Below are 56,409 nucleotides of genomic sequence, written 5' to 3'. Positions count from 1 at the left end.
CAATATGCCCGGGTGAACCGAACGGCAGCATGAGAGACGTAAAGTATTTTTGCGGCCCGCTGGCCCAGGTTGCGGGGCCGCTGGCATAATACATGGCTTCCGCGTCGCGGCACTGGCGCAGACGATCCAAAGCACTTTCCGCACCGTCGATCTGGCTGACCCTTTGGCCGGTAATGTCCCTTCCAACCGCGGAATGGACGCCGGTGCCGACGATTCTGACCCGGAAATCGTTACCGTCTATCGGTTCCATCACAGCAAGCGATGGCAGGCTCCGGCGAGGCAACTCCACGGGGTCGAGCGTTGATTTTGGAGGCAGGGCGGCGTTGCCTCGCGCGATCTGCCAGTACTCATACATGGCGCGTTGTGCATCGCTGGCGAGGTCATCCATCGAAAAGTCCGGAGCGATATTCTGTAAATCCATAGTCTTTTTCATGCCAACTGGATGGTTGATTTCGCTCTTTGGAAGATCCGGATGAGAGAGTTTATCCGGAACAGCACCAGTATGAATCAATTTTAACGGTAACTCTATCCTCAGGCGCAGAATGATGTTTTTGAGGCGGTTGCGTGGCTCTCTGCATGTCTGTGTCGCAGCAATGTGATCGGGGTTTGAAGGCATTCGGACCGGCAATCGTGGCAAAATAGCGGTTATCAGAAATCCAGCATTGGAGGTGCTTGATGTCGCTACGTCTGGTTTTGCGTTCCGGATTGGTCGCCGCCGGGATTGTGACCGGAATGCTGTTGCTGACCCCGGCGCCGGCCGGAGCAGGGGAGGCCCCGGTTTATACAGGCTTCCTCTCCAATCTTGCCGTGAATGGGTACGATCCCGTCGCCTATTTCAAGGAAGGGCGGCCGGTCGAAGGCACGGCCGACTATACGCTCGAGTACAAGGGGGCCGAGTGGCGCTTTGCCTCTGCGGAAAACCGTGAGGCATTCCGTCAGAACCCCGAGCATTATGCACCGCAATATGGCGGTTATTGTGCGTGGGCCGTGGCGCAAGGGAGCACAGCCAAGGGAGATCCCCAGAATTGGAGGATCGTCAACGACAAGCTCTACCTCAACTACAATGCGGAGATTCAGACTCGTTGGGAGAAGGATGCTGCAAAGAACATTCAATCAGCGGATCGGAACTGGCCGCGGATTATTGAATGAAATTCTGAAGTTCTGATTTGCGGGCCTAAGCCCGCTCGCCTTCGTTCTGCTGCTCGACTACCCTCATCGCAAAATCGATAAATGGGGGAAGCGATGTCGGAAGCAACAGGGATAGTCGGACTTGGAAACGCTGGCCTTGCGGTCGCGTCGGCGCTACTGAAGCATGGTCCGGTGCTGGGATATGACCGCTCCAAGGAACGCTGCAAGTTGGCGCAGGATGCCGGCGTCGATGTGGTGGAGAGTTTGGATGATCTCGATGGCCGCACGCCCGTCGTGCTGCTGTCTTTGCCCAAACCGGAAGCTTCTCTGGCCGTAGCCGGTGCTATCGCCGCATGGTCGCGCGTTCCGGGCCTTGTCATCGAGACCAGCACGGTCACCCCGGATACGGCACAAAAATCAGCGACACTACTGGAGGCTGTAGGCGTAGGCTTCGTCGATGCGGCGATCGCCGGCGGTGTTGCCAGCATGGCAGCTGGAGAAATCACGTTTTTCCTTGGCGGCACAGACGCAAATAAGGCGGCGGCAGAACCGGTCCTGGACCGGATCGCCAGCCGCATCTTCGATCTCGGTCCGGTAGGGGCGGGGATGGGAACGAAGGTCGTCAATAACGGCGTCATGCATGCGGTCATGGTGGTCCTGATCGAGGCTTTCGCCATGTCACGCAAGCTCGATATTCCGACGGATACGCTGGTTGAAATCCTGAACCGGGAGGAAGGCCTGCTGAGGCCGCTGATCCACCGTGTCGGGGAACGGATGCAAGACGGCAATTACGCGGCCGGGATGTCCGTGAGCAACGCGCGGAAGGATTCAGTGCTGGCCCTCGAAACCGCGCAACAGCTCGGTGTTCCGTTATTTGCGACTCTGGCCTCTCACACACCCTATGAAATTGCCGAAGCGAAAGGAATGGGTGATCAGGACTACGCGGCCTTGGCCAAATTATGGGAAGATTGGTGTGGCATCGGCTTCGAGCGCTGAGTAATCCTGCCAATCCATTCGGAAACTCTGCGACACGTAGTGAATTACGCGTTTCGAATGCTGCTCTTTATGGTGCGTCGGGGGTAGTTTGTGCTAGGACCGGCTAGTTAATGCGGCGGTGAAAGTGGCGGCCTTTATCGGGTTTCCATAGCTTTATCGTGTTCAGGTGGAGCGGTCAGAAAAATGACCTATGGAGACTCGGGATCGCCAATTGGCGATGCACTTGACCAGATTGCAGGAAGGTTGCGCACCGACAGTACGCGCAACCTGCTGGATCATTGGCGTACGATCAAGGGCGCGGATCAGGCGCCGAGCCGGCATCGGATCGATCCGTCCCAATTGGCACAGATTCTGTCGAGTGTCTGGTTGTGCGACTATGAGCGGGAAGCAGATCGGTTCCGCTACAGGTTGACCGGTGAGAAAGTGGCGACACGGTTCGGCCACAAACTCTCCAAGCACTATCTGGATGACAATACGGACCCGGACTATTATCCGCGGGTTCATCGCTACTACCGAAATGTCATCGATTTCCCGGCGGTATTATATATCTATGGGCGACTCTATGCGGAAACGGATGATCCGATTCATGGCGAGCGAATCTTGCTGCCGCTATCCGACGATGGGCAGACCGTGCACGGGCTCATCGGAGCAACAGCGGAGATCGTTCCGAGGAAAAATCCGGAAGCGCGCTATTTGCCTGAATTCCAGAAACATATTTACGTCACTTTAGAAACCGGTGCTGTTGTTGAGGAATCGCTTCCTGTTTGAGCCTGTTATCGTCGAAAAGATGAATAAGCGTTAACCTTGACGCGAGATTTTGCTAATATTCGACCATAGTTTGTTAAATAGTGACCAGCGCTGAGGCGTTTGGGGGGTCTGATGTCCGCAATTCTTGTCGTGGACGATGATAAATCTCTCAGGGATTTGCTGTCGGTAGTGCTTCGGGAACGAGGCCATGACGTGGAAACCGCAGAAGAGGGAAACGCGGCGCTGGAGTTGATGTTGCGCACGCGTTTCGAAATGGTGATCTCCGATATCATCATGCCGGGCAAGGAAGGCATGGAGACGATCAAGGAGATCCGCGCGCTCTATCCGGAAGTTCAGATCATTGCCATGTCCACCGGCGGGTCGATGGGCAATTCTCAAGTTCTGGAGTACGCCCGTATGATCGGGGCTCATGAATCGATCCGGAAGCCGGTCGAGCTGCCGAACCTGATCACTACCGTCGAGCGGATGCTCTCCTAGAAATCCTGTTTTCCGGCGAACTTTACGCCTGGGTATCTCTGGTCTCGGGCTTCCGCAGCCTGAAGAGATCGGCATAGTGCCCGGCGAGAGATGTGGCGGAGACGGTCAGATTTCCAATCTTCGCCTGGCGCTCGACCCAGAGGCGGATGCCGGGGCGATGCTCGACATGGAACCAGGAGAGCCAGGCGAACAGCAGTCGCCGGAACCAACCGGGCATGCCGCGCTGATCGCCGAAATCCACGATATGCAGGGTTCCGCCTGGTCTGAGCAGGGAAATGGCTCTCTCCAGTGAGTCCCGCCAGGGCGGGATCATGGACAGCGAATAGGAAAACACGATGTGGTCGAAACCGTCCGCCTCATCGAAGGTTGCCTCCGGATCGAACTGTTCCGCATAGGCAAGCCCGAGCCGCACTTTCGCCTCAAGGCCCGCGCGGCGGAGGGACGTCTCTGCTGTTTCCAGCATCTCCGCCGAGGCGTCGATGCCGAAATACCGGCAGTCCGGATAACGCCGGGCCATTTTCACCAGATTACGCGCCGTACCGCAGCCGATCTCGCAGACGCTCTGACCCGGAAGCGGCTCCAGCTCCCAGATCAGCCGGTCCCGGCCCAGCAGATAGTATTTCCGGGTCAGATCGTAGAAATGCCGCTGGATCCGATAGATCCGGTCCATCTTCTCCCCGGCATCCTCGGGGCCATCGTCCCCGGAATGATCAATCTCTGCGGATGTAGAGATGGAAGCCTCCATAGATCGACGAGCGGTCGCGCCGGCCGAGGTCGAGGGACTGTTCGGCCTGATAGTCCCAGCGGTCGAGAATTTCCGCCGGAACGCGTCCGGGCAGCGGGCTTTCTTCGCCGGCAGTGCGGAAGATGATCCGCGCGCCCGGTGACGAGGTGCGCAGGATTTCGGTCCAGAGAGCGGTCAGCTGCTCCGTGTTCATCCAGTCCTGAGCATCCAGCAGGATGAAGCGATCCCGGCTTTCTGCATCGCAGTCTGCCAGGAAGTCCGTCATTGAGGCCTGCACGACATCGACTTTCGAAGCGTTGTCCCTCAGGGTCTGATGGTTGCTGTCCCGCAGATAGCGCGGGATGGCCTGTCGCTGCTGACGGTCATAACCGCGTCCGAACGCCTGCCAGGCGAAGTAGTTATCGTCGATCGAGAAATCGCAGGCCAGCCGCTCCAGGCGGGAGCGCATCAGCCCTGCCATGTCGCCACCCGCCGAGGCCGAAAGCGCCTCGAACTGTGCCGGCGGAATGCCGAGCCCGTAGAAGGATACCGGCATCCGGCAGAGCGCCTTGACGATGCGGCTGTCGAAGACCGGGCCGATCACGTCCTCGAACAGGGTGCGCTGCTCCTCCATGGTCTCCGCCCTGAGGATGTGCCGCGGGTTCTTGCCATGCAGCCGGGCCACGAAATGCAGCAGCCCGATGAAGCGGCCAAGCAGGCCGAACTCGTAGACATTGCGGGTGAACATGTCGATCCGCCGTCCGCGCAGCCCGCGTTTGTTCCAGTAGGCTCGCGTCTCCGGATCGAGGTGCGGGGCGAGATCGCGGAAATAGACCCGCTTGTTTTCCCGCTCGTCCGCATGGCCGAAGAAGCGGAAGAAAGTCTCGTGGTCCGGCAGCTGTTCCAGCGCCGTCAGTTTCAGCCGGGTGAGGGCGACATGGGCGGGGTTGAGATCGACCGCCTGAATATGCGCCGGCTGCTCCGTCAGGTAGTTCAGGATGTTGCAGCCGCCCGATGCGATGGTGAATATCCGGCTGTCCTTGTCGAGCTGCAGCGCTTCCAGATCGACTTCGGGGTCTTCCCAGATCTGCGGATAGACGAAGCCCTTGAAGGCCATCGTGAACATCCGCTCGAGGATGCCGCGCTTCGACAATTGCTTGTTCTTGATGACTGCGTCGGTAAGGAGGCTGTTGGCGGTCATGGGGGCGCACTCTCCCGGATGGCGCGGTTCCGTGCGAACGCCGCCGGACCGGTCCATATTTCGCTCTCCCTCATACGGGATTCGTGTTGCAGCTTTGTTGCGGCCATGCGGACAGGTGAGGATTGTGAGGTCAGGATCGCACGCGATAAAAGTGACAAGTGTAGTTAATTTTTTAGATTAATAAAAATGTTTAGTACATTGATAAAATGAATAATTATGGAACTTTATCTTGGCGTGATCTGATACGGGAACGCCAGCAAGAAAATCAGTAACCGTATGGTCACGGGGCAACCCGGCACGCTCGCGGAGAAGCCGGTTTATGGCAACTCGAATCGGAGGTCAGGCGCGTCCGTGACTGACGAGAGCGTCCCTGCCGCTCTGGCTTGCCTCGACGATGGCACCGGTGCCGGAGACGTAGCGCCGGACGACGAGGCCCTGATCGACAGCTTCTTCCCAGACGGTGAGGCGGGGGCAGGAGGTGCGCCAGGCATCCATGACCTCGCCATAGGGGCGGGGCTTCTCGGCGACCCATTCCACAAGGTCGAGGATCAGTGGCATCGGTGTGTCGCTCATGGTGTACTCCTTGATCGGCCAGAGACCGGTTATTCTAGCACGCCTGGAATGCGTATCTGCAATTCGGGTTTCGAGACTGCGAATTTAGTTTCGGGCGATGGCGGAGGCGGCGATGGCATACTCTGTTAAACGTGCGGGGTTAAACGTGCGGGAACGATCAGCGGGAGACACTCCGGATGAATGACATTGGCCGAACGGTTGCCGCAGCATGTCTCGCTGCCGGGGTACTGTTCATGGCGGCGGACGCCCGGGCCCAGACCGACGCGCGGCTTGCCTGGTCCGCTGCATCGCCATCGATCTTCGAGGTGGAGCCGACCTGGCCCGGCTACCGGAAGCCGGGCTTCGGCGCCCCGGCCGGCACCGCGCCGGAGGGAACGGGTGTCGCGATCCTGCGTTCGGGCTTGCTGGTGACGGCGGCCCATGTCGTCTCCAAGGCGACGGAGGTGCATGTCCGCGCGCCGGACGGCACCCGGTTGCCGGCCACCATCCTCGCCATCGACCAGAAGACGGATGTCGCCTTCCTGACTGTCGATCTTCAGACCTCTCCTATCACGCTGGCCGAAGCCCGACCGGAAACCGGCGCGCCGGTCTGCACACTCTCGAACGCGTTCGGTCTTGGTATTGGCATCACCTGTGGCGTGGTCTCCGCCAACAAGCGGTCGGGCATCGGCTTCAATCACACGGAGGACTTCATCCAGACCGATGCCTCGGTCAATCCGGGCTCGTCCGGCGGGGCGCTGGTCGATCTGGAGGGCAGGCTGGTCGGGCTGTTGTCGGCGATCTTCACCAAGGACTCGGATTCCGACATCGGGGTGAATTTCGCCGTCTCTATGGAGTTGCTGCTGAAAAGTTTGCCAGCGGAACACCGGTAGCCCGCGCGCTTTACTCCGGCTCCGGCCCTTTGCTCCCGCAGAGGACAGGGTGAGATGCCGGGAGCGGACTTGTTCCGGAGCGGCCGGGACGGGATTATGCCGCCGCCGGTCGTTGGATCGGTGAGAAGCGCCACCGGTCTCATGACCGGCCAGAAGCCACCGGTCGCATGATCGGCCAGAAGTAAGTAAGTCATGGAGGAATAAAGATGCCCGCCACCCTTCCGGGTCCGTTCGAAACCCTGAGCCTCGAGACGCCGTCCGAGCATGTGTTGCTGCTGACCCTGGACCGGCCTGAGCGCGGCAACGCGCTCAACACCCAGATGGGCTACGACCTCCGCGACCTCTTCACCGCGCTCTATCACGACCAGCGCGATCTTCGCTGCATCGTGGTCACCGGGCGCGGCGAGAAGATCTTCTGCGCCGGCGGCGATCTGAAAGAACGCAACAACATGACGGACGAGGCCTGGCAGACGCAGCATGCGCTGTTCGAGCAGGCCGTTCGGGCGATGATGGATTGCCCGGTCCCGATGATCGGCGCCGTGAACGGCGCCGCCTTCGCGGGTGGCCTTGAAATCGCGCTCTGCTGCGACTTCGTCTATTGCGCGCCGAATGCCCGTTTTGCGCTGACCGAAGTTACCCTGGGCATCATGCCGGGCGCGGGCGGCACCCAGAATCTGCCGCGCGCGGTCGGCGTCCGCCGGGCCAAGGAAATCATCCTGACCGGTACCCCCTTCAGCGCCAATGATGCGATGGACTGGGGCCTCGCCAACAAGCTCTGCGAGGATGGCAAGCTGCTGGAGGACGCGCTGGCGACAGCGGAGCGTATCGCTGGCAACGCGCCGATCTCCACCCGTCAGGTGAAGAAGGCCATCGACATGTCGACCCAGCTCGACCTGAAAAGCGGCTATGCCTTCGAGATCGAGGCCTATAACCGCATGGTTCCGACCGAGGACCGCCTGGAAGGCGTGCGGGCTTTCAACGAGAAGCGCAAGGCGGTGTTCAAGGGGAAATAGGGGACCTGCCTCTGTTAACATCGTCATCCCCACGCACGTGGGGGCCCAGGGAACAAGGTCGGCACTCTATGATCCCTGGGTCCCCGCTTTCGCGAGGATGACGGTTTTGGAGGGTTGGGCTCAGCTCACAACCCCGCGCCCGCCCGCCACTCCGAGAGCGGCAGGAAACTCGGGATCGGCCGTGGTTCTTCCGGCAGCATCGAAATGAATTCCAGAGAATGCCCGTCCGGATCGTCGAAATAGACGCTGACGGCGGGCATCCAGCTCAGCACCACCGGCTCGTCAATCGGCTCTTCGCCGTTCTTGGTCGGCGTCAGGCCCGCCGCTTTCAGCCTCGCGACCGAGCGCTCGACATCCTCCAGCGCGACGTTGAAGGCAATGTGCAGCTTCATCCCCATCGGCGCCGATCCGACACCCCAAAGCCCGAGCATTGCGGTCTCCGGCGCTGGCACCCAGAAGAACGCGACGTTGCGGTCCTTGACCACATGGGCCAGCGGCAGACCGAGCACGTCCCGGTAGAAGGCGACCGAGTGGTCCAGGTCGCGGACGGTCAGATGGGCCTCGTACAGGCCTTTGATGGGAACGATCATAGCGCACCTCTTTATTTAACAAGTTTATTCTTGAATAAATAAGGGCTGATCTTCAGGCATGCAAGCGGAAAGCCGATGCAATGTCGTGCTCCGGGAACAGGAAAGCCGCCTGGCGAAACTCTCCAAACCCCACCCCTTTTCCACCGTCGTCATCCCGGTCGGAGAGCCGGGACCCAGCGTTTCATAGAGCGGTGACGGTGGCTGTATGGATCCCGACCTGCGTCGGGATGACGGAGGGGGGCGAAACGACACCGAAAAGGGCACGCGCCGGACTTGGCGCTGCGTTGCCTCCGGCGCGCATCATGTCGTGACGGATCAGGGCGGAAACCGCTTCGGTTCCCACTTCAGGTGGGGATACCCTTAACTGAGGCAGCTTAAACGGGACGCGCGGTTGGGGAGCGATATGTCAGCAAAGAGGGGCAGTGAAGGAGCAGCTCAAACAGTATCCCCTCTGCATTGGTTCAGGTTAGTCGCGGTGTATCTCCTGATTCCGCTGATTTTATTGATATGTGGCGGGGACCCCGGTTGGTGGCAGGCGTGGCTCTATTCTGTTCTGATCGTTACCGTCGGTTTAGGCGGACGCATCTTGGCGGAACAGCGGCATCCCGGATTGACGGCCGAACGGCAAAATATTGAAAACATCCAGAATGCAAAAGCCTGGGACAAAGTGCTCGCACCGCTGATGGCGGTGAGTATCTCGTATCCCGTGGTCATCGTGGCAGGGCTGGACCACCGCTACAGCTGGTCATCCGAATTTCCGCTTTGGCTTAATGCTGTCGGCTTCATTTTAATCTGCCTCGGATACGCGTTCGCTTCATGGGCGTTGGCTGAGAACCGCTTTTTCTACAGCGTGGTAATCATTCGGACGGACCGGGGGCATGCGGTTTGTGACACTGGTCCATACCGAATTGTCCGGCATCCGGGCTATGCCGGAAATATCTTCGCACTGTTCGGTATCGTTCTTGCCCTGGGATCGGTATGGACACTGATACCCGTGGCGGTGGCCTCAATCATCTCGATATTCAGAACAGCACTCGAAGACCGGACCTTGCAGGAAGAGTTGCCGGGCTATCGAGACTACGCACGTCGCGTGCGATACCGGTTGTTTCCTGGGGTATATTAAGAAAAATGTTCGATTTAAGTGATGTCCCTTTAATTCCAACGCGACTTATTGCAAGTGTCCTGTCCCATTGATTTCTAGTCAAATAAGCTGAACACAAATTTTATAGTAGCTGCTGCGAAAATGGTTCCGAACAATCCAATTATGGCGGCAGTTGCCAAATTTGCGAATATTCCCTCGATCAATCTGCTTAAAAACGATGAATTTGTTGGTTTTATGATCTGGTAACCAGCAATATTGTTATCGAAGTCGGCTAGTGCTTCACAAATGATTACATCGAGCTCGCCTTGTAGCTTCAGTCTCTCTTCTTGTCGTTTCTTCGCTCCAAAACCGCCGGGCCAAGCCGATTGCGCTAACATATCCGCTTCATATTGATCGACTAACTGTTGTCGAAGATTGTTTCCGCCCGATTCAACTGCTGACCGGCCCTTTTTATTGCCGACTGCGTGGAGCGCGATTTGCGCCACCTTGCGCATGTACTCTCGCTGCGCTGTTTTCCGTGCTTCATTCACGTGCATACGATGACGAGAACCGCCCAGAGCGCCAGATGAGGTGGCGCGGGCATTTATCTCAAGCCGCTCTTTCATGAAACCGTCGAAGGCTTCGTTCGCCATACGAGAGCACTTGTTCATCATTGCGCAACGACTTTCTTCAGGTTCCGCCTAGGCCTCTTCAATTCTCTAAGATAATACTCTAGCCTTCCCTAGCACTTCCTCAACCGCCTCCACCACATCCCCAAGCGGGATCAGCTCCGGATCCTTTCCGCCATAATCCTTCGCATCGACGATCTTCAGCCGCATCGCGCTCGGCGCGTATTTCGCTGGGTTGTGCTTGCTGAAGAGGGAGACCAGCGGGGCGCCGCCTGTGGCCATCATGTGGCCGGTGCCGCTGTCGTTGGCGAGGGCGGCATGCAGGCGGCCGGCGAGGGCCATGGCGAGGACGGGGCCTTTCAGGTGGGATTGGTTGTCCGTCCGGTCCCATTCCGGGAAGATGGCTTCAGGCACCGCTTTACGCCATTCCGGGACTTTTGCGGCTTCTTCCGGCCCGGCGAAGAAGACCGGTGTCCGGCCTTTTGCCACCTGTTCCTTTGCTACGGCGAGGAAGTTTGCTTCCGGCCAGACTTTCACCTTGTCGCCTGCGCCGGGAGCGATGCCGACATAGGTGGGGCCGTCCGGCAGCAGAGCCGCTGCGAGGGTTTTGTATTCCTCCGCCACCACATCGACATGGCCTTTATGGGCCTGGGCAACACGGTCCGGTGCGGCGAGGTCGAGCAGCAGGGTGAGGTTTTTCAGGAGGTGGCGGCCCGGCTTCTGGGCGGCGGTCGGGCGCGCGTCGGAGAGCCAGTAGCCGGCGCAGGCGCTGATGAAGCGGTTGTGCCTGATGCGGCGGACGGAGAGGGTGCGGCGCAAAGTGATCTGGGTGTCGATCACAAGATCGAAGCTTCGACCGTCCAATGGACGCGGCCCCCAGGGCAGGATGTGGTTCACATCGTCGCCGATCCCGGCCTCGGTGATCACCTCGTCGAGCAGCGGCGCGACCACGGGAGCCAGCGGGCCCGCATACATGGACGGTCCGAGCCCGGCCAGCCAGGTGATCCGCGCGTCCGGGAAGCGAGCGCGCAGGTCCTTCAGGAAAGGCAGCTTGAAAAGGCCATCGCCGATTGTCTCCCCGCAGGAATAGATCAGGATCGTCTCGGGCGTTCGCGGAGCGGCGGGTGTGACTGTCATTGCGCGTGATCGGCTCATTTTGTCGTGGGTGCGCACTATTACGAATCTTTGCTTCCAAAACCACACATGGTAGCCAAGCGGACCATTTTTGTTTGGTCGGCATTCACCCGGCAGATATCTGGAAAGCCCCTATGAGCGATACAATTCTGGTTCCCGTTGCGCCCGGCGAAATGCTGGACAAGATCACCATTCTGGAAATCAAACTGGAGCGGATCGAGGACGCGGCGAAACTTGCCAATATCGAACGCGAACACACAATGTTGCAGCAGGTGCGCGGCGAAAAGATTCCGGACAGCCCGGAACTGGCCGATGCCTATGCCCGTCTGAAAGCGGTGAACGAGACGCTCTGGGTAATCGAGGACGATATCCGCGATTGCGAGCGGGGCGGCGATTTCGGGCCTAAATTCATCGAGCTGGCGCGCAGCGTCTACCGCGTCAACGACCAGCGAGCGGCGATCAAGAAGGAGATCAACCTCCTGCTCGGCTCCGCCCTGGTCGAGGAAAAGTCCTACAAGGAATACCTCGCGCCGGAAAGGGAAGGCTCGTGAGGCGGGTATGACACTTTCCGGCGCGATGACGCCCGATCCCCGGTTCGTCCGGTTCCGGTTCTGGGTGCTGGCAGTCGTGCTGCTGCTGTTCGTGCCGGTCGGCGTGCTGGCCAAGCAGGCGATGGCGACGCTGTTCATCGCGCTGGCTATCCTGCTGCTGGGCGCCGTCTGGCTGGAAAAGCGGCGGATCGCATGGCCGGAAAAGCCGGTCCTGATCGCCTTTGCCGCCCTTGTTGCCTTGTCGCTACTCGGCGCCTGGTTCGGCGGGCAGGGGCTGCATCTGGCCGGGATGCTGAAAAAGCTCGGCCTGCTTGGGCTGTTGTTGGTGTGTGTCACGGCCGCGCCGGAAATCCGGGCCGGGCTCTCCACACGGCCGCTGGTGCTGTGTCTGGCCGCCAGCATTCTTCTCGGCGCGGTGATTTTCTCCATCGAGCTGAATTTCGACGCGCCGCTTTACCGGTTCTTCTCCGGCAAGGGCTGGGACGTTGACGTGGCGCCGTCCCGCTTCAACCGGGGCAGCACCGCGCTCGTCCTGCTGAGCTGGCCTGCCGCAGCGGGTCTGTGGCTCGCCGGGCGCCGTGCGGTGGCGCTGGTAATTGTTTTGGTCGGACTGGTTGTCCCCTCCATTGGCGAGTCCTCATCGGCAATGCTCGCGGCGGTGGCCGGGGTGCTGGTGCTGCCGCTGGCGGTGCTGAACGGACGCATGGCCTCCCGGCTTGTGCTTCTGCTCGCCGTGCTGTTGATGATCGCGGCGCCATGGCTGCTCGGTAATCTTCTGGTCTGGATTCCGGACTATGTCACGGTGTTCCCACCATCTTTCGCGGATCGTCTGGAGATCTGGCACAGCGCATCGTCGGTGGCGCTGGAACAGCCTCTGGTCGGTCTCGGCCTGGGAGCGATGCGCAGCCTTGAGGTGCCGGAGGCGGTGAGGGCGACATACAGCTTCTTCAAGCACGGCACGATCCATCCGCATAACGCGGCGATCCAGATCTGGCTCGAGCTTGGCCTCGGCGGAATTCTGGCGGCGCTGGTGCTGCTCTGGCGTCTGGTCGTGGACTCGGACCCGTTGCCGCGCCCGGCCCGGGCAGCCGCGGTCTCGGCGCTGTGCTGCGCGCTGGTGATCGCCGCCGTCTCTTACGGGCTGTGGCAGGAAACATGGCTCGGCATCATCGGCTTCACCATCCTTGCCTTCGGAGTGCTCTGCCGCAACGAAAGCCCTTCCGACTGATCTCTTTTCCAGCGCGTCTCCCTGGTGTTTAGTTACCGCAAGAACATAAAAAAAACAGGGAGGCCCAAAGTGGCTCAGTATCCGGCGGTCGACGCAGTCCGCAAAATTGGCATTCTCGGTGGCGGTACGATCGGTGCGAGCTGGTCTGCCTTCTTTCTTTCCAGGGGCTATGATGTTGTGGCCTGGGACCCGGGTCCGGATGCGGAAGCCAAGATGCGGGCTTTCATCGACAATGCGTGGCCGCAACTGACCGAACTCGGACTTTCCGCCGGTGCCGCCGTGGCGCGGCTCAGGTTCGTGGCGACGCCGGAAGAGGCGGTGACGGGGTGCGATTTTATCCAGGAAAGCGCGCCGGAACGGCTCGATATCAAGCAGGAGCTGTATGCCCGGGTCGATGCGGTTATCGGGGAGCGGACGATCTTCGCCTCCAGCACATCCGGGCTGGTGATGAGCGATCTGCAACAGGGCCTGAAGAATGCGAGCCAGTTCGTCGTCGGCCATCCGTTCAACCCGCCGCACCTGATCCCGCTGGTCGAGGTGGTCGCCGGGAAAGATTCCGATCCGGCGGCGGCGGACTGGGCGATGGATTTCTACCGGCATGTCGGTAAGCATCCGATCCGCCTGAAGAAGGAGCTGAAGGGCCATCTTGCGAACCGGCTGCAGGCCGCGCTCTGGCGTGAGGCTGTGATGGCGGTGAAAGAGGATGTCGCCTCCATCGAGGATATCGACGCAGCAATGTCTCAGGGGCCGGGCCTGCGGCTCGCCCTGATGGGCCCGCACATGATCTTCGGGCTCGCCGGGGGCAAGGGCGGCATGGGTCATTTCTACGATCACATCGGCCCGGCCATGGAAGCCTGGTGGGAGACCATGCAGGAGACGCCGAAACTGGATGCGGACCTCCGGGCGAAACTGATCGAGGGCGTGGATGCGGAAGCGGCCGGCCGGTCCATCGACCAGCTGGAAGCCGAGCGGGACGACAAGCTGATCGCCTTGCTCAAGATGCTGCAGGCGAAAGGGTAGATCCTGAAATGACCGGTTCCGGGAAATCCGTGATCGTTGTCGGCGCCGGGGTTGTCGGCGTCGCCACCGCGCTCTGCCTGCAGATGGAAGGGCACCGGGTAACGGTGCTCGACCCCAAGGCCCCCGGAACCGCGACATCGTTCGGCAATGCCGGATCGATCGCCATCGGCGCGATGTATCCCACAGGCTCTCCCGGTAATCTGAAGCAAGTGCCGAAAATGCTGATGGACCCGGCCTCCGCTGTTTCCATTCGCTGCTCCTACCTGCCGCGAATGATTCCCTGGCTCGTGCGTTTCTTCGCGGCAAGCCGGCCGTCCCGGGTGGAACAGATCTCCCGCGAGCTGACGAGTATCGTGCCGTCTGCCGCCGAGGCGCATCTGTCGCTGATGAAGGCGCACCGGATCGAGGGCATCGTCAAGCCGCTCGGCTGGCTCAAGGTCTATACCGGCGAGAAGTCTTTCGCGGGCACGCTCGAGGAGCGGCAGACCATCGAACGGCTGGGCGCCAATCTGCAGATCCTGAACCAGGACGAACTCCGCCAGCTGGAGCCCTCCCTGTCGCCACGGTTCACACATGGCGCCTTCCAGCCCGACAACCATTTCGTCACCAGCCCGGTCAAGCTGACCGAAGCCTATGCAAAGGCCTTCACGGGGCTTGGCGGCCGCTTTCTGGCCGAGAAGGTGACGCGGTTCGAATTCGACGGCGCCAGGGTGCGCAAGGTGGTGACGGATCTTGGTATGCATGAAGCGGACGATGTCGTTGTCTGCGCCGGTGCCTGGTCCGGCCGGATCTGCGAAATGCTCGGTTTCAGTGTGCCGCTGGACACGGAACGCGGGTATCACCTCAATATTATCGCGGAGGATGGCCCGAAGTTGAGCCGTCCGGTGGTGGTCGGCGATCACAGTTTCGTACTGGCGCCGATGCAGGACGGGATCCGTCTGACCAGCGGTGTCGAGTTCGCTGGTATCGATGCCCCACCGGATTTCAGGCGGATCAGGCGCATGCTGCCGCTGGCCCAAAAAGCGCTCCCCGGTCTTGGAGATAAAATCAATCGGGAATGGCTCGGGTATCGGCCGTCGACGCCCGATAGTAAACCTGTGATCGGGTTTGCACCTGGAATGCGGAACGTTTTGCTTGGATTCGGACACGGCCATATCGGGCTCACCCTTGCGGCACGTACCGGTAATATTCTGGCCGATCTGGTTTCCGGTCGGGAGCCTTCGGTTGACCTGATGCCGTTCAGCGCCAGCCGTTTCTAACCCGCGTTTCAGTCGACTTATTCATATTACGGGTTTCTGACAAATTCGGCCGATAGGCTGCTATAATAAGAAAACCATTGCTTGCGACGCGCCACGGAGTAAGAGTTCCGTGGGGACTCACCGGCACTTACGAGATTCCAGTATGAAAGGGAGAAGCATGAAAAGCTTTCAGCACCCAATTTTGAAAAAGTCCGCAGCCATTTTTGGCGCGGTACTTCTATCCGGCTGTGCCGGTATGCAGCTCGACAAGGCACGTATGGTTCAACCAGAGGGAAGCAATTTCAGTACATCGCTGTACAAGGAATACATGGCTCTCTCCGAGCTTGAATTCCTTGAGGGCGATTACAAGGATTCCGATGTGTTCGCGCTTCGGGCGATGTCCGCAGCGGGTAACAACCCGACTACTCCGGAAGAGATGAGTGCACGTAACCTTCCGGCCGCCAACAAGGGCGAGCTGGCAACGGCACGTCGCGAGCTGGTCGAAGCTTTGGCCGCCACGGCGACCGAGAAAGCCTCTGTGAATGCCGCGCAGGCTCAGGCCGCATTCGAATGCTGGATGCAGGAGCAGGAAGAAAACTTCCAGCCTGACGATATCGCTCGCTGCCGTGCGGATTACATGGCGTCGATGAAAGCCGTGCGTTCCGCGCTTGCACCGGCTCCGGCTGCTGCTGCCCCGGCACCGGCTCCGGCGCCGAAGGCTCCACAGCGTATGGCCGCGACTTACACGGTCAATTTCGACTTTGATTCGGACCAGATCACGGGCAAGGCCAGCCAGATCATCGCTGAAGCCGGCATGGCTATCGACGAGATGAAGGCAAGCACCATCATCCTGTCAGGCTACGCTGACCGGGCCGGTTCGGAAGCCTACAACATGAAGCTGTCGGATCGCCGGGCGAAGGCCGTTCTGGGCGCGCTCGATATCCGGTCGCGCAAGAAGATCGCTGAGTCGACGCAGATCAAGGTCTACGGCGAAAAGAACAACAAGAAGAAGACCGAGGACGGTGTTCGCGAGGCAGAAAACCGCCGCGTGAAGATCGAAATCATCCGCTAAGAAGCGGATACCGAATAGGAATAAGGCCGCCTTCGGGCGGCCTTATTTTTTGTTCCGGTTTTAAGTATTCCGTTATCCGAACTTGGCCATGCCTTCCACGGTCTGCCGGATGATCTGGCGGGACCGCCACAGCACCATTTCCTTCCAGTCGGCCTTGTCCGGGGAATAGTGGTCCCGGATCTGCTGCTTGATGCGCTTGGTCTCCGGTGCCGACCAGTCAACCTCGCCCTGATTGTGCAGCCAATGGTCCTCGCGCAGCACAAGCAGCCCCCGGTCGGTGGGGAATGTGCCGTATTCAAGGGCGACATATGTATAATTGTCGCCAAGTTCGGCATTCCACATTTCCCGGGATGTGCCGTGTAGCGGGATCGAGGACGAAGTGCCCAGTTCCGGCACGCCGACGGAATCTCCGTACATTTCGACCACCCGCTTCATGCCCGCACTGCCGGGCAAGTGCGCGCAGATAGGCTCGCCATAGCCATAAGGGCCAAGGCCCGTGTGATAATCGATGACGCTGACCAGAGAGCGGTCCGCAAGCTTGAAGTCACGGATGATCTTTTCCAGCGTTTGCCGCGCCCATGAGGGGCCGAAGCCGCCGAAGAACATGCTATGCGCATGTTTGTACTGACCGGCCTTGCGGGCCGTCTGGAAGGCGCTTTCGCCATGTTCGGCCCGGTATTTGGCGATCTTTTCTTTTGCCTTCGCCATGGTCTCGTCGTCGAGAGACGGCGGGACGAGGGCATCGACCAATTCGTCATGGCCCGGGTTTTCCGGAATGGGCTTCGTGAAGTCGATATAGTTCCGGTTCAGGTCGCAACCTTCTTCGGTGACCCGTCGCAGCCAGGCGAAGCCGTGCGGGTTGAGCGCGTGGATATGCAGTGCGGCCATATCCGCGTCGAGACCCTGCCGTGCGCCGGACAGGAACCAGTCGATCTGTGCGCCCGAGCCGCAGAAACCTTCCACCCCATGGGTGGAGGAGATCGTCACCAGAACCTTTTTCGCATCCTCCGGCCCAACCCAGGCGGCATCGCAGGCGAGGGTTTCGCCACAGGGGCCCTTGTTGGGGTTCTCGTAGGTCGTGACAGTGGCGCCTTCGCGCTCGGCCGCGGAAAGGAAACGCTCGCGGGCCTGACGGTAATCTTCGGAAAAGGCGTGATCGATGAATTCGAGGATGCTCATCTGGTCCAGTCCATGGGGATGATGGCGAAAGCCGTTAAGGGGCAGAGACTAGCAAACTGCCGGACCCCGGCGCCATTGCCGTAACGGAAATATCTGTTGAGCTGATCGGGACAAGTTGGCAGCGTTGCCGCCTCGGTATCCAGAAGTGCGTGCCGGAAGTGTGTGCCAGAAAAGTGTGAATGTGAGGCGTCATGGCGTTACCCGGAAACATCCTGCTTATCACCGCCGATCAGTGGCGCGGCGACTGCCTCTCCATCCTCGGTCATCCTGCGGTGCGGACGCCGCATATCGATGCGCTGGCTGCCGACGGCGTGCTGTTCGAAAGACATTATTGCCAGGCGGCGCCCTGCTCGCCGGCCCGCGCGTCGCTCTACACCGGGCTCTACCAGATGAACCACCGGGTCTGCCGCAATGGCAGCCCGCTGGATGCGCGGTTCACCAACATCGCGCAGGAAGGCCGCCGGGCCGGGTACGGCCCGGTGCTGCTCGGCTATACGGACCAGACTCTCGACCCGCGGACCCGGCACCCGAAGGACCCGCGCCTTACCACTTATGAAGAAGTACTGCCGGGGTTCGAGCGACACACCCGTTACGACGAACATGCGCTCGACTGGCTGCACTGGCTGGATGGCAAGGGTGAGGATGCGTCCGGCGGTCTCAAGGGTGTCTACGGTTCGGTGCCGCAGGACGGTCCCTTCAGCCGGGAGGATCTGACGCCGAAATTCACGTCGGAGCATACGGAAACCGGCTACATCACCGAGCGTTTCCTCGATTATCTCGGGCAGCAGGACGCGGACAAGCCCTGGTTCGCTCATCTCTCCTTCATCCGGCCGCACCCGCCGTTTTCGGTACCGGAGCCCTACAATTCAATGGTCGATGATGCGCTGGTGCCGCAGCCAAGCCGGGCGGCGTCCGTCGAAGCGGAAGCGGCACAGCATCCCTTCCTGCGTTTCGTGCTGGACCGGGTGCCGTCCAGGTCTTTCGTGCCCGGAGGTGGGGACCGGCTGGTGACGGACTGGAGCGACGACGAGATCCGCGCGGTGCGGGCAATCTATTTTGCCATGGTGGCCGAAGTCGATGCACAGCTCGGACGTCTGGTCGACGGGCTAAAAAAAGCAGGTGTCTATGAGGACACACTGATCGTGCTGACCAGCGATCACGCGGAAATGCTGGGCGATCATCATCTGTTCGGCAAACTCGGCTATTTCGAGCAGAGCTATCACATTCCGCTCATTGTCCGGATGCCGGGAGCGGATAGCCCGCGCGGCGTCAGGGTCGACCGGTTCACGGAATCCATCGATATCGCGCCAACCCTGGCGGAATGGTCCGGTATCCCGACACCGTTGCAGTATGACGGTCGGTCGCTGCTGCCGTTTCTGGAGGGCAAGGAGCCGTCCACATGGCGCGATGCCGCTCATTGGGAATTCGATTTCCGGGATGTCGTCGGCGGGGTGCCGGAGAAAGAACTCGGTTTGCGGCTCGATCAGTGCCAGCTCGCGGTACGCCGGGAGGGCAGGTTCAAATACGTCCATTTCGCCGGTTTAGCGCCGCTGTTTTTCGATCTGGAAAACGATCCGCATGAACTGGTGAACCTCTCCGGTCACCCGGACTATGCGACCGAGGAACTGGCGGCCGCTCGGGGCATGCTGTCCTGGCGTCAGGCGATGAGCGAACGCACTCTCAACGGGATCGAGGTGACGGCGGAGGGGCCGGTTGAGCGGAGCTTTGCGGAGCGTTTTTAAACAAACCCAGCGGAGCTTTGCGGAGCGTTTTAAACGAGCACAGCGGAGCTTTGCGGAGCGCTTCTGACGGCACCTTGCCATCCTTCGCGGATCGTTACTGATCCGGTTCCGCGCCGTATCTTGGCGGTGCATGCAAAGCGCTGCTAAGTTGCTGAAAACAGCGAGCGCATTCGGGGGATGCTATGAGCGAGGCGGCTGACTATTCGATTGATCCGCAGATGGCGCAGGCCATGGAGCGGATGATTAAGATCGTCGAAGAGGAAGGGCTTCCGCCGCTCCCCCTGGACCCGACCCCGCCGGAATCCCGTGTCCGGATGGAAGCGGAGCGATCCTGGTGGAACCAGGACTTGCCGGAAATGGCGGATGTGCGCGAAGAGCATATCGAAGGCCCGAATGGCCCGATCCGGGTGCGCCTGCTATATCCGAACGTACCGCGACCGGCACCGGCTCTGATCTATTTCCACGGTGGTGGCTGGGTTGTCGGTTCGCTTGAGACACATCATCGGGCGATGCGTTATCTCGCGCTGCAGAGCGGATGCGCTGTGGTTGCAGTCGATTACCGCCTCGCGCCGGAGAACAAGTTCCCCGCGCCATTGCAGGACTGTGTCGCCGCTATTGAGCATGTCCGGGACAATGGGCAGGACTGGGGCCTGGATACGGCAAAGATCGCCGTCGGCGGCGACAGCGCAGGCGCCAACCTGGCGCTTGGGTCGGCTCTGGCGATGCGCGACAAGGGCGGCAGTCCGATCCGCTCTCTCACCCTGTTCTACGGCTGCTTCGACCGGGATCTGGAAGATGAGTCCCACACGTTGTTCGGCGACGGTTCCTTTGGGCTCTCGACCGCTTCCATGCGGTGGTACTGGAACCATTATTTGCGCGACGATGCGGATGCGGCCAACCCGCTGGCTTGTCCTCTCAAGGCGGATCTTGCCGGATTGCCTCCGACGCAACTCTATCCGGCCGGTCTCGATCCGCTCCGGGATGATTCCATCCTGATGCATGACCGGATGAAAGCCGCAGGCGTGCCAGTCGACTACAAGCTCTATCCGGGGGTTTGCCACGCTTTCATCAACCTGACCCGGATGGTGGATCAGGCGCATGAGCTGATCGACGATGCCGCGACCGCGATCCGGCGTAATCTCGACCTTCGCTGACGGGCTCTCACCCGGCTGATGCGGCGGGCCGTTCTTTCGGCAGGCCGAGGGTCAGGATATTGGTCATCAGGATGGTGCCCGCGAGCATATAGAAGACGGAAGCGAGGCCGAACTGGTCCGCCAGCATGCCGCCGATGATCGGCATGACGATGGAAAAGCCGCTTTGCGTGCCGAACATCAGGCTGGTCGCAGAGCCGCTGAGATGATCCGGCGTCAGGTCCATCATCCAGCTATGCACAACCGGTCGCACCGCGTAGAGCACAAAGCCGAGCAGGGATATTCCGGCGATGAAGGCTGCTTCGTTGCCGAGGAACGTCAGGCTGGCAATCAGGACGGTGGAAGCAGTCAGCCCGGCGAGGACGACCGTGCGCCGCCCGACCCGGTCCGACCAGATCCCGGCGGCGGGCGTCGCAATGACGCCGCCGACCTGCATCGCGGCCATGGCGATGCCGATCATGACGGGGCCGGAATGCATGACGTTGGCCAGATAAAGTGGCAGGAAGGCCAGCAACCCGCCCTGTGTCATCGAACGGAACCCGCTCATCACACAGAGGCCGAGGATGGCGCGGTTCGCGATGACGGAGCGAATACCGGCGAAATATTCCAACAACCCGACACCGCGCGCGGCCGTATCTTCCGCTTTTCTTGTCTCGTAGCGCATCAGGCCGATAAAGAGGATGCCGGCAACAGCGAGCGCGGGGAGCGCGGAGATTTCAGCTGCCTGCTGCCAGCCGAACGCGGCCATCAGGGCGCCGGCGGTCAATGGCGCGAGTGTATCGCCGGCACTGGCGCCGAGCCCGTGGATGGACAGCGCATAACCCCGGTTCTTCGGATAGCGGTTTGACAGGAAGGAGATTGCCGGAGGGTGCCAGAGATTGCTGGTGACGCCGAGCACCACGACAAGCCCTGCGAGGGCGAAGAAGGTGGTGGCGAGCCCCATGACCATCAATGCCAACGCACCGATAGCGACCGACAAGACCTGGAAGATGACCCGGCGACCGGAAAGGTCCACCAACGGCCCGCTGAAGAAATTTGCGCCGAAGGCACTGAAATGAAACACGCTGACCAGCGCCCCGGTCTCCGTGTAGCTGAGGCCCAGCGTCGTCGACAGGGCGGGGAGCAGCAGGTAGAAGACCGCGTCCGTCCAATGGATGGCGCCGTGGCCGAGGCCAACCAGTGCGATCGGAAAGTTTTCCCGGAGCGGGAGCCCGGTCAGGCGTTCGGTGAGGGACATGGGGGCTCCGGGTTACTGTGAGGCTGTCGCCTCGATCGAGCGCACAAGGGCATTAGACGATGGGAGATGAAATTAGCACGCAGGCCCCGTCCCTCGGCAATCTTCTTGGCGAGTTGCTCGATCATGGAGCGGCCGAGGCAGTGCTGTTTGCGGTCCTGCTGCTGAGCGCGCTTTCAATTCTTTATTATACCGTGCGGACGGGTGTACCGCCGATGCCGTCACATCCGTCAGCACGCCAGGCCATCTTCCGGCTGATACCGGAGAATTTTGCACCGGCGACGATCTACGAGCTCGGATGCGGCTGGGGCGGGATCGCCTTCGCGCTGGCTGCGCGCTATCCGCAGGCACGGGTCGTGGCCCTCGAACTTTCGCCTGTGCCATGGCTCGTCTGCCAAGTCCGTCGTCTCGTCCAGCGCCGCCCGAACCTCGAAATCCGCCGGAAGGATTTCATGAAAACAGATCTCTCGGATGGAGATCTCGTATTCTGCTATCTGATGGTCACGCCGATGCGCGGCCTGGAGCGGAAACTCATTGGCGATCTACGACCGGGTTCTGTGGTGATTACGAGCACCTTCGCTTTTCCGGATTGGACGGCAGAGACTGTGGAGACAGTGCCGGAAGCCACGAGCGCTCAGATTTATCGCTATCGCGTGCCGGGGTGATGGCCGGGTCAGTCCAGCTCGGCTTCAAGTTCAACGTCACTGGCCGGGACGTCATGTTGCTTTTCCAAAGCGGTGATATCGCTCAAGTGATGGGCGATGCGCCAGACGTGATAGGCGCTGCGGTGCAGCCAGCGGATGCTGTCCAGCCGATTGATTGTGTCATCAAACGATAGCAGTCCGGCTGCGGCGTTTTGCGCTGCGTCCTCCCGAATGCGGTGCCGCTGATCTCTCAGTCCTTTGCGCAGTGCATCAAAGTCATGTTCTGCCGCTTTCAGGTCCTGGCTCTGGGAAATATTGGCGAGCAGGGTGACAAATTGCGCACTGACCTCTCGGAGGGCCGGGTCATGGGCGATCGTCACGATCCGTTGTGACTGGCTTGCCCGGTGACAGAGCCTGCGCAGGTGATCAAGGGCATGAATCGCGGCAGTGAACCGTCCGATCCCTGTTACGGCCGCGCGTCGAGCCTGAATGTCGGTGGCATAGAGTTCGGACTTGCTTATGGCATCCCGGATTCTTGCCAGATCGAGCCGGGTTTTCCCTCTATGGGAGCGATCTATCGCGCCATGCAGGTGATCGAAGAGGATCATGGCGCACTCGGTCAAGGTGCCGGCCAGCGCATCTGTCGCGGCGGCGGTATCAGGCAAAAGCCTGTTGTCCAGCCTGCGCGCAAGATCGGTCCCGTCGTCCGGTATCAGCCACAATATCAGCCGCGCAAACAGGCCCGTGACCGGGAGAATGAGCAGGACACCAAGTGTATTGAACGAGGTGTGAAATGCAACCAGTGCCAACTGGTCGGAGCCGGGCGCGGCTGGGTCCATGAATTGGGCGGCGATGTTTGCGAAGGGGGTCAGCAGGGAAAAGGCAAGAATCCCGGTCAGGACATTGTAGATCAAGTGGGCAAAGCCGGTCTGGCGCATGGCGGTCGATCCGCCAGTGGCCGCGAGAACGGCTGTGAAGGTGGTGGCAACGTCCATACCGATGATCATCGCCGCCGCCTGGGGCAGGTTGATCGTTCCGCTGCCGAGCGCGACCATCGCCGTCGCAATACCGGCGCTGGAGGACTGGGTTACCAGGGTGATCGCAATGCCGATGCCGACGAGCTGCAGCCGGCCGAAAAAGGTATCTGCCGGAAAATCGTCAGGCGTGATCACGCCGCCGAACAGCTCCATACCGTCCTGCATCGTGTTGAGCCCGATGAAAATCAGGCAAAACCCGGCCAGAGACCATCCGGCGAGGGCGGTCCGTCCCTTGCCGAAAAACTTCACCAGAACGGCAAGCAGGAGAATAGGTAACGCGATCGCGCCGAGCTGCAGCTTGAAGCCGAGGACGGCCACGATCCAGCCGGTCAGGGTGGTGCCGATATTTGCGCCGAAAATGATACCCAATGCCTGGGTAAAGGTCAGCAGACCGGCGCCGACGAAACCGACTGCCGTTACTGTCGTCGCGCTGGAGGACTGGACAACCGCAGTCATGAGCGCCCCGGTCAGCGCTCCCGTCGCGGGGCTGTTCGTCAATTGCGCCATGACACGGCGCTGACTGTTCCCGATCAGGCTTCTCAGGCCATCGGTCAGAATCAGCATCCCGATCAGGAACAAGCCGATTCCGCCGATGGCAACGGTAGCGCTTGCGATCATGGTCTTATAATCAACCCCTTAATCGCTCCGGGGACTAGTCGAGGCTTTTCAGACCAGCCTTTCCGCATGCCAGCGCATGTGATCTTCCATGAAACTGGCGATAAAATAGTAGGAATGATCGTAACCTTCCTGGCGCCGCATGGTCAGGCGGATTCCGGATTTATCGCAGGCCGCCTCCAGAAGCTCGGGCTTCAGCTGACCTTCGAGAAAACCGTCCGCCAGTCCCTGGTCGACCAGGATATCAGCCACCCGGGCGCCATCCTCGATCAGGGCGCAGGCATCATACTCCCGCCAGTCGGCCTTGTTAGCGCCGATATAGCCGGTCAGCGCCTTGTCGCCCCACGGGCAGTTGATCGGCGAGCAGATCGGGGCGAAGGCTGAAACGCTTTTGAACCGGTCCGGGTTTCTCAGGGCGATGGTGAGCGCGCCATGACCGCCCATTGAGTGCCCCGTGATCGCCTGCCGCGTCATATCGAGCGGCAAAGCCTGTTCGACAAGAACCGGCAGCTCCTTCTCGATGTAGCTGCGCATCCTGTAGTTGGAGGCCCACGGAGTTTCTGTCGCGTCGACATAGAAACCGGCGCCAAGGCCGAAATCGTAGGCGCCATCCGGATCGTCAGGGACGCCGTCGCCGCGCGGGCTGGTGTCCGGCGCGATCAGGGCGATTCCCAACGCAGCCGCATCGCGCTGTGCGCCGGCCTTCACCGTGAAATTCGCCTCGGTGCAGGTCAGTCCGGAGAGATACCAGAGCACGGGCACTTTGGCCGTTTCGGCCGCTGGCGGCAGGTAGACCGCAAAACGCATATCGGTCCCGGTCTCTGCCGAGGCGTGGGAATAGACAAATTGCTTTCCGCCAAAGGCCTTGGCTTCGGAGACGGTTGTCAGGGCCGGTACAGTCATTGCTCTTTATCCTTTATCGATCGCTCGCGCCGGAGGCTACACCATGGCGGCGGTGCGCGGAACGGTCCCGTAAAAACGGCGGCGAGGGGCCAGGAAGGGTCCCGTTCAGGTTATCGGGGTTATGTCCGGCGGCTTAGATCTTTAGGATGCCCGCTGATTTTCCAAGAGGGACCGATGCCTAGAATTAATGCCGAGCGTTTGCTGAACGATCTGAAAACCCTGCGCTCCATTGGAGCAGTCGAAACGGGGGTGGTCAGGCCTGCCTTGAGCGAGAAGGATATGGAGGCGCGGCGCTGGCTGAAAAAGCGGTTCGAAGATGCCGGTCTCGATACCACTCTGGACGGTGTCGCCAATGTACTCGGCCGGTCTCGCAAGAACGGCCCGGCCCTGATCGTCGGCTCTCACTCGGACACGCAGCCGCGCGGCGGTTGGCTGGACGGTGCGCTTGGCGTGATTTATGGGCTGGAGGTCGCGCGTGCGCTGGCGGAAGATCCGGAAACGTCCGATCTCGCTGTCGATGTGATTTCCTGGCAGGACGAGGAAAGCCGGTTTTATGGCTGCATCGGGTCCCGGTCATGGATTGGCACCCTCGATCCCGAAGTGGAGGCAAACGCGACTGACAGGGATGGTGTGAAGCTGACCGATGCGCTGAAGGATGCGGGGCTGACCGATGTTCCGCGCCTGCGGATGGAACAGGGCCGCTATGTCGGTTACCTCGAGGCGCATATCGAGCAGGGCGCCTGGCTGGAAGATGCGGGAGAACAGATCGGTGTCGTCACCGGCATCGTCGGTATTCGCGGCATGACCCTGAAATTCGTCGGCGAGCAGAACCATGCCGGCACGACCACGATGGCGCGACGCAAGGATGCGGCAACGGCGCTTTTCCGGGTCGCCAGCCGCATCCACGAGGAATTTCCGAAACATGCCAAGCCGACCACGGTCTGGACGCTCGGACGCGTAGAGATCGAGCCCGGAGCGGCGTCGATTGTGCCGGGCTATGCCGAACTCACCCTGCAATTCCGGGACAGCGAAGAGGCGTTGCTCGACAAGTTCGAGGAAATCGTCGCGGAGCTGATCGCCGAAGTGAATGCGGAGGGCCGCATCAAGGCGAGTGCCGAGCGCTCCCGCACGCCGGTCCCGCCATGTGACATGGATGAAAGCTTCCAGGACCATCTGGCGGCTGCTGCAGAGAAGACGTCTCCGGGAAAATGGCGGCGGATGCCGAGTGCGGCCGGACACGATCCGATGGTACTGAGCGAAGCGCTGCCCTGTGCCATGTTGTTTATTCCGTCCATCGGCGGCATCAGCCACGATTTCGCCGAGGACAGTCATGAGGAAGACATTGTCGCCGGGTGCCAGGTGCTCGCCGATGCGGCTGCGTCCATCCTCAAAACCTCCCAGAAGGAGACATCATGACCTCAGCCGAAAACACGGCGCGCGCTGTCGAGATTCTCGCGGCGGCGCGCCTCGGCGGTGGACCGACGGACCGTCTTCCCGACGCGCTTATGCCGGAGACGGTCGCGGACGGATACGAATTGCAGAACCAGCTGAACGCGCATCTTACACAGGCGGGGTTCGGGCCGGTGGTCGGTCACAAGATCGGCTGTACCACCAAGGTGATGCAGGACTATATGAAGATCAGCGAGCCATGTGCCGGCGAGGTTTTCGCCACCATGGAGTTTCATGAGCGCGCGGATGTTCAGATAGAGCTCTATCACCGGATCGGTATCGAGGTCGAAATCGGGGTCCTGCTCTTGCACGATCTGGTCAAGGACGAGGCGTTTACGCGGGAGACGGTCGGCGGTTACGTCGAGGCGGTCCTGCCCGCGGTCGAACTTGTTGACGACCGCTACGTCGATTACCCGTCCTTGCCGGTCCCGATGCTCGTGGCGGACAATTTCTTCAATTCCGGAGCGGTTCTCGGAGCGCCGGTACTGAACTGGCAGCATCTCGACCTCGCGGCCATCACGGGTAATCTCTATATCGACGGCGACGAAGCCGGAGCCGGTGTTGGGGCCGATATACTCGGCCATCCGTTCGAAGCCCTCGCCTGGCTGGCAAATCTGCGTTGCAAGCAGGGGCGTCCGCTCAAGGCCGGAGAATTTGTGCTTCTGGGCAGTATCGTCAAGACAGTGCATTTTGACGAGCCGGCCAAATGTGTCGCGGATCTTGGCGAACTCGGCCGCATTGAGGTGAATTTTATCTGACTGAGGCGGATGGATCGCTTCGGACCGCGCGATTCGTGCATCCTTCGCGGTTATTGAAATTTCATCATATGAACTTGTTTCCCGATGAAACACGCCAGAAGCCTTACAGCGCTTGTCGGACACACCTGCTGGTGTCACCATCCAGTGGCGCCGCACGACCATGAAAACTGTGTGGTCTTGGCGAACGATAGTTCTGGAATGGCTTGGTTATGGCAACTTTCGTACTGGTTCACGGAGCATGGCATGGTGGCTGGTGTTGGCGGCGGGTCGCCGACCGGCTCCGCGCTGCAGGACATGATGTTTATACGCCAACCCTGACGGGACTTGCCGACCGCTCGCATCTGCTGTCTCCGTCGGTCAGGCTCCAGACCCATATTCTAGATGTCGCCAACCTGTTGTCCTGGGAGGATCTGGAGTCCGTGATCCTGTGCGGGCATTCCTATGGCGGCATGGTGATCACCGGCGCCGCGGACCGGGAAGCATCCAGGATCAAATCGCTTGTCTATGTCGATGCCTTTGTCCCTTCGGACGGGGAGAGCGCAATGGACTCGCGCCCGCCCGAGCGGGTCAAGCTGGCCTTCGAGCAAATCAGGTCTGTCGGCGATGGATGGTGGATGCCGCCGACCCCGGCTGCGTCGTTTCGTGTGAACGAGGCGGATCAGGCGTGGGTCGATGCGAAATGCACGAATTTCCCGATTTCCTGTTTTACCCAGCCGGTCCGGCTGACGGGCGCAGTGGATAGTATTTCCAGCAAGTACTATGTCCGGGCAGGCGGGTATAAAGCCCCGCAGTTCGACGCCTGTGTCGAGAAACTGAGCGGCAATCCGGACTGGGATGTGAGAAGCCTGCCTTGCGGACATGACATCATGGTCGATATGCCCGATGAGCTTACCGCTGTGCTGGAAGAAGCTTGTCGGTAACGATTCCGGTGTCAGCCACGCACCATGAGGCGCCGTCATCGGAAACGCCGCTGAGCGCGAAAATCGTTACCTCTGAAGACTCAGCGCCAAAGAAAGTTAAGTGCGTTTACCGTTTCTTAGGTTCACGGAGGCTACACCTTTAAATTGACGGTTTGCGACAGTTCAAGCTGTTTTCGCTGGCTTGATTATTAAGCTTGCATAGGTTCCTGGACCAATTGATGAGTGACACAGATATCGCTGACCAGTTCAGTTCGTTCGACGCGTTGCACGATAGCGTGTTTCTGATCGATCAAGGCGGTCTTGTCGTTGCGGCAAACACGTCTGCGCTCGAAACGCTTGGGTTGCCGGCAAGGAAGCTGATCGGCAGCCCTTTCGCGAATTATTTTCCGGATTGCGACATGCTTGTTCCCGGCGGTGACGGGGACGTTATCGAGATCAGCGGGCGCTGCAGCGATGGATCCGGCTTGTTGCTTGAAGGCCGTTCTTCCGTTGTCTACCGCAATGCCCGCAGATGTTGTCTTCTGGTTTTGCGGGATCGGCACAGCAGGGTTTCTCTGGAAGAAAAACTTGTTTGGGCTGCATTTAACGATCCGGCAACCAGATTGCCCAACCTGGTCGGATTCTGTACCCGGATTGGACAACGCGTCCTTTCTCGTGAGTTTCCGCTCGACGGTACGGCAATGGTGATTGCGATCTCCTTGGGCCGCCTCGGTTTTTTTGCGGGCACGCTCGGCGAAGCAACGCGTTCACGGATTGTCAGGGAAGCGGGGGACCGACTGGGCCGCCTGGAGGCGGTCTCTGAAATTGCTCTGCTAGACGATTCAACCTTAGGTGTTGTGGTCTCGATCGAAGGCGAGGCTGACGATCTCGCGGGGCTGGTCGAAAAGCTGCGACACTGCGTCGAGGTCAGTTATTCACCGAGCGAAAACGCTGCGCGCATCGTTCCGCATTTCGGAATAAGCCGGATCACCGATCCGGGGCTCGATCCTGAGGATGTTGTGCGCAAGGCCCGTTTCGCCCTGAATGCAGCAATGCAGAAAGCGATAGGCAGCACAGAGATCTACGAGGACGAGACTCACCGTGAGGCGGTTCGGAACCTGGTTGTCGAGCATGATCTCCGGCGTGCGGTTTCCGAGCGTAAGGAGGAGTTCTGGCTGGCCTACCAGCCGAAGGTGGATTGTCAGACCGGAGAGATTTCGGGACTTGAGGCGCTGATCCGTTGGAACCATCCGAAGCGCGGTCTCGTTGGCCCAAGTGAATTTTTGCCGATTGCGGACCAGGCGGGTATTGCACCGGACCTGACATTCATTGTGCTCGAACGGCTTGTCGCGCAGATCAAGGAATGGCAAGCGGCGGGGCTTAAGACCGTTCCGGTCGCCTTTAATATCGGTGCGGAGGATGTTCGCGAGAACCGGCTGGTGCCGTTTCTGTCGAACCTTCTTCGCGATGCGGGGGTCGCGCCAAGCGCGCTTGAGTGCGAACTGACCGAGACGAGTATTGTTGCCGACATCCGGGCGGCGAAAAAGCTTTTCGATGAACTTGTTAAAATGGGCGTGCCGACAGCTGTCGATGATTTTGGCACCGGTTACTCCTCCCTTGTCCACATCACCGATTTGCCGGTCAGCGTTGTGAAGATCGACCGGTCATTCGTGCAAACGATGGAGACGAGCAAAGGCAGCAATGCAATCGTCCAGGCTATCGTTGCGATGACAAAGGCCATGGGCGCTGTCTGTGTCGCAGAAGGTGTCGAAACGAATAAGCAACTTGCCGATATTCAAATGCACGGGTGCGATCTGGCTCAAGGTTACCTGTTCGATAAGCCTTTGACGCCGGAGGCTGTTGAAGTCCGGCTGCGTGAATTGCACTCCTACCGCAACCAGATCGATCAAGACATGGCGATCCTTGTTTGAGATCTCCGATATGGCCCTCGGTTTCCTGCAAGCTCATCTGACTATAGCTCTTCAAATAGTGAGGGAGCGCTCCTGTGTCTGAGGGTGAAAGTCAAAAGCAGGATGAAAAGCCGTCAGAGGCAGACGGTCAAGCGCCGAGCACTCCGCTGGCGGGGGGGGACGGAAAACCTGCGCCTAAAAAAACAGCGTCCCCAAAAAATGCGCCGGCGCCGGCCCGGATTGCCGGGCTTGATTTCAAGTACTTTCTTTGGCTGGCAACCATTGCGGCAGCTATTCTTGCTTCCGTAAGTATGTTGATGGCCCTCGGGCTCTTCATACTGAATTTCATCTGCGATCTGGTTTTTGGGTTCCCTCTCGTCGGCAGCGCAAATTACATGGGTATGATGCGCGTGACGGGCGTATTCACCGGTATGTCCGTGCTAACCCATCTGTTCCGGTTGCGCATGGTGGCGGTGGAAAATTCGATCCATGCCGTTCCGTTTCCCGATGAGATTGTTGCATCGCCAAATACGGGCGACCCGAGAGTCGATAAGTTCGAGTGTCTGGGGCGAGTCCTGATCAATGTTTACGATACCGAGGTTGCAGATCTTATTCTCGCGAACCGGGAGCGGATTAAAGAAGCGCTTTCTGCTGCGCTTACACTGGCTGTCAGCGATCCGGTCTCACGCTATTCGAAAGAAAAGATCGAACATACGCTGCGGATGGGGCTTGGCGGCCTGCTGCCGCTCAAGAGCGTTTCCACCGTGAACCTTTCGGAGCTTCGCCACAGAGTTCGGTCCAGCCGACCGCAGAATTGACGGTGGCGGATTCTCTGTAGATTTCCGCGTGGAATTCGATGTGAGCTAGCTCGACGTGAACCGGCTCGGGGGCTTGCCTCAGGATGCGATCCGAGGATCGTCCATCAGGACGTCATCCGGATTGAGCGGCCCAAGCAAAGTGTTCTCGAGGTTCGTCGCCCGCAGATTTGTTTTCTGGACGCGGCCGGCTTTTGAGCCGTCGCTTGAGCTGATCGGCGCGGGTTGGATGATTGTGTCCGTCAGGTCTGCACGGCGCAGATTACATCCCCACAAGCAGGCTCCGGAAAGATTACAGCCTCGCAGACTCGCCATCTCGAAATCTGAGTTGGTGAGATTTGCCAGGATCAGCATGGAGCCGTTGAATTGAGCGCCGCGGAAACTCACGCCGCGCATTTGAGCACCGCTGAGATTGAGGTTTCTCAAGTCCGCATTATCGAGATTGGCGCCGTCAAGATCTGCTCGGGCGCCGCGGGCGCCACCGGTCGAGACCCAGAAATCATGCTCGATGAGCTGGCGATGCAGTTCCACGGACATCGGGTCCATGGCCGCGTGCAACCGGGCACTCGCCATATCGACCCCGGATAGGTCTGTGTCCTTGATTCGGGCCCCAATCATATTAGCGCCCTGAATTTTCGCATTTTTGAGGGTGGCGCCGCTTAGGTCGGCCCCGGTCGCGATGGACTGGCTCAGGTCAGCAGCGTCAAGAGCTGCACCCACGAGTTTTGCGTTTCGCAGGGTGGCTCCGGACAGTTTTGCATTGGAAAGATTGCTGCGCTCCAGGTTCGCGCCGGAGAGATCGGCGTTTTCCAGGATGGCCCCAGACAGGTCCGCTCTCTCCAAATTGGCATGATGCAGCTTTGCATGAGAGAGATTGAGCGGCGTTGTATCACTTTCGGTTCCGGACCATTTGGTCTCTGTCAACCGCCCCCGGGTGCGGGACAGATTTGCGCCACGCATGTCCGCGTCGGTGAAATCGACAGAAGCAATGACTGCCGACGTGAAATTGGTTTTTTCCAATTTCGCGCCACGGAAGTTCGCGGACATCAGGTCGGCGCCGGTCAAATCGGCTCCAGACAGGTCGGCTCCTTCAAGGTTTGCACCCTGAAGATTGGCGCCGCGCATCACGACGTTCCGCATTTTCTTGCTGCGGAAGTCGCTGCCAAACAGGTTGGTTCCCGAAAGATCTGCGGGCTTTCCGCACGCTGGATCATCCAGCCACAGCATGTGCTGGTGCAGGGTGTGTTCCAGCGACGCTTTCGAGATGTAATTGAGTGAGCTCATGCTCGCCATACTACAGGATGCTGTTTAAGGGTTCGTTAAAGACTGATGCTAACCAGGGGCTTGGGGTCAATAATCGAGGCTGGACGGAGCCGCACGGCATCGGCATAAAGGCTCTTCGATTATCCAATTGAAATACATAAGGGGTCGGGTGTGGCGATTAACAAGATCGTTGAGGCGCGCGCTGATGCGGTGTCCGGTGTGAAGGATGGAAGTACGGTCCTGATTTCCGGATTTGGTGCTGCTGGCGTGCCGACGGACCTTATCCACGCGCTGCTTGATCAGGGTGCCCGTGATCTGACGGTGGTCTCGAACAATGCCGGGACCGGAGATCGGGGCCTTGCGGCTCTCCTGAAAGAGGGCCGGGTGCGCCGGATCGTCTGCTCTTATCCGCGTTCAGCAGGCTCGGTCGCTTTCGATGAGCTTTATGCTGCCGGAAAGATCGAACTGGAACTGGTCCCGCAGGGTACACTGAGCGAGCGCATGCGCGCTGCCGGTGCTGGAATTGCCGCATTCTACACGCCGACCAGCGTCGGAACTCAGCTTGCCGAGGGTAAGGAAGTCCGCGAGATCGACGGGCGGGAATACGTGCTGGAGTATGCTCTGAAAGGCGACGTGGCGCTCGTTCAGGCTGAGAAGGCTGACCGTTGGGGCAACCTGATTTATAACAAGTCTGCCCGGAATTTCGGTCCGGTCATGGCCACTGCGGCCGAGCTCACCATCGTTGAAGCACGCCAAATCGTTGAGCTGGGCGAAATCGATCCTGAGATTGTTGTGACGCCGGGGGTTTTCGTCGACCGGGTGTTCCGCGTACCGGCAGTCGCCGCGGCCGCCTGAAGGCGGCCGGGCTCCGGTTGGCGGGTCTGGGCGCGCAGGCTCAGGCCTTACCGCCGCGTTTGCGGCATTCCACCAGATACTCGATGGCCTTGGTCACCCCGCCCGGCGTGTAAGGGATGTCGAGATAGGCGAAGGTGGCTTCGACACTCGCCAGCGCTCCGTAAAGCATCGGCTCGTTCATATCGCCCATATGGCCGATACGGAACGCCTTGCCGCTGAGATTGCGCAAGCCGCCGCCGAGTGCGCACTGCAATTCATCACGGCAGACATCCCGGATCTGCGTGCCGTCGATGCCTTCCTTGAGCAGGATGGTGGTCACGCCGTCCGCGCGCTGATCCGGATTGATCGCGTTCAGTTCCATGGCGCCGGCCTGGCCCCAATGCTCGACCGCCAGCCGGGTCGCCTGGGCCAGCCGCTTGTGCCGGGCAAAGACATTTTCCAGCCCTTCCTCAAGCAGCATGTCGAGTGCGGCCCGCAGGCCATAGAGCTGGGTCTGCGGGCTGGTGCCGCAGAAGGTCCGGTAGCTTTCTGAGGCGAGCCGCAGCGACCAGTCAAAGTAGCGCCGTTGTGACGTCGCTTTCTTGTGCACCTCAAGCGCTTTCGGAGAGGCGGCAACGAAACCGAGGCCCGGTGGCATCATCAGGCCCTTCTGGGAGGCGGCGACGGCAACGTCGACACCCCATTCATCCATTCGGAAATCGGTAACGGCGAGGGTCGGGATCGTATCGACCAGAAGCAGGGCCGGGTGCCCGGCATCGTCAATCGCCTTGCGGATCGCCGGGATGTCGCAGGTGACGCTGGTGGCGGTATCCGTCTGGATCACCAGGATGCCTTTGATCTCGTGGTTTTTATCGGCGGCGAGGCGGTCTCTGATCTTCGCCGGGTCGATGGCTTGGCGCCAGTCGCCCTTGATGGTTTCGGTGCGCATCTGCAGCGCTTCCGCCATCTCACCCCAGCCGGTCGAGAAATTGCCGAGTTCCGGCACAAGCAGCAAATCGCCTGGCGATAGGGTGTTGACCAGGGCTGCTTCCCAGGCACCATGTCCGTTGGTGGCATAGATGAAGATCTCGTGCTCGGTCTGGAAGATTTTTTTGAGATCCCGGAAACAGGTCTCGATCATGGCCAGCGCGACGGGATCGCCGAGATCCATCGGGTTCCGGACCATGGCCCGCAGAACCTGCTCTGGCACGTTGGTCGGGCCCGGGGTGTTGAGTAGGCTCCGACCGCGCTTGACGCTGTAACCAGACATATCCGTAGCTCCTGTTTCTCCGCGCCGGAACGCGGGTACAGCAAGTTTCACCCGGCAACAATCCGGCACTATCCACGTTTCTCTTTGGGTGATCCGTAAGGAATCCCGTCTATTCGGGACGTGCGAGCTGAGTTATATGGTCAGTCGCGCGAGGCGGCAACACTTCAAAAGCAGGAGTGGGGCGCTATTATACGGCATGATTTAATACGCAGCTGGAGCATCAGTATGGCCATGGAAGCGGCGTCACAGGATATCGCAGTGACGAAATTGACGCGGAATCAGGTCGCTTGGCGTGCCGCCAACGAGATTCCCGACGGAAGTTACGTCAATCTCGGGATCGGCTTGCCGACCACATGCGCGAACTTCATGCCTGAAGATCGCGAGATTGTTCTACATAGTGAAAATGGCATTCTCGGAGTAGGTCCGGCCCCGGAGCCGGGCACGGAAGACCCCGAGCTGATCAACGCATCGAAAGACCCGATCACCCTGGTTCCGGGCGGCTCCTTCTTCGTGCATTCCGATGCCTTCGTGATGATCCGTGGCGGTCATATCGATCTCGCATTGCTTGGCGCTTTCGAGATTTCCGAGACAGGCGACCTTGCGAACTGGACCACCGAGAATCCGAAATTCCCGCCCGGCGTCGGCGGCGCGATGGATCTGGCAGCCGGTGCCAAGCAGGTCTGGGTTCTGACCGACCATGTGACCCGCAAGGGTGAGCCGAAGATCGTCAAAAACTGCAGTTATCCGCTGACGGCGAAGCAGGTGGTGACGAAGATCTTCACGGATCTTGCCGTGATCGACGTGACGAACAACGGGCTGGTTGTCCGCGAAATGGTCGAGGGTCTGACCCTCGCGGGGCTTCAGGAGCTGACCGAGCCGAAACTCACCCTGGCGCCGGACTGCGGTATCATGTCCGCTCCCGCGCTCTAGTATTCGCGTGGGTCGACGTGAGCGCGTTGGTTGACTTGATCCGGCTCCCCGGCTTCACTGCCTCTCCGAATGCGGCAGGATCCGCGCAGCTATCCCGGGGATGTTCCTAAGTCATGGATGCAGTAGAAATTTTGCCGGCTCGCGCAAGTGACAGGGAAGGGCTGACCGACCTTGTGCGCGAGTTGAAAGATTTCGAGCGCTACCTGCATCAGGCGCGGCAGCCGGGCGACAGGGTCGCGGCGGAACATGTCGATTATCTGATCCATTCCGCGGAAGAGGGCGCCGGGGCCATCTTCATTGCCTGGGTTGGCGCCGATATCGCCGGTTTCGTCGCCGGTTGGATGGCGCTGGACCAGGACCCTTTGAATTTTCCGGAACTGGCCTCGCACGGCTATGTTTCCGATGTCTTCGTATTGCACCGTTGGCGCGGCAAGGACATTGCCCTGCAGCTTCTCGGGGCCATTGAAGATCATCTGAAAAATCAGGGAGCCCGACGGCTCCGTATCCATACGCTCGCGCGCAATGCTGCGGGACTCGCCGCTTACCGGGGGTTTGGCTTCGATCCAATGGAGCTCGTCCTGGAAAAACCACTCTAAAGAACACGCCGAAAAGGCGGACCCGGCCCGCCGCGGGCTTCATTCGGCGGAGATAATGGGAGGAATTCATGGCGCGCAAATCCTATGAGGAATTGCGGAGTTACCGCTGGTATGGGGTCGACGATCTGCGCTCGTTCGGGCACCGCTCCAGGGCAAAGCAGATGGGCTATGCCCGCGAGGACTGGGCCGGAAAGCCGGTCATCGCGATCATCAACACCTGGTCGGACATCAATCCCTGCCACACCCATTTTCGCGACCGCGCGGAAGAGGTGAAGCGGGGGGTCTGGCAGGCAGGCGGCTTCCCGGTCGAGATGCCGGCGATCTCTCTGTCAGAGCCGTTCCAGAAGCCGACGACCATGATGTACCGTAACCTTCTGGCGCTGGAGACGGAGGAGCTCCTGCGCTCCTATCCCTGCGACGGCGCGGTGCTGCTCGGCGGCTGCGACAAGACCACGCCGGCGCTTTTCATGGGCGCGGCCAGCATGAACATTCCGGCGCTTTTCGTGCCGGCGGGACCGATGCTGCGCGGTAACTGGCGCGGCAAGACACTCGGTTCCGGCAGCGATACCTGGAAATACTGGGCCGAGCTGCGTGCGGGAAACATCACCGAGGATGACTGGGAAGAGATCGAGGACGGCATCGCCCGGACCCCCGGCACCTGTATGACCATGGGCACGGCGGCGACTATGATGTGCGCCGCCGAGGCGCTTGGCCTGACGCTTGCCGACGCGGGTTCCATCCCGGCCGCCGACAGCAATCATGCCCGGATGGCGACCCGTTGCGGTCGCCGGATCGTCGACATGGTTTGGGAAGACGTCAAACCTTCCGACGTGTTCACCGAGAAGTCGTTCGAGAATGCGATCACCACGGTGATGGCGATGGGCGGCTCTACCAATGCAGTGGTCCATTTGATCGCCATGGCCGGGCGTCTCGGCGTTGAGCTTGATCTCGAGCGGTTTGATGAGATTTCCAAACGCACACCGTTCCTCGCCAATATCCGGCCGTCGGGTAAGTACCTGATGGAGGATTTTTTCTACGCGGGCGGACTCGCGGCGTTGCTGAACGAAATGAAGGACATCCTGCATCTCGACTGCATGACCGTGAATGGCAAAACTCTCGGCGAGAATATCGAAGGCAAGGACATCCACAATGAGGATGTCATCAGGCGGCGAAGCAACGCGCTTTCGGCAGAGGGCGGACTGGCCGTGTTGCGCGGCAACCTAGCGCCGGGTGGTGCGATCATCAAGCACATCGCCGCCGATCCGTCTCTGCATACGCATACCGGGCCGGCCGTAGTGTTCAAGGATTACAATGACATGGCGGCGCGGATCGACGATCCAGATCTGCCTGTGACGAAGGATTCGGTCCTCGTTCTGCAAAATGCCGGACCGCAGGGCGGACCCGGTATGCCGGAATGGGGCATGTTGCCAATCCCGAAAAAGCTGCTGGAGCAAGGCGTTCGCGACATGGTGCGGATCTCGGACGCGCGGATGAGCGGCACCAGCTACGGCACCTGCGTGTTGCACGTGGCGCCGGAAAGCTTTGTCGGCGGCCCTCTGGCTCTTGTCAGGGACGGTGACATGATTGCCCTCGATATTCCGGGGCGGACGCTGGAATTGCAGGTGGACGAGACGGAACTCGCGACCCGGAAAGCGGCATGGAAAGCTCCGGAAGCTAAGTTCGCGCGCGGTTTTGGGGCCATCTATGCGGCTCACATCACCCAGGCGGACAAGGGCTGTGACTTCGACGTGCTTGAAGGCACGGCACCGACGCCTGAGCCGGAAATTCATTAGAAGTACGCATATATTCCGGCGACATATTCGTAAATGTCGCCGTCATCTTTCCGTTAAAGAGGCAATCTCTTAAGCGCCCGGACTTGCACAGGACGCCCTTGTCCTGAACTATGGGCGCCGAGATTGCTTCCCTTCCTGGGGAGCGTCACGAAAGCGGCCACAAGGTCGCGCTCAATGGGAGGAAATTATGAAGCATGTCTTGAAGGCAGCGCTTGTCGCTGTCCCGTTGGCCTTTGCCGGCACTGCCGCAGACGCCGATACTTTTGTTCGCATGGTGTCCGGCCCGGCCGGCGGTTCCTGGTATCCGCTGGGTGCGAAAATCATGCAGGTACTCGGTGACGAAGTGCCCGGCATCTCGACGTCCAACACGTCCGGCGGCGGCATTTCCAACGTGAAGGCCGTCGATGGCGGCGATGCGGAAATCGGCTGGTCCTATGCTCACACGTCTTACAACGGCTTTGCCGGGCGCGGAAAATTCACTAAAAAACATGAAAATGTCCGCCACTTCGCAACGCTTTATCCGGCTACCTTCCAGGTAGCGGTGCGAGCCGATTCACCGATCAAGACCTTCGACGACATGAAGGCCGCCAATATCAGCCCGGGCAAGGCCGGCTGGACCGGTACGGCATTCGCTGAGTCGATCCTGAAGGCCTACGGCTTCGACTTCGCCAAAATCAAGGAAAACGGCGGTACGGTTCACTACGTGAGCTACACCGAGTCTGTTGCGCTGATGAAAGACGGCCACGTCGATGTCTTTATGGCGGCGACCTCGGTGCCGCAGGCCTCCTTCATTGAACTGCAGCACAGCCCGGGCATCCGTTTCATCGGCCTGTCTGACGACAAGTTGAAGCAGATCCTGAACGACAACCCGGGTTTCATCACAGGCTCAATTCCGAAGTCTGCATATGAAGGCCTGTCCAGCGACATCCCGTCCCTCGGTATCGTCACCAACATGGTGGTGAGCAAGGATCTGCCGGATGAAACCGTCTACCAGATGTGCAAGTCCTTCTGGAAAAACCATGCTGCCTTCGCCGAAGTGAAGAAGGTGTGGAACCGCGTGAAGGTGGAGAACGCTCTGGACGGCGCGGCCATCCCAGTCCATCCGGGTGCGCAGAAGTGCTACGACGAGCTTGGTGTGAAAACCGCCAGCTAAGTTAAGCTAACTCTTATGCATGGACCGGGGGGTCGCCCCGGTCCATGACCTTCTTTCAGAACATCGGACCGATCATGAGCGAATCCAGCCAGCCCGCGCCGGCAGGGCGCTTAGAGTACGATGAGGTCAAGGAATATTCTTTCCTTGAAGACCTTCTCGTCTCCCGGCGCGTGAACCTTGTCTATATCGTCACGCTCGTTTGCTGCACCATCAGCATCGCGCTGGCGCTATTCCACCTCTATGTTGCGCTGTATGGCACGCCGGAGGGACGGTCCTTCCGATCCATCCATTTGACGGTGATGCTGGCCTTGGCGGTTCTGGTCAATCCGCTCTTCCGTAAAAGCCACAAGGACCCGATCCTGCTGCCCGGAGATCCGCGTAATGTTTTGCGCGCTGCGGGCTTCGCCATCGATATGATCCTTGTCGGTTTCGTGATCGTGATTCAGGTTTGGACGCTTTTGGACATCGACGCTTTCCATATGCGTCTCGGCTCCAAGGAGCCTCTGGATATGTTCTTCGGCGCAATACTGATCGGGCTGGTGCTTGAGAGCACGCGTCGGGCCGTTGGTCTGGCCATGGTCTGCGTGACCGGGTTTTTCGTCGTGCACACGCTCTATTCGCACTATTTCTTCGGGATCTTCTATGGGCCGCCGACCCGGTTCTCGAAATACATCGATACCATGTTCATGAGCAGCAACGGCGTGTTCGGCATTCCGCTTTATGTGGCGTCGACCTATATCGTGCTCTTCATCGTCTTTGGCGCCATCCTGATCAGGTCGGGTGCCGGGCGCTTTTTCATCGACCTTGCGGTTGCTCTCACGGGACACCGTGTCGGCGGTCCGGCCAAGGCCGCGACCCTTTCGAGCGCTTTCATGGGAACCGTCTCCGGCTCCGCCGTCGCCAATGTGGTGACCACCGGGTCCTTCACCATTCCGCTGATGCAGAAGACCGGCTACCGCGGCCGTTTCGCCGCCGCCGTGGAGGCCTGTGCCTCGTCCGGCGGGCAGATCACGCCGCCGATCATGGGGGCTGCCGCCTTCATCATCGCGGAGAACCTGCAGGTCAGTTATTTCACGGTGATCATCGCCGCTGCCATTCCGGCCTTCCTGTATTTCGTCACCGTCTATTTCATGGTGCATCTGGAAGCCGAGAAGCACGGCATCCAGAGCATTCCGGTCGAGCGCCTGCCGCAGGCCTGGGAAGTGTTCAAGGGCGGCTGGCACCTGCTGTTGTCGCTTGCCATCCTGATCGCCTTCCTGATGGTCGGTTATACGCCGATGAAATCCGCCTTCTGGGGCATTCTCAGCCTGATCGCGCTCAGTTTCATCAACCCGCACACCCGGATGAGTCCCGTCGATATCCTCGCGGCTTTTGAATCCGGCGTACGGTCAACGGTAGCGGTATCGGTCGCCTGCGCCTGTGCGGGGATTATCATCGGCTCGATCTTCGCTTCCGGCTTCGGCCTGAAATTCACCCAGTCGGTGATCGAGCTGTCCGGCGGCAATCTTGCGTTGCTTCTGAGCATGACCGCAGTCGCCGCGATCCTGCTCGGCATGGGGATGACGACGACGGCCGTCTATATCACCGTCGCCGCGCTGATCGTGCCATCTCTGGAGAAGATCGGTGTGAATCCGATCGCGGCGCATATGTTCGCCTTCTACTTCGGTGTGGTCTCGACCATCACGCCTCCTGTGGCTCTGGCGGCCTTTGCGGGAGCTGCCATAGCCCGAACACCGCCTATGGCAACGGCGTTCGAGGCGACGAAAGTCGGGGTTGCGAAATACCTGGTGCCCTTTGCTTTCGTCTATAACCCATCGTTGCTGGTTGAGGGGCCGACCTGGATGACGCTCACTTCGACCGCGCTGGTGCTGTTCGGACTCTGGGTGCTTTCGTTTGGCCTCGAAGGCTGGTGCCGGGGGCGGATCGGACCGCTGCAACGCGCAGTGTTCCTGGTCTCGGCCCTGTTCCTGATGGTGCCGGTCACGGGTAGTCCGTTTGGTATCCCGGGTGTTCTCATCGTTGGCGTCGGGCTGGTTGCTTCCGGATCGATCTATGTCTGGCGGCGCGCTGTTCCCGCCGTTCAGCCAGCACGGTAGGAGATGTGAGATGAGTGAGATATTTCTCGGCAAGGCCCGGCACTGGCTGCTTTTCGTGGTCGTTGCTGTCTGCTTCTTCCTGACCGGCATTTATCACCTGCATGTCAGCCAATTTAACATTTTCGTCGGCATCACGATGGCGTTGGCGGTGTTGCTGGTTTTTTCGGTGATCCTCGATTACCGTCCGGGCGACCGCGTCACGCGCGAGGACCTGCCTGAATCCGACGGCGATTGAGCCGGACGGACACGAGCATCAGGGCCGCGCATTGTGCGCGGCCCTTTTTGTATGCGGGGACGGAATGAGTGATTTCGAAAGCTTCGACGAACGCGATGCCGATAGCTACAGCTACTGGATCGAGGAGAAAATCCGCTTCGCCGATCTGGATCCCGTCGGCCATGTGAACAACAACGCGATCGGAGTGTATCTGGAGTCCGCTCGTGTGATGCTGTTCGCGGATGCGGCCGGCGAAATGTATGGCGGGAACCGGGGTGGTTTCTCCTGGGTGGTGGCCCGGATCGAGGTCGATTACCTGAAGGAAATGCACTATCCGGGGCAGGTTCGCGTCGGCACCCGGATCGAGAAACTTGGGAACAGTTCTCTCATCATGCGTCAGGCCATACTGTTCAACGGCGAGGTCACCGGCCTGGCCCGTGTGGTCGGTGTCTGCTTCGACATGCAGGCCCGCAAATCAATGCCGATTCCCGACGATGTCAGAGCGGGTCTGATGAAGCTCGCCGGACCGACCGGCGTGGGCTGAAGCGTCAGATGACGGCATCGAAGGCCCACCCGGCGGCGAGCGAGCCGGTAAGGGCGACGATCAGGTAGAGTAGGAAGGGCTTCAGCTTCAGAACGGGCAGGATCGCCATCGCCCCGTAAATGCTGACGACACCGCCCGAGACCAGAAAGCCCATGGCCGCTCCTGGCGACATGCCATGGTCCAGCAGGGAGCGCGTCAGGGGCAGCGCGGCGAAGCCGTCGAGATAGAGCGGCCCGCCGATCAGCACTGCCAACGGTATCGACCACCAGTTGCCCAAGCCGACATAGGCGGAGAGGGCTTCCGGCGTCAGCATATAGCCGAGCAGATGCTCCATGGCGAAGGCCGGGATCAGACAGATCAGGATGAGGCGCGTCGTCGCCCGGATCTCACGATAGAAGCCCGTTCTGTTTTCTGTATCCTTCCAGATCGCAGGGGTGAAGCCGTTTGTCTGGCAGACCTGGCCGAGACTGCCGACGATTGAGTTGTCCCGTAATGCCGCCATGGCCCAGGGCTTGTGCGCCATCATTGCCGTCAGACTTCCCCCGGCCAGCCCGATACAGAAGGCGGCGAGCGTTTTACCGACAGCAAATTCGACACCGAGGGTGGCGGCGGTCGTAGCCAGCATGGCCGGGTCGGTGACCGGCGAGGAAAGCCAGAATGCCATGACCGGGGCGAGCGGGACGCCGCCGGCAAGCAGCCCGACCATCAGAGGCAAGACGGAGATGCCGCAGACCGGCGTGACTGCGCCTACCGCCGCCGCGGCCAGGATCGTGCGGTGCATATTGCCCCTGAAGATCTCGGATATTCGTCCGCTGGCGCCACTGGCCCGGACCCAGGCTGAAAGCAGCACGCCGGGAATGACGAGTGGGGAAACTTCCAGAAGGCTCCAGCCAACGAACTGAAATGTTTCCATGCTCAGGGACGGGAAAACCAGCGCAAGTCCGAGCAGGGACGCGAAGATTGCGCCAAACGTCCAGATGGTCCGGCGGCCCATGGTTGGCCTGGTGGATGCGCAATCGCTCAATGTCTCGTCTCCGGAAGGTGTCCAGGTCAGATTGCTGCTTGAGAAGGGTTTTGAAAAACGAATAATATTGAAAGCAGGTATTGGTTTTATCGATTGGTTTGTATGTCTCATCTCGATAGCGATCTGCTGCGGACTTTCCTCGCAATCAGTGATGCGGGAAGCTTTGTCGGCGGCGCGGCGCGGATCTACAGGTCCCAGTCCGCTGCCAGTACCCAGATCGCAAAGCTTGAAGCCCTGCTCGGGGCTGATGTGTTCGAACGTCACGGCCGTGGCGTGCGTCTGACGGCGACCGGCGAGAAACTGGAGCCGGTGGCGCGCGGTGTGGTGCGCCAGCTTGATGAAACCCTGGCGGATCTGACGGGGAGCGTGCTGACGGGGAAGCTGAGGGTAGGTATTCCCGACGATGATCGTGAAGGCCGGCTCTCACGTGTGGTGGCCGACTTCGCCCGGACATATCCCGGTGTCGAACTCAGCGTGCATTGTTCCTTCAGCGCGGTGTTCCCGAAGGCATTGGCGGAAGGTCAGCTGGACCTTGCGGTCCACGAAGTTGGCAGCGTCGGGCCCGGCATGGAGCAGCTCTGGGCCGAGCCAATCGGCTGGGCGGCGTCCCGTGCGCATTCCGTGCAGCAGGACGATCCGTTGCCGGTTGCTCTCTTCGACAGGGCCTGCTGGTGGCGGGACGTCGCAATTTCATCGTTGCGGGACAGCGGGCGGCGGTACCGTATCGTCTATTCCAGCGAAACCGCCGTTGGCGTGGCTGCGGCCATTCGTGCGGGGATTGCTGTGGGTGTCCTGAACCGCTCCGCGATCCATGACGACCTGGTCATGCTTTCGCCCGCTGACGGGTTTTCGGATCTACCGCCATCCTATCTGGTGATCGAGCGGGGAGAGGGCGGCAATCCGGAGCTGTGCGCTGCTATGAGCGACAGTCTGCGCCGCGCCTTCTCCCGCGCCTGATCAATAAGGCTCAGTTGACAGGCGTCAGCAGGTCCTCGCCTGCCAAGTGGGCTTTGATGTTGTCATAGACCAGCATGCCCATGGCCATGCGGGTGTCGTGCGTAGCGCTGGCGATGTGCGGGGTGAGCACCACGTTCTCTGTCATGCCGAACAGTTCTTCCGGCACATTCGGCTCGTCCGGGTAAACGTCGAGCCCGGCGGCGCCGAGACGGCCGTCCTTCAGGCAGGCGATCAGGGCATCCATATCAACGACAGAGCCGCGGGCGACATTCACCAGCAGGCCTTGCGGCCCAAGAGCTTGCAGCACTGCCTCGTTCACCAGATTGTTGGTGGCGGCACCGCCCGGCGTGATCACCACCATGATTTCCACGTCCTGGGCCATTTTCACCAGATCGGGGTAGTAGCGATAGGGCGCGTCCGGTTTCATGGACCGGTTGTGATAGGAAATGTCCATCTTGAACGCGGCGCAGCGATCGGCGATTTCGAGTCCGATGCGACCGAGACCAACGATACCGACCTTGGAGTGATGTACCTTGTTCACGAAAGGGTATTGCTTCTTCACCGGCCACTGTCCGGCGCGTACGAAGCGATCCGCGTCGACGATATGGCGGCGGGCGGAGATCAGCAGGCCCAGAGCGAGGTCAGCGACGCAATCGTTCAGCACGTCGGGCGTATTGGTGACCTTGATGCCCCGGCGGTTAGCATCCTCTATGTCGATGGCGTCGTAGCCAACACCGAAATTGGCGATCAGCTTGGCGTTCGGCACCTGGTCCAGCAGCGGCGGGTCGCACTTCATGAAGGTGGCGAAGGCAACGCATTTCTCACCGACCTCGGCCAGCATCTTTTTCGGGTCCGGCGCGCTGTACAGGTGGTGCGTGGTGGCGATCTCGTCCAGCCGGTCCATTGCCGGCTTGTAATAGGGGGCGGGGATCAGGACGTGAGGTTTATCTGCCACTGTATGTTTCCTTTTCTTGCGGCCTTGTCCTGGCCTGTCGGTGCCGGTTGGGATCAGAAAGAAGAGCCCGGTTGTTTCAGGAATTCCTGTTCAGCTTCGGTGCTTTCGCGTCCGAGAACGTCATTGCGGTGCGGAAAACGGCCGAAGCGGGCGATGATGTCGCGGTGGCGTACGGCGTAGTCAGTCAGCCTGTCGTCGCCGATAGCCTCGAACAGCGCGACACAGCGTTCCTGATCCTCAAGGTTCTCACTATGCTCAAATGGCAGGTAGAGAAAAGTCTTCTCACGGTCTGTAGATTCCCCGTCATAGCCGTCCACCAGAACCTTGATGGCGGCAGCACGCGCTTTCGCATCGGCGGCGAAAGCCTTGCCCGATCCGCGATGGATGTTCCGGGTAAACTGATCCAGCAACAGGATATAGGCGAGGGCGCCGCGCGGGGTTTCCAGCCAGTCTTCCAGTTTCCCTTCAGCCGCGGCCTCGACAAGCGCGCCGAAGCGTTCCCGGATCTGCCGGTCGAGCTCCGGATCTTTTTCGAACCATTGCTTTTCGGAGCATTCCTCGAACCAGAAGCTGTAAACCTGATCGATGTCGCGCATATTTCGGCCTCGGTTCCGTCCCGTTGAACCGGAACGATAAACCGGCGGTGCGGACAAGGTAAATGCGCTGGACTTCCGCTTTGCGGATATCCAAGTGGTGACAGGACGGAACCCGCCATGGGACAGTCGCCTGCCACCGGTCCAGACTTGGAGAGGACATGATCCGCCCCCTCAGTAAATGCTTTGCGTCCCTTATCGTTCTATTGCTCGTTGCCGGATGCGGCGCAACCGTTGTTCAGTCCCCGACCGGAGTGAGCGGAGGTGCCAAGAAACGCGTGCTGGCCTTTGCCGGAAAGCAGGGGCCGATGCTGCTCCAGGTTTCCGGTCAGCCGTTCCGGGAAGGCAAGGGGGAGACGGCGGCTGCTTCGGCGCGCATTCTTTCCGGCGTTTATTCCGAGGTGCCGCGCGGTTTCACGCTGAACCCGGCTGCTGCCGGGGCGCCGCAATTCAGGTTCAGGATTGCATTCGATCCGCCGGTCTCGACGACACCTGATCAGGTCTGCGCGGCGAGCTCGCAGAAACCGCTCAGCTATGACCGGCGCGATGCGCGGCAGACACTCTTCATGGTGTTTTGCCGGCAGGAAGTTTCGATCGCGGCGGTCAAGGCGCGATCGGACCGGATGACGTCACTGACGGACCCGAACTACCGCAATCTGCTGTTGCAGGCAGCGCGCGAAATGTTCCAGGCCGATGCGAATGATACTGGTAGCCTCGGTGTTCTCGAATTCGATCCGAAGCCCCGGATCAAGCTGAATCCGTTCGAAGGAATTTTCTAGAAATATCCGTTCTTCGGGCCGCGTCACTCTGCCTCGATTGATCGCTTTGCGGGAGCGCCCATATCTGAGTCACGCGCGCTTTTCAGGCGCTAAAAAGGGAGAGTGCTGTGGGACAGAAAATCACGTCGCGGATGATTGCAGTCGGTGCGGTTTTCACCGTTAGTCTGCTCGGTGGTTGCGTAACCTCGATGCACGGATATTCCGGTGTCGATAATGAGGGTAAGCGCGAGTATCTGACCTATGCGGCGTCGAAAACGCCTGTTTGCATGACCCTGTCCGGTGCAGCATTTGTGGACACTCTTGCCAAGGCGTCTGAGGTTACGGCTGCTGCGGCGGAGTATGCCTCCGGTGCGATCCTCGGCTCTTCGGCACGTTTCACCGCCGATTGCGCCAGCACAGCTCATCCGGAGTACCGGATCGTGATTTTGGCAAATGCTGCAATTGTCGGCTCACCCGATCAGCTGTGTGAAGAAGATGCGGTTCCGACGCGTCAAACCGTCGGTAAATTGCGGCTTGATGCGGCGTTTTGCGCCAAATCCGAGCCTCTCAGCACCGCGTGGTCTGAGGCGCCGGCCCCGGCGGGAGCCAGCGATCCGGTTTTCCGCCGGATGATCCGCACCATGATGAACGAGCTTTTCCCGATTGAACGGGACCGCGACAGGGATCGCGAGAATCTTCGCTTATCGAATTTTTAGTGGGTCCGTTACCGTAGCCCCGATGCCACATGGTCGCTTATTCGTTTCCGTACCATGAGACGCGGGCGGTAGCGTCCTTGTCGGCATCATGGGCAGACGCGTACCGCAAGCCGCTATAACCGCCAACGCCATACCAGCCACTGGCATCCTCCGGGTCTCGGCGAAATTCTTCAAACCCGAAACTACCGTCTTCCCGACGAAAAACATCGACGCAGAGCAGCCCGTCCGGGCTGTTCCTTGATGTGACGACCTGAGGCTTCTTCACCTCGCCGATCAGAACTGGTCCAGCGACATCGCCATCACGCTGTCGCCTGCGTCCGTGATCTGTGTCAGCAGGGCCGGGGCCTGGCTGAGGTGATAGTCGGCGAAGAACCGGGCGCTGATCAGCTTGCTCTCCAGGAAGGCCGCATTTCCGTTGGCGCTTTGCTTCTGTTCGGCTGCTGCCCTGACGCCGCGCGCCAGAAGCCAACCGGCACAGAGCAGGCCCATCAGGTTCTGGAAGGAGACGCCTCCCGAGGCGGCTTTGCCGGTATCGGCCGGGAAGGTCGTGACCAGCCATTGAACGGCGCTTTCCGCCGCCGCGAGTGCCGTGTCCATGTTCCGGACGATGGCGTGGGCGGACAGGTCGTCACTGGCGCGCAGCGGCTCCAGGTCGGCGCGGATATCGGCGAACAGTTCTGCTGCCGCTTCACCGCCGTCGCGGGCGACCTTGCGGCCAATCAGATCCATCGCCTGCACGCCGTTGGTGCCTTCATAGATCGTGGTGATCCGGGCATCGCGGTAATGCTGGGCGGCGCCGGTCTCCTCGATGAAACCCATGCCGCCATGAATCTGGATATTGGTTGAGGTGATGGCGAGGCCGGTGTCGGTACACCAGGACTTCACCACCGGGATCATCAGGTCGACCCGGCGCTGCGCGCGTGCCCTTGTATCCGGATCCTCTTCCCGGTTGGCCCGGTCGATCTCGGCGGCGGTGTAATAACAGAGACCGCGCATGCCCTCGATCTGGCTTTTCATGCCGAGCAGCATGCGCCGGACGTCCGGGTGCTGGATGATCGCGACCGGCCCGTCGCTGCCCTGGATGGCCCGGCTTTGCACCCTGTCGCGGGAAAAGGCGACAGCCTGCTGGTAGGCGCGTTCGGCAATGGCGAGCCCCTGCAGGCCGACGCCGAGACGGGCATTGTTCATCATCACGAACATGTATTCGATGCCGCGATTTTCTTCGCCGATCAGGTAGGCGGTAGCGCCTTCGTTGTCGCCATAGGACATCACGCAGGTCGGACTGGCATGAATGCCGAGCTTGTGTTCCAGGGAGACCGGCCGGACGTCGTTCCGGGCACCGAGGGAGCCGTCGTCATTGACCATGAATTTCGGCACGATGAAGAGGGAAAGTCCCTTGCTGCCGGGCGGCCCGTCAGGGGAGCGGGCGAGGACGAGATGGACGATATTGTCCGTCATGTCGTGGTCGCCCCAGGTGATGTAGATCTTCTGGCCTTTCAGAAGATAATGATCGCCCTTGCGCTCGGAGCGGGTACGGATTGCGCCCAGATCCGTGCCGGATTGCGGCTCGGTCAGGTTCATCGTTCCGGTCCATTCGCCGGAAACCAGTTTATGCAGGTATTTCTCTTTCTGCTCGGCGCTCGCATGCTTGGTCATGGCCTCGATGCCGGCTTGCGTCAGCAGCGGGCAGAGTGCGAAGGCGAGGTTGGAGCTGTTCCACATTTCCCAGACCGCCGTGGTCAGGGAAATCGGCAGGTTCTGGCCGCCGAACTCTTCCTCGAACGGCATGGCGTTCCAGCCGCCCTGCCAGAACTGGCTGTAGGCCTCGGCAAACCCGTTAACCGGCCGCACAACGCCGTTTTCCAGGTGCGCTTTTTCCTTGTCGCCAATCTCGTTCAGCGGGGCCAGGACATCGCGGGAAAACTTGCCCGCTTCTTCCAGAATCTGGTCCGTGAGTTCCTGATCGGTGCCCTCGAAACCGGGCAGCGCGGCAATCTTGTCGAAGCCGGCAATCTCGCGCAGCGTGAAGCGCATATCATCAAGCGGGGCAGAATAAACAGACATTGGTTTCCTCACACTTAATCGGACCAGGCTGTGGCACCCGGCTCTCAATTGTTTGCCGCAGTTTAGTGCCTGCGGCCCGCGTTGTAATCCAAATAGGGCGGAACGCAAGATGAGGAAGTCATCAGAAAAGCCCGGCTCGCGAATGGAGCCGGGCAAGACGATCAGGCGCCTATCTTGATCCGGCGCTCGGCGTGAGTGCCATCCTTGCTCTTCGGCATCTTGATGGTGAGGACCCCTTTATCGAAGGCGGCTTTGATCTTCGCCTCGTCGATATTGTCCGGAACCTTGAAGGAGCGCTGGAACTTGCCGTAACGGCGTTCCGTCAGGTGGTAATTGTCCTTCTCGTCCTTCTTTTCCTCGCTCTTCTCGCCTTTGACGGTAAGTGTGCCGCTTTTCACAGTGACCTCGACATCCTCCTCCCCCATGCCGGGGAGTTCTGTCGTGATGGTGATCTCGGAGTCACCTTCCTTCATGTCCGTGGTGGGAACTACGAGGCCGCCATGCATCCCCGTGAAGGGTAGAGACATGGACATGGCGGGAGATTGCAGAAAGTTATGAAACATACGGTCCATTTCTGCGCGAAAGGCGGAAAACGGATCGGCATATGTCTTCGCGGGTTCCGAACTTTTACTCTCAGTGATGTTTCCCATGGCGTTTCTCCTTCGCTCAGAAACATTAAGTAATGCTCAGAGCTGAGAGGATAGGTTGTCGCCGCCCGAAGCTCATTGAGCTAGGTCAATCAGCACCCGGGGCAGGCAAAAAAGTCAGATCACCTTGCCGGGATTCATGGTGCCGTTCGGATCGAGCGCCGCTTTGATCGTGCGCATCAGATCGAGGGCGACCGGGTCTTTGTAATGAGCCAGCTCGTCACGCTTCAGGCGGCCGATGCCGTGCTCCGCGCTGATTGAGCCGCCGAATGAAACTACGACATCGTGGACTGCCCGGTTGTACTCGTCCCAGCGATCGACGAATGCTTTTGAATCGCCGCCCTCGGGCTCCGCCACATTGTAATGCAGATTGCCATCCCCGGCGTGCCCGAAGGCAACGATGCGCGCTTTCTCGTCCACTTTTCTGATCGCCTCCGCAGCGGCCTTGTAGAAGGCGGGCAGGCTGGCAACCGGCACGGAGACGTCGTGCTTGATGGATGCGCCTTCGATCTTCTGGGATTCGGACGCATTCTCGCGCAGCTTCCAGAATTCCTGACGTTGCTGCTCATTCTGGGCGAGAGCGGCGTCAAGGATCAGCCCGTCTTCCATGGCGGCGCCGAGAATGGCTTCGAATCGTTCCTCGATGCCCGTGTCATTGTCCGACGTGGTGACCAGCTCGATCAGCGTGTACATCTCGTACCGCTCACCCAACGGGTCCTGGCAGTCCGGCATGTGCTTCAGGACGAGGTCGATGACCAGCCGCGGGATAAGCTCGAACGTCTCTACACTGTCGCCACTCTCCGCCCGGGCCCGCTGCAGCAGCTCAATGGCGGCGTCCACATCGCGGATGGCACAGAAGGCGGTGCGGATATCGCGCGGCTTCGGGTATAGCTTGAGGACTGCTGCTGTGATGATGCCGAGGGTGCCTTCGGCGCCAACGAAAAGATGCTTCAGGTCGTAGCCTGTATTGTCCTTGCGCAAACTGCCGAGACCGTTCCAGATTCGACCATCCGGCAGTACCACTTCAAGGCCAAGCGTCAGATCGCGGGTGTTGCCGTAGCGCAGGACATTGGTGCCGCCCGCATTGGTGCTGAGATTGCCGCCAATCATGCAGCTGCCCTCGGCGGCAAGGCTGAGCGGGAAATAACGGTCGGCCTTGGCTGCTTCCTCCTGCAGGAACTGAAGCACGCAACCGGCTTCGACGGTCATTGTGTAATTCAGGGGATCAATCGAGCGGACCTTGTTCATCCGAGCCAGCGACAGGACGATCTCGTTACCCGTCTCGAACGGCACGGATCCGCCGCACAGGCTGGTGTTGCCGCCCTGGGGGACGACAGGGATACCCGCTTCGTTACAGAGCTTCAGGACGCCAGAGACTTCAGCGGCGCTGGTGGGTTTGACCACCATCTGCGCGCGGCCATGGAACAGCCCGCGATCCTCAACAAGATTGGGCTCCATGGCGGAGGGATCGGAGGTCCAGCCCTTCGGGCCGACGATTTCCTTGATCTTCTCAAGGGCGGCGATTTCGATAGCGGTCGGCGCATAAGGGGCGTCGGAAAGGGCCATGGTACGCGGGGCGGACATAAAACGGATCTCCGGTGCGAATGCAATTCGGCAGCAATAATAGGCAGCAGCGCCGGAACGACAACCCGTCGCGCTGAGAAGGCACCTATGCGCGCGGCGCAGCGGCGCGGCGAAGCCGGTCGTTTATGGCGACGCCGAGCCCGGTCTCCGGGATCGGGGCGACAGCGATGCCGATTGCGCCGGGCCGGTCGAGTGCGCGCAGCAGGGAGAACAGGCGGGCTGCCGCTTCAGTGAGGTCGCCCGCCGCGCTGAGGGTTTCCGCGCCGTCTGGCCCGGATACCTCTCCGAAACCCAGAAACAGTTCGCCTTCTTCCGCTGTCTCGGCATTGAGGCGCACGGGAAGCGCCGGCGCATAATGGCTTTCCAGCATGCCCGGTGCTGCGATCTTCGCGCTGGCGCCGGCCGCCGCGACCGATCCCAGAAGCGGTTCGAGCATTTCAGCCGTGACGGCGCCAGGCCGCAAGATGGTCGGGGCCTCGCCGGAGAGGTCAAGTACCGTGGATTCGAGCCCGACAGAGCAGGGGCCGCCATCGAGAATGATCGAGACCTTCCCGGCCAGCCCGGCAAGGACATGCTCTGCCGTGGTCGGGCTTACCCGGCCTGACGGATTGGCGCTGGGGGCGGCGATCGGCCGACCGACGGTGCGCAGCAGTTCTGCTGCGAGCGGGTGCGCCGGTACACGGATGGCGATGGTGTCGAGCCCGGCGCTGGCCAGCAGGGAGATCGGACAGTTTTCCCGTCGCTGCACCACGAGGGTCATCGGGCCCGGCCAGAAGGTTTCGGCAACGGCCCGGGCGCGCTTGTTGAAATTCCCGAGCGTGAAGGCGGCGTCCAGGTCCGGGACATGGGAAATCAGCGGGTTGAAACTCGGCCGGGCCTTCGCCTCGAATATTTTGGCGACGGCCCTGTCGCTGGTCGCATCGCCGCCGAGCCCGTAGACGGTCTCGGTCGGGAACGCCACAAGCTCGCCGGCCGCGAGCGTTGCGGCGGCCTCGTAGAGGGTCGCGTCGGTTGGATTCAGAACCCGTGTTTCGATCATGACCGCCGCTTATCCGCCGGTCCGGCGGGTGCGGTCAAGAGGCGGTCTCATGTTGCGCTGCACAAAAATGGTGTTAACGTGCCGTGTGAGATACAGTCGTGAAGCAGCCTGGGAGTGCGGCCATGACGGGAACCATCATCACCATTGCGCAACAGAAGGGCGGAGCGGGCAAGACCACTCTGGCAGCTCAACTTGCTGTTGCCCTGGCCCAAAGCGGCAAGCGCGTCGCGGCCATTGATATCGATCCGCAGATGAGTCTGGCCACCTGGTTCGCCATGCGGGCCGAGATGCATGGTGATCTTGTCTACAAGGGAAAGGGCGCGCTGGAGATCCTGCAGGTCACCGGCTGGCGCGCGGCGTCCGAGATCGAGCGTCAGGCGAAAGAGAATGACGTGGTCATCGTTGATTCTCCGCCACACGCCGAGACCGAGGCACGGATCGCGGTGCGCAATGCGCATCTTGCTGTCGTGCCGGTGCAGCCAAGCCCGATGGATGTCTGGGCGACGAAGCCGACCCTGGAGATGGCCGCGAAGGAGAAGACCCCTGTGCTGCTGGTGCTCAACCGGGTGCCGCCGAGAGCTAAGCTGACGGAGCGCATGGTGGCGGCGCTGACCGAGTTGAATCTGCCGGTGGCCAAAACGCAGGTCGGTAATCGCGTAGCGTTGGCGAGCAGCATGGCGGACGGTCTGGGCGTTGTTGAATTCGCCAAGAGCAGCGTCGCCGCGAAGGAAATCAACGCGCTGGCCAAGGCTGTGCTGAAAGCCGCTGGTTAAGCGGCTCTACGCGTTAAACGTTGCGGCCCTTGGCGATGAACATCCCGTTCAGGAACTTTTCCCCGGACTTGCCATAGCGGAACGGCGTGCCGTCGAACGCGGTCATGGTGCCGCCGGCGGCATTCAGCACGGCATGACCGGCAGCGGTGTCCCATTCGCAGGTCGGGCCGGTGCGTGGATACACATCCGCTTCACCGCGCGCCACGAGGCAGAATTTCAACGCCGAGCCGCGCGAGATGGACTGGGCCGGTTTCAGGGTCTCGATATATTCCTCAAGCTCCGGCGAGCGGTGGGAGCGGCTGCCAACGACTGTCAGCGTCTCCGGCGTCGCCTCTCGCACCGAAATCGGCGTGCGGCTGCCATCGGCTTCTTCCTCGAATGCGCCGCCGCCGACGAAACCGGCGGAGGCCCGGCCGTCGACCGGGGTCAGGACGACGCCGAGGGTCGGCTCGAAATTCTCCACCAGACCGATATTCACCGTGAAGTCGCCGTTGCGGCGAATATATTCCTTGGTGCCGTCCAGCGGATCGACCAGCCAGAAGGTGCCGCCGGAAACATCGGGATTGTGGCCGTCGGCGAAGCTCTCTTCAGAGATGATCGGGATTTCCGGCGTCAGCTTCTCGAGAGCCGGGAAGATCAGCGCGTCTGCGGCCCGGTCTGCGGCTGTGACTGGCGAGCCGTCCGTCTTCTCGTCGACCGCGATCTCGCCCTCGTAATATTTCAGGATCAGTGCCGAGGCGTCCCGGGCAATCAGGATGACTTCGTTCAGCAGCGTCTGTTTGTCCATGATCTGTCCGGCAAAGTGTTGATAGAGGTGCATGAGCGGTCGTAGTTTCGACTTGGAATACCGGAACCGAGCGGATTTGAACAGGCATGTGCGGTCGCTACAGCATCACAACGGCACCAGAGGCCCTGCGCCGACTATTCGCGGTAACGGACATGCTGAATCTGGAACCGCGCTACAACATGGCGCCGATGCAGACCGCGCCCGTGATCCGGGAGCGTGACGGAAAACGCCATATGGACGGGCTCCGCTGGGGACTGGTTCCAAGCTGGGCACCGGACGAGAGCCGGGCCGCATCATTGATCAACGGGCGGTCGGAAACGGCCGCTGAGAAACCGTCTTTCCGCGATGCTTATGCGAAGCGGCGCTGCCTGGTGCCGGCGGACGGCTTTTATGAATGGCGCAAGGTCGGGAGCGGGAAGCAACCTTACAGGATCTCGCTTGAGGGAGAGCGCCCATTTGCGTTTGCCGGTCTTTGGGAGCGCTGGGAAAAAGGTGCTGAGCCACTCGAGACATTCACCCTGTTGACGACGGATGCGGACCCCAGAATCGAGCATATTCATCACCGGATGCCGGTGATGATGTCGCACCCCGAGGAATTTGCCCTCTGGCTTGAGGGCGATGCGGAGGAGATAGCTGCGCTGCTGCGACCCTATGGGGAAGATGATTTTGTTTTCACGCCGGTCTCAAGCCGTGTCGGCAATGTCCGGAACAACGATCCGGGCCTGATCGAGCCAGTCGCCGAGATGGAGCAAGACAAAGCTCAACCTCCTGCTCCCCGGCAGGGTTCCCTGTTTTAATTCAGGCTGGCGTTATTCCCGGGGGCAGCGGTTCAAAATCTGGATCGTGTTGCCGCTTGCCATGAAGCCGCCGGTGCCGGTCGATCCAGCCATCTGAATATCGTTCGGGCCGAGCTTCTGCAAGTGCTCGACGAGTGTCGGAGACCGCCGCAGATAGAACTGGAAATCGTCTTCCAGAGTCTCGGTGATATTGACGGTTTCGGGGGAGGTCTTGCCTTCACGGGTCACGGTGTAGCCGGTCTCCGTGAAGATCACGTAATTCTGCCCGCAATTGTCCGGGGACCAGCGGCCAACCAGCGTCGGCGCGATGCCGCGATACCGGATCACACTGCCTGTGGTCAATGGCATCACGACGGGCTCGTCCGCGGTTTGGCTCCCCATCTCCGGCTCGCCTGATGCCACTGAGGCATGCGGGAACATGCGTGCGTAGCTGCCAAGCCCAGCCTTGTCGGCGAGAGAGAGCATTGCCGGATGCTGCAGATACAGCAGCACCGACACTGCGCCGCCTCCCAGGAGAAGCAATACCAGCAGCAGCAGAATGATGGTTCTGAAGGCGGAGCGTTTCTTCCGGGGTACAGGTTTCCGGAAGACAGGCGGGAGGTCATCGTACGCCGGACGCCCGGATTCTTCGCCCTGTCCGCTCTGCCAGGAATCATTGTCCTCGCTTTCCGGCGGGGACTCGTAGCTCATCGAGATACTTTCGTCCCGGCGCGGCGCCTCGGTGCGTTCCGAGTAAGGATCGTCCGGTTCGGACTCCTCTCCGAAACCGCCCACTGCATCATCGTCGAGGTCTGGCTCGAAATCCGCGGCGGATTGATCCGCGATTATCGCCAGATCGATGCTGGACTGATCGAGATAGAACAGCTGGGCATATTGCCAGTCGCCGGATGCGTCGTCGTGGTAGGCACCGACCAGCCGGATTTCCGCGCCGCGATCGTTCGCGATTTCCCGCGCCAATCCGGATTTCAGGACCGAGTAGGCACGAGCCTGCTCGACGGTTTCCCAGGGGCCGCTACGATTGGTGGCGGGGCGGGACTGGAGATAATAATGCGCATATCGCTTCATGACGGGCCCGATGATAACCGTGCTACCAACTCTTGTCTTCCGCAAGAAACGCCGTTGCATGCTCGGCGTTCATGGGTCTGGAGAAAAGATACCCTTGAGCGTAATGACAATCGAGCGCGCGCAATTGCGCTAGCTGCTCCGGTGTCTCGACGCCTTCCGCGATCACGTCCAGGCGCAAATTCTGTCCCAGCATCGTGATAGTGCGCACGATCTCCAGATTCTGGAAGTTGCTGGTCATGTCCTCGATAAAGGATTTGTCGATCTTCAGGGTATCGATCGGAAAAGTGTGCAGATAGGAGAGGGACGAGTAACCGGTGCCGAAATCGTCGACGCAGATCCTGATATCCGCCGATTTCAGCCGATCCAGCATCTGAGTCGACAGCGCGACATCCTGCATCAGGGTGCTTTCGGTGATCTCGATCTTGAGTTGGGTCGCCGGAAGGCCAACGCCTTCCAGGCAATCGATAATCCCGGAAACGACTTCCGGGCGGGCAAACTGCCGGCCCGAGAGGTTGACGCTGATTTCAAGCTGATCGTCCTCTGGACGGTCGGCGTTCCAGGCTGCCATTTGCATCCCGCCAGTGTGCAGGGCCCACTTGCTGAGCGCGAAAATGGTTCCCGTCTCTTCAGCGACTGGGATGAACTCCACCGGTGATATCTCCCCGCGCTCGGCATGGAACCAGCGGAGCAAGGCTTCGAAACCGGCGATCTTCCCGCGTCGCATATCGATGATCGGCTGGTAGTACAACTGCATCTCGTTGCGTTCCAGCGCACGACGAAGATCCGAATCGAGGTCGAGCGGCGTCACCGGCCAGACCCTCATGGTGTCCTGGAAAGCGATGCTCTGGGCCTTGCCGCGTTCCTTGGCTTGATACATGGCAAGCTCGGCATCGCGCAGGATGTCTTCCGGCCGCTCGTATCCCTGTTCGGAATGGGCAACGCCAAGGGATACCGAGACGAAGATCTCCTTCCCGCCGAGACGGAAGGGGGTATCCAGGGCCTGATGCAGGCTCTCGGTCAGACGGGTTGCCTCTTCGGGAGTCTTGATGTTCTCCAGCAGGATGGCGAACTCGTCTCCGCCCAGGCGGGCAACCGTGTCGTTATCGCGCAGGGCGCTCTCGAACCGCCGGGCGGTCGCAAAAATCAGGTCGTCACCGTGAACGTGTCCAAGACTCTCGTTCACGATCTTGAACCGGTCGAGGTCGAGGAAGGCGATGGCAAAGCGGGCGCCAGGCTCCTTGCGCAAGCGCGCCAAAGCCCTGCGCACGAGGTCGAGGAACAATGTCCGGTTGGCAAGGCCGGTCAATGCGTCGTGCAGGGCATCGT

General features: G+C 60.3%; 57 protein-coding genes (2 of these 57 cut by a window edge). 33 read left to right on the top strand and 24 right to left on the bottom strand.

What is annotated here, in order from left to right:
* Positions 1-616, bottom strand: the 5' portion of a protein-coding gene (locus K328_RS0107710; protein WP_084608154.1) for a PAS domain-containing protein. 182 nt of this gene lie to the left of the window's left edge; only the first 616 of its 798 coding nucleotides appear in the window; it begins with the start codon at positions 614-616; its stop codon lies off the left edge, out of view.
* A gap of 59 nt (positions 617-675) precedes the next feature.
* Between K328_RS0107710 and K328_RS0107705 the strand changes: the two genes are divergently transcribed.
* From K328_RS0107705 to K328_RS0107690, 4 genes are all read left to right on the top strand, one after another.
* The gene (locus K328_RS0107705) at positions 676-1,149 is read left to right on the top strand and encodes a YHS domain-containing (seleno)protein (RefSeq protein WP_084608153.1); all 474 of its coding nucleotides are present in this window, start codon (positions 676-678) and stop codon (positions 1,147-1,149) included.
* A 93-nt stretch (positions 1,150-1,242) separates the two neighbouring features.
* The gene (locus tag K328_RS0107700; protein ID WP_028465487.1) at positions 1,243-2,124 is read left to right on the top strand and encodes an NAD(P)-dependent oxidoreductase; all 882 of its coding nucleotides are present in this window, start codon (positions 1,243-1,245) and stop codon (positions 2,122-2,124) included.
* Positions 2,125-2,307: 183 nt separating this feature from the next.
* Entirely contained in the window at positions 2,308-2,892 is a 585-nt protein-coding gene (locus K328_RS0107695; protein WP_028465486.1) for a PAS domain-containing protein, read from the top strand.
* 111 nt (positions 2,893-3,003) lie between these two features.
* The gene (locus K328_RS0107690) at positions 3,004-3,369 is read left to right on the top strand and encodes a response regulator (protein WP_028465485.1); all 366 of its coding nucleotides are present in this window, start codon (positions 3,004-3,006) and stop codon (positions 3,367-3,369) included.
* Positions 3,370-3,391: 22 nt separating this feature from the next.
* On the opposite strand, the gene K328_RS22985 is transcribed toward K328_RS0107690, so the two are convergent.
* The 3 genes from K328_RS22985 to K328_RS0107675 all read right to left on the bottom strand — a co-directional run bounded on the left by K328_RS22985 (position 3,392) and on the right by K328_RS0107675 (position 5,867).
* The gene (locus K328_RS22985) at positions 3,392-4,039 is read right to left on the bottom strand and encodes a class I SAM-dependent methyltransferase (RefSeq protein WP_051284626.1); all 648 of its coding nucleotides are present in this window, start codon (positions 4,037-4,039) and stop codon (positions 3,392-3,394) included.
* A 40-nt stretch (positions 4,040-4,079) separates the two neighbouring features.
* Positions 4,080-5,294: a BtaA family protein gene (locus K328_RS0107680; protein ID WP_028465484.1), complete on the bottom strand. Its 1,215-nt coding sequence runs from the start codon at positions 5,292-5,294 to the stop codon at positions 4,080-4,082.
* Between the two features lie 339 nt (positions 5,295-5,633).
* Entirely contained in the window at positions 5,634-5,867 is a 234-nt protein-coding gene (locus K328_RS0107675) for a hypothetical protein (RefSeq protein WP_028465483.1), read from the bottom strand.
* A 176-nt stretch (positions 5,868-6,043) separates the two neighbouring features.
* Here K328_RS0107675 and K328_RS0107670 point away from each other — a divergent pair, with 176 nt between their 5' ends.
* Complete coding sequence (locus K328_RS0107670) at positions 6,044-6,739, top strand: S1C family serine protease (RefSeq protein ID WP_028465482.1); 696 nt, start codon at positions 6,044-6,046, stop codon at positions 6,737-6,739.
* Positions 6,740-6,945: 206 nt separating this feature from the next.
* On the top strand, positions 6,946-7,752 hold the full coding sequence (locus K328_RS0107660) for an enoyl-CoA hydratase-related protein (RefSeq protein WP_028465481.1): 807 nt from the start codon (positions 6,946-6,948) through the stop codon (positions 7,750-7,752).
* Between the two features lie 125 nt (positions 7,753-7,877).
* Here the strand turns inward: K328_RS0107660 and K328_RS0107655 are convergent, their stop codons facing one another.
* Positions 7,878-8,342: a VOC family protein gene (locus K328_RS0107655; RefSeq protein ID WP_036553236.1), complete on the bottom strand. Its 465-nt coding sequence runs from the start codon at positions 8,340-8,342 to the stop codon at positions 7,878-7,880.
* Between the two features lie 475 nt (positions 8,343-8,817).
* Between K328_RS0107655 and K328_RS0107650 the strand changes: the two genes are divergently transcribed.
* Positions 8,818-9,465 carry a methyltransferase family protein gene (locus K328_RS0107650; protein ID WP_205620590.1) on the top strand — a complete coding sequence of 216 codons (648 nt, stop codon included), beginning with the start codon at positions 8,818-8,820 and terminating at the stop codon, positions 9,463-9,465.
* Between the two features lie 74 nt (positions 9,466-9,539).
* Here K328_RS0107650 and K328_RS0107645 read toward each other — a convergent pair whose 3' ends face one another.
* Positions 9,540-10,076, bottom strand: coding sequence for a hypothetical protein (locus tag K328_RS0107645; protein ID WP_156901193.1), 537 nt, complete (start codon positions 10,074-10,076; stop codon positions 9,540-9,542).
* A 66-nt stretch (positions 10,077-10,142) separates the two neighbouring features.
* Positions 10,143-11,189 (bottom strand): glycosyltransferase family 9 protein, encoded by a 1,047-nt coding sequence (locus tag K328_RS0107640; protein WP_036553235.1) that lies wholly within the window; start codon positions 11,187-11,189, stop codon positions 10,143-10,145.
* 131 nt (positions 11,190-11,320) lie between these two features.
* Between K328_RS0107640 and K328_RS0107635 the strand changes: the two genes are divergently transcribed.
* The 5 genes from K328_RS0107635 to K328_RS0107615 all read left to right on the top strand — a co-directional run bounded on the left by K328_RS0107635 (position 11,321) and on the right by K328_RS0107615 (position 16,295).
* A complete protein-coding gene (locus K328_RS0107635; protein ID WP_028465476.1) occupies positions 11,321-11,737 on the top strand; it encodes a DUF6165 family protein in 417 nt (138 codons plus the stop codon).
* Between the two features lie 7 nt (positions 11,738-11,744).
* Entirely contained in the window at positions 11,745-12,965 is a 1,221-nt protein-coding gene (locus tag K328_RS0107630) for an O-antigen ligase family protein (protein WP_028465475.1), read from the top strand.
* A 69-nt stretch (positions 12,966-13,034) separates the two neighbouring features.
* On the top strand, positions 13,035-13,985 hold the full coding sequence (locus K328_RS0107625) for a 3-hydroxyacyl-CoA dehydrogenase NAD-binding domain-containing protein (RefSeq protein WP_028465474.1): 951 nt from the start codon (positions 13,035-13,037) through the stop codon (positions 13,983-13,985).
* A gap of 8 nt (positions 13,986-13,993) precedes the next feature.
* Complete coding sequence (locus K328_RS0107620) at positions 13,994-15,244, top strand: NAD(P)/FAD-dependent oxidoreductase (RefSeq protein ID WP_028465473.1); 1,251 nt, start codon at positions 13,994-13,996, stop codon at positions 15,242-15,244.
* 157 nt (positions 15,245-15,401) lie between these two features.
* Entirely contained in the window at positions 15,402-16,295 is an 894-nt protein-coding gene (locus tag K328_RS0107615; RefSeq protein ID WP_028465472.1) for an OmpA family protein, read from the top strand.
* A gap of 72 nt (positions 16,296-16,367) precedes the next feature.
* Here the strand turns inward: K328_RS0107615 and K328_RS0107610 are convergent, their stop codons facing one another.
* Entirely contained in the window at positions 16,368-17,474 is a 1,107-nt protein-coding gene (locus K328_RS0107610; protein ID WP_028465471.1) for a M14 family metallopeptidase, read from the bottom strand.
* Positions 17,475-17,665: 191 nt separating this feature from the next.
* Between K328_RS0107610 and K328_RS0107605 the strand changes: the two genes are divergently transcribed.
* Both K328_RS0107605 and K328_RS0107600 read left to right on the top strand, forming a co-directional pair.
* On the top strand, positions 17,666-19,216 hold the full coding sequence (locus K328_RS0107605; RefSeq protein ID WP_028465470.1) for an alkaline phosphatase family protein: 1,551 nt from the start codon (positions 17,666-17,668) through the stop codon (positions 19,214-19,216).
* A gap of 182 nt (positions 19,217-19,398) precedes the next feature.
* Positions 19,399-20,370 carry an alpha/beta hydrolase fold domain-containing protein gene (locus tag K328_RS0107600; RefSeq protein ID WP_036553233.1) on the top strand — a complete coding sequence of 324 codons (972 nt, stop codon included), beginning with the start codon at positions 19,399-19,401 and terminating at the stop codon, positions 20,368-20,370.
* A gap of 7 nt (positions 20,371-20,377) precedes the next feature.
* Here the strand turns inward: K328_RS0107600 and K328_RS0107595 are convergent, their stop codons facing one another.
* A complete protein-coding gene (locus K328_RS0107595; RefSeq protein WP_051284625.1) occupies positions 20,378-21,604 on the bottom strand; it encodes an MFS transporter in 1,227 nt (408 codons plus the stop codon).
* Between the two features lie 59 nt (positions 21,605-21,663).
* On the opposite strand from K328_RS0107595, the gene K328_RS22980 reads away from it, so the two are divergent.
* Positions 21,664-22,266, top strand: coding sequence for a class I SAM-dependent methyltransferase (locus K328_RS22980; protein WP_051284624.1), 603 nt, complete (start codon positions 21,664-21,666; stop codon positions 22,264-22,266).
* 8 nt (positions 22,267-22,274) lie between these two features.
* On the opposite strand, the gene K328_RS22975 is transcribed toward K328_RS22980, so the two are convergent.
* A complete protein-coding gene (locus K328_RS22975) occupies positions 22,275-23,900 on the bottom strand; it encodes a Na/Pi cotransporter family protein (protein WP_036553232.1) in 1,626 nt (541 codons plus the stop codon).
* A 48-nt stretch (positions 23,901-23,948) separates the two neighbouring features.
* Positions 23,949-24,800 carry an S-formylglutathione hydrolase gene (gene fghA, locus K328_RS0107580; protein WP_028465467.1) on the bottom strand — a complete coding sequence of 284 codons (852 nt, stop codon included), beginning with the start codon at positions 24,798-24,800 and terminating at the stop codon, positions 23,949-23,951.
* 174 nt (positions 24,801-24,974) lie between these two features.
* On the opposite strand from fghA, the gene K328_RS0107575 reads away from it, so the two are divergent.
* The 5 genes from K328_RS0107575 (at position 24,975) to K328_RS0107555 (ending at position 30,634) form a co-directional block, all read left to right on the top strand.
* A complete protein-coding gene (locus tag K328_RS0107575; RefSeq protein ID WP_028465466.1) occupies positions 24,975-26,216 on the top strand; it encodes a hydantoinase/carbamoylase family amidase in 1,242 nt (413 codons plus the stop codon).
* Entirely contained in the window at positions 26,213-27,007 is a 795-nt protein-coding gene (locus K328_RS0107570; RefSeq protein ID WP_028465465.1) for a 2-keto-4-pentenoate hydratase, read from the top strand. The genes K328_RS0107575 and K328_RS0107570 overlap by 4 nt, the downstream gene beginning before the upstream one ends.
* Positions 27,008-27,216: 209 nt before the next feature.
* Positions 27,217-27,927: an alpha/beta fold hydrolase gene (locus K328_RS0107565; protein ID WP_028465464.1), complete on the top strand. Its 711-nt coding sequence runs from the start codon at positions 27,217-27,219 to the stop codon at positions 27,925-27,927.
* Between the two features lie 218 nt (positions 27,928-28,145).
* Positions 28,146-29,837: a sensor domain-containing protein gene (locus K328_RS0107560; RefSeq protein ID WP_028465463.1), complete on the top strand. Its 1,692-nt coding sequence runs from the start codon at positions 28,146-28,148 to the stop codon at positions 29,835-29,837.
* A gap of 74 nt (positions 29,838-29,911) precedes the next feature.
* Positions 29,912-30,634 (top strand): hypothetical protein, encoded by a 723-nt coding sequence (locus tag K328_RS0107555; RefSeq protein WP_028465462.1) that lies wholly within the window; start codon positions 29,912-29,914, stop codon positions 30,632-30,634.
* Positions 30,635-30,712: 78 nt separating this feature from the next.
* Here K328_RS0107555 and K328_RS0107550 read toward each other — a convergent pair whose 3' ends face one another.
* Entirely contained in the window at positions 30,713-31,915 is a 1,203-nt protein-coding gene (locus K328_RS0107550; RefSeq protein WP_028465461.1) for a pentapeptide repeat-containing protein, read from the bottom strand.
* 150 nt (positions 31,916-32,065) lie between these two features.
* Between K328_RS0107550 and K328_RS0107545 the strand changes: the two genes are divergently transcribed.
* Positions 32,066-32,749 carry a 3-oxoacid CoA-transferase subunit A gene (locus K328_RS0107545; protein ID WP_028465460.1) on the top strand — a complete coding sequence of 228 codons (684 nt, stop codon included), beginning with the start codon at positions 32,066-32,068 and terminating at the stop codon, positions 32,747-32,749.
* Between the two features lie 40 nt (positions 32,750-32,789).
* Here K328_RS0107545 and K328_RS0107540 read toward each other — a convergent pair whose 3' ends face one another.
* The gene (locus K328_RS0107540; RefSeq protein ID WP_028465459.1) at positions 32,790-33,998 is read right to left on the bottom strand and encodes a pyridoxal-phosphate-dependent aminotransferase family protein; all 1,209 of its coding nucleotides are present in this window, start codon (positions 33,996-33,998) and stop codon (positions 32,790-32,792) included.
* Between the two features lie 225 nt (positions 33,999-34,223).
* Between K328_RS0107540 and K328_RS0107535 the strand changes: the two genes are divergently transcribed.
* The 7 genes from K328_RS0107535 (at position 34,224) to K328_RS22960 (ending at position 41,324) form a co-directional block, all read left to right on the top strand.
* A complete protein-coding gene (locus K328_RS0107535; protein WP_281169427.1) occupies positions 34,224-34,928 on the top strand; it encodes a 3-oxoacid CoA-transferase subunit B in 705 nt (234 codons plus the stop codon).
* 113 nt (positions 34,929-35,041) lie between these two features.
* Positions 35,042-35,524 (top strand): GNAT family N-acetyltransferase, encoded by a 483-nt coding sequence (locus tag K328_RS22970; RefSeq protein WP_036553230.1) that lies wholly within the window; start codon positions 35,042-35,044, stop codon positions 35,522-35,524.
* Positions 35,525-35,592: 68 nt separating this feature from the next.
* Positions 35,593-37,317, top strand: coding sequence for an L-arabinonate dehydratase (gene araD / locus K328_RS0107525; protein ID WP_028465457.1), 1,725 nt, complete (start codon positions 35,593-35,595; stop codon positions 37,315-37,317).
* 187 nt (positions 37,318-37,504) lie between these two features.
* Entirely contained in the window at positions 37,505-38,470 is a 966-nt protein-coding gene (locus K328_RS0107520; protein ID WP_028465456.1) for a TAXI family TRAP transporter solute-binding subunit, read from the top strand.
* A 74-nt stretch (positions 38,471-38,544) separates the two neighbouring features.
* Positions 38,545-40,566: a TRAP transporter permease gene (locus K328_RS22965; protein WP_169721186.1), complete on the top strand. Its 2,022-nt coding sequence runs from the start codon at positions 38,545-38,547 to the stop codon at positions 40,564-40,566.
* Between the two features lie 10 nt (positions 40,567-40,576).
* Positions 40,577-40,801, top strand: a complete 225-nt coding sequence (locus tag K328_RS0107510; protein ID WP_028465455.1) for a hypothetical protein — start codon at positions 40,577-40,579, stop codon at positions 40,799-40,801.
* Between the two features lie 64 nt (positions 40,802-40,865).
* Complete coding sequence (locus K328_RS22960) at positions 40,866-41,324, top strand: acyl-CoA thioesterase (RefSeq protein ID WP_051284622.1); 459 nt, start codon at positions 40,866-40,868, stop codon at positions 41,322-41,324.
* A 4-nt stretch (positions 41,325-41,328) separates the two neighbouring features.
* On the opposite strand, the gene K328_RS0107500 is transcribed toward K328_RS22960, so the two are convergent.
* Positions 41,329-42,348, bottom strand: coding sequence for a permease (locus K328_RS0107500; protein WP_028465454.1), 1,020 nt, complete (start codon positions 42,346-42,348; stop codon positions 41,329-41,331).
* Positions 42,349-42,450: 102 nt separating this feature from the next.
* On the opposite strand from K328_RS0107500, the gene K328_RS0107495 reads away from it, so the two are divergent.
* Positions 42,451-43,305 (top strand): LysR substrate-binding domain-containing protein, encoded by an 855-nt coding sequence (locus tag K328_RS0107495; protein WP_028465453.1) that lies wholly within the window; start codon positions 42,451-42,453, stop codon positions 43,303-43,305.
* A gap of 10 nt (positions 43,306-43,315) precedes the next feature.
* On the opposite strand, the gene K328_RS0107490 is transcribed toward K328_RS0107495, so the two are convergent.
* A complete protein-coding gene (locus K328_RS0107490) occupies positions 43,316-44,260 on the bottom strand; it encodes a 2-hydroxyacid dehydrogenase (RefSeq protein ID WP_245577422.1) in 945 nt (314 codons plus the stop codon).
* 53 nt (positions 44,261-44,313) lie between these two features.
* Entirely contained in the window at positions 44,314-44,856 is a 543-nt protein-coding gene (locus tag K328_RS0107485) for a DUF924 family protein (protein ID WP_028465451.1), read from the bottom strand.
* Between the two features lie 158 nt (positions 44,857-45,014).
* On the opposite strand from K328_RS0107485, the gene K328_RS0107480 reads away from it, so the two are divergent.
* Positions 45,015-45,632, top strand: coding sequence for a hypothetical protein (locus K328_RS0107480; RefSeq protein ID WP_028465450.1), 618 nt, complete (start codon positions 45,015-45,017; stop codon positions 45,630-45,632).
* Between the two features lie 107 nt (positions 45,633-45,739).
* Complete coding sequence (locus K328_RS0107475) at positions 45,740-46,327, top strand: hypothetical protein (protein ID WP_028465449.1); 588 nt, start codon at positions 45,740-45,742, stop codon at positions 46,325-46,327.
* A 37-nt stretch (positions 46,328-46,364) separates the two neighbouring features.
* Here K328_RS0107475 and K328_RS26300 read toward each other — a convergent pair whose 3' ends face one another.
* The 5 genes from K328_RS26300 to K328_RS0107455 all read right to left on the bottom strand — a co-directional run bounded on the left by K328_RS26300 (position 46,365) and on the right by K328_RS0107455 (position 51,661).
* Positions 46,365-46,592, bottom strand: a complete 228-nt coding sequence (locus K328_RS26300) for a hypothetical protein (RefSeq protein WP_084608149.1) — start codon at positions 46,590-46,592, stop codon at positions 46,365-46,367.
* An 8-nt stretch (positions 46,593-46,600) separates the two neighbouring features.
* Positions 46,601-48,391, bottom strand: a complete 1,791-nt coding sequence (locus tag K328_RS0107470; RefSeq protein WP_028465448.1) for an acyl-CoA dehydrogenase — start codon at positions 48,389-48,391, stop codon at positions 46,601-46,603.
* A 161-nt stretch (positions 48,392-48,552) separates the two neighbouring features.
* Positions 48,553-49,041 (bottom strand): Hsp20/alpha crystallin family protein, encoded by a 489-nt coding sequence (locus tag K328_RS0107465; RefSeq protein ID WP_028465447.1) that lies wholly within the window; start codon positions 49,039-49,041, stop codon positions 48,553-48,555.
* 114 nt (positions 49,042-49,155) lie between these two features.
* Positions 49,156-50,622, bottom strand: a complete 1,467-nt coding sequence (locus tag K328_RS0107460) for an FAD-binding oxidoreductase (protein WP_342665266.1) — start codon at positions 50,620-50,622, stop codon at positions 49,156-49,158.
* 85 nt (positions 50,623-50,707) lie between these two features.
* On the bottom strand, positions 50,708-51,661 hold the full coding sequence (locus K328_RS0107455; RefSeq protein WP_028465445.1) for an L-threonylcarbamoyladenylate synthase: 954 nt from the start codon (positions 51,659-51,661) through the stop codon (positions 50,708-50,710).
* A 122-nt stretch (positions 51,662-51,783) separates the two neighbouring features.
* On the opposite strand from K328_RS0107455, the gene parA reads away from it, so the two are divergent.
* The gene (gene parA / locus K328_RS0107450) at positions 51,784-52,434 is read left to right on the top strand and encodes a ParA family partition ATPase (protein WP_028465444.1); all 651 of its coding nucleotides are present in this window, start codon (positions 51,784-51,786) and stop codon (positions 52,432-52,434) included.
* Positions 52,435-52,447: 13 nt separating this feature from the next.
* On the opposite strand, the gene cysQ is transcribed toward parA, so the two are convergent.
* Positions 52,448-53,221 (bottom strand): 3'(2'),5'-bisphosphate nucleotidase CysQ, encoded by a 774-nt coding sequence (gene cysQ, locus K328_RS0107445; RefSeq protein WP_036553542.1) that lies wholly within the window; start codon positions 53,219-53,221, stop codon positions 52,448-52,450.
* Between the two features lie 86 nt (positions 53,222-53,307).
* Between cysQ and K328_RS22955 the strand changes: the two genes are divergently transcribed.
* Positions 53,308-54,018: an SOS response-associated peptidase gene (locus tag K328_RS22955; RefSeq protein ID WP_051284620.1), complete on the top strand. Its 711-nt coding sequence runs from the start codon at positions 53,308-53,310 to the stop codon at positions 54,016-54,018.
* Between the two features lie 12 nt (positions 54,019-54,030).
* On the opposite strand, the gene K328_RS0107435 is transcribed toward K328_RS22955, so the two are convergent.
* Together K328_RS0107435 and K328_RS0107430 are read right to left on the bottom strand one after the other, a co-directional pair.
* Positions 54,031-55,083, bottom strand: coding sequence for a hypothetical protein (locus K328_RS0107435; RefSeq protein ID WP_028465442.1), 1,053 nt, complete (start codon positions 55,081-55,083; stop codon positions 54,031-54,033).
* 22 nt (positions 55,084-55,105) lie between these two features.
* Positions 55,106-56,409, bottom strand: partial view of an EAL domain-containing protein gene (locus K328_RS0107430; RefSeq protein WP_028465441.1) — the 3' portion only. 1,183 nt of this gene lie beyond the right edge of the window; the window shows 1,304 of its 2,487 coding nt (coding positions 1,184-2,487); its start codon lies off the right edge, out of view — the gene reads right to left on this strand; the stop codon is at positions 55,106-55,108.

The sequence above is a fragment of the Nisaea denitrificans DSM 18348 genome, assembly GCF_000426505.1.
Taxonomy (GTDB): domain Bacteria; phylum Pseudomonadota; class Alphaproteobacteria; order Thalassobaculales; family Thalassobaculaceae; genus Nisaea; species Nisaea denitrificans.
The sequence above is the reverse complement of the archived record's forward strand: the minus strand, read 5'-3'. Positions and strand labels throughout refer to the sequence as shown.

Coding starts and splice junctions, on each gene's coding strand:
- K328_RS0107705 (WP_084608153.1), top strand. CDS start 676: ATGTCGCTACGTCTGGTTTTGCGTTCCGGATTGGTCGCCGCCGGGATT.
- K328_RS0107700 (WP_028465487.1), top strand. CDS start 1,243: ATGTCGGAAGCAACAGGGATAGTCGGACTTGGAAACGCTGGCCTTGCG.
- K328_RS0107695 (WP_028465486.1), top strand. CDS start 2,308: ATGACCTATGGAGACTCGGGATCGCCAATTGGCGATGCACTTGACCAG.
- K328_RS0107690 (WP_028465485.1), top strand. CDS start 3,004: ATGTCCGCAATTCTTGTCGTGGACGATGATAAATCTCTCAGGGATTTG.
- K328_RS22985 (WP_051284626.1), bottom strand. CDS start 4,039: ATGGACCGGATCTATCGGATCCAGCGGCATTTCTACGATCTGACCCGG.
- K328_RS0107680 (WP_028465484.1), bottom strand. CDS start 5,294: ATGACCGCCAACAGCCTCCTTACCGACGCAGTCATCAAGAACAAGCAA.
- K328_RS0107675 (WP_028465483.1), bottom strand. CDS start 5,867: ATGAGCGACACACCGATGCCACTGATCCTCGACCTTGTGGAATGGGTC.
- K328_RS0107670 (WP_028465482.1), top strand. CDS start 6,044: ATGAATGACATTGGCCGAACGGTTGCCGCAGCATGTCTCGCTGCCGGG.
- K328_RS0107660 (WP_028465481.1), top strand. CDS start 6,946: ATGCCCGCCACCCTTCCGGGTCCGTTCGAAACCCTGAGCCTCGAGACG.
- K328_RS0107655 (WP_036553236.1), bottom strand. CDS start 8,342: ATGATCGTTCCCATCAAAGGCCTGTACGAGGCCCATCTGACCGTCCGC.
- K328_RS0107645 (WP_156901193.1), bottom strand. CDS start 10,076: ATGGCGAACGAAGCCTTCGACGGTTTCATGAAAGAGCGGCTTGAGATA.
- K328_RS0107640 (WP_036553235.1), bottom strand. CDS start 11,189: ATGACAGTCACACCCGCCGCTCCGCGAACGCCCGAGACGATCCTGATC.
- K328_RS0107635 (WP_028465476.1), top strand. CDS start 11,321: ATGAGCGATACAATTCTGGTTCCCGTTGCGCCCGGCGAAATGCTGGAC.
- K328_RS0107630 (WP_028465475.1), top strand. CDS start 11,745: ATGACACTTTCCGGCGCGATGACGCCCGATCCCCGGTTCGTCCGGTTC.
- K328_RS0107620 (WP_028465473.1), top strand. CDS start 13,994: ATGACCGGTTCCGGGAAATCCGTGATCGTTGTCGGCGCCGGGGTTGTC.
- K328_RS0107615 (WP_028465472.1), top strand. CDS start 15,402: ATGAAAAGCTTTCAGCACCCAATTTTGAAAAAGTCCGCAGCCATTTTT.
- K328_RS0107610 (WP_028465471.1), bottom strand. CDS start 17,474: ATGAGCATCCTCGAATTCATCGATCACGCCTTTTCCGAAGATTACCGT.
- K328_RS0107605 (WP_028465470.1), top strand. CDS start 17,666: ATGGCGTTACCCGGAAACATCCTGCTTATCACCGCCGATCAGTGGCGC.
- K328_RS0107600 (WP_036553233.1), top strand. CDS start 19,399: ATGAGCGAGGCGGCTGACTATTCGATTGATCCGCAGATGGCGCAGGCC.
- K328_RS0107595 (WP_051284625.1), bottom strand. CDS start 21,604: ATGTCCCTCACCGAACGCCTGACCGGGCTCCCGCTCCGGGAAAACTTT.
- K328_RS22980 (WP_051284624.1), top strand. CDS start 21,664: ATGGGAGATGAAATTAGCACGCAGGCCCCGTCCCTCGGCAATCTTCTT.
- K328_RS22975 (WP_036553232.1), bottom strand. CDS start 23,900: ATGATCGCAAGCGCTACCGTTGCCATCGGCGGAATCGGCTTGTTCCTG.
- fghA (WP_028465467.1), bottom strand. CDS start 24,800: ATGACTGTACCGGCCCTGACAACCGTCTCCGAAGCCAAGGCCTTTGGC.
- K328_RS0107575 (WP_028465466.1), top strand. CDS start 24,975: ATGCCTAGAATTAATGCCGAGCGTTTGCTGAACGATCTGAAAACCCTG.
- K328_RS0107570 (WP_028465465.1), top strand. CDS start 26,213: ATGACCTCAGCCGAAAACACGGCGCGCGCTGTCGAGATTCTCGCGGCG.
- K328_RS0107565 (WP_028465464.1), top strand. CDS start 27,217: ATGGCAACTTTCGTACTGGTTCACGGAGCATGGCATGGTGGCTGGTGT.
- K328_RS0107560 (WP_028465463.1), top strand. CDS start 28,146: ATGAGTGACACAGATATCGCTGACCAGTTCAGTTCGTTCGACGCGTTG.
- K328_RS0107550 (WP_028465461.1), bottom strand. CDS start 31,915: ATGAGCTCACTCAATTACATCTCGAAAGCGTCGCTGGAACACACCCTG.
- K328_RS0107540 (WP_028465459.1), bottom strand. CDS start 33,998: ATGTCTGGTTACAGCGTCAAGCGCGGTCGGAGCCTACTCAACACCCCG.
- K328_RS0107535 (WP_281169427.1), top strand. CDS start 34,224: ATGGCCATGGAAGCGGCGTCACAGGATATCGCAGTGACGAAATTGACG.
- K328_RS22970 (WP_036553230.1), top strand. CDS start 35,042: ATGGATGCAGTAGAAATTTTGCCGGCTCGCGCAAGTGACAGGGAAGGG.
- araD (WP_028465457.1), top strand. CDS start 35,593: ATGGCGCGCAAATCCTATGAGGAATTGCGGAGTTACCGCTGGTATGGG.
- K328_RS0107520 (WP_028465456.1), top strand. CDS start 37,505: ATGAAGCATGTCTTGAAGGCAGCGCTTGTCGCTGTCCCGTTGGCCTTT.
- K328_RS22965 (WP_169721186.1), top strand. CDS start 38,545: ATGAGCGAATCCAGCCAGCCCGCGCCGGCAGGGCGCTTAGAGTACGAT.
- K328_RS0107510 (WP_028465455.1), top strand. CDS start 40,577: ATGAGTGAGATATTTCTCGGCAAGGCCCGGCACTGGCTGCTTTTCGTG.
- K328_RS22960 (WP_051284622.1), top strand. CDS start 40,866: ATGAGTGATTTCGAAAGCTTCGACGAACGCGATGCCGATAGCTACAGC.
- K328_RS0107495 (WP_028465453.1), top strand. CDS start 42,451: ATGTCTCATCTCGATAGCGATCTGCTGCGGACTTTCCTCGCAATCAGT.
- K328_RS0107485 (WP_028465451.1), bottom strand. CDS start 44,856: ATGCGCGACATCGATCAGGTTTACAGCTTCTGGTTCGAGGAATGCTCC.
- K328_RS0107480 (WP_028465450.1), top strand. CDS start 45,015: ATGATCCGCCCCCTCAGTAAATGCTTTGCGTCCCTTATCGTTCTATTG.
- K328_RS0107470 (WP_028465448.1), bottom strand. CDS start 48,391: ATGTCTGTTTATTCTGCCCCGCTTGATGATATGCGCTTCACGCTGCGC.
- K328_RS0107465 (WP_028465447.1), bottom strand. CDS start 49,041: ATGGGAAACATCACTGAGAGTAAAAGTTCGGAACCCGCGAAGACATAT.
- K328_RS0107460 (WP_342665266.1), bottom strand. CDS start 50,622: ATGTCCGCCCCGCGTACCATGGCCCTTTCCGACGCCCCTTATGCGCCG.
- K328_RS0107455 (WP_028465445.1), bottom strand. CDS start 51,661: ATGATCGAAACACGGGTTCTGAATCCAACCGACGCGACCCTCTACGAG.
- parA (WP_028465444.1), top strand. CDS start 51,784: ATGACGGGAACCATCATCACCATTGCGCAACAGAAGGGCGGAGCGGGC.
- cysQ (WP_036553542.1), bottom strand. CDS start 53,221: ATGGACAAACAGACGCTGCTGAACGAAGTCATCCTGATTGCCCGGGAC.
- K328_RS22955 (WP_051284620.1), top strand. CDS start 53,308: ATGTGCGGTCGCTACAGCATCACAACGGCACCAGAGGCCCTGCGCCGA.
- K328_RS0107435 (WP_028465442.1), bottom strand. CDS start 55,083: ATGAAGCGATATGCGCATTATTATCTCCAGTCCCGCCCCGCCACCAAT.